Annotated in this window: 54 protein-coding genes, 4 tRNA genes and 1 rRNA gene (1 of these 59 running past the window's edge); 10 read left to right on the top strand and 49 right to left on the bottom strand. The window is 47.4% G+C overall.

Annotated features, from left to right (window positions below; translation table 11 throughout):
* Positions 1-5: 5 nt before the first annotated feature.
* The 5 genes from B3A20_RS01970 to B3A20_RS01990 form a co-directional block, all read right to left on the bottom strand.
* Positions 6-1,524 (bottom strand): 16S ribosomal RNA (locus B3A20_RS01970).
* Positions 1,525-1,911: 387 nt separating this feature from the next.
* On the bottom strand, positions 1,912-3,642 hold the full coding sequence (locus B3A20_RS01975) for an alpha-1,4-glucan--maltose-1-phosphate maltosyltransferase (protein WP_290761270.1): 1,731 nt from the start codon (positions 3,640-3,642) through the stop codon (positions 1,912-1,914).
* A gap of 61 nt (positions 3,643-3,703) precedes the next feature.
* Positions 3,704-5,812 (bottom strand): polysaccharide biosynthesis tyrosine autokinase, encoded by a 2,109-nt coding sequence (locus tag B3A20_RS01980; RefSeq protein WP_290761272.1) that lies wholly within the window; start codon positions 5,810-5,812, stop codon positions 3,704-3,706.
* 76 nt (positions 5,813-5,888) lie between these two features.
* Positions 5,889-6,614 (bottom strand): WecB/TagA/CpsF family glycosyltransferase, encoded by a 726-nt coding sequence (locus tag B3A20_RS01985; protein ID WP_290761274.1) that lies wholly within the window; start codon positions 6,612-6,614, stop codon positions 5,889-5,891.
* A gap of 35 nt (positions 6,615-6,649) precedes the next feature.
* Positions 6,650-7,807 carry a glycosyltransferase family 4 protein gene (locus B3A20_RS01990; RefSeq protein ID WP_290761276.1) on the bottom strand — a complete coding sequence of 386 codons (1,158 nt, stop codon included), beginning with the start codon at positions 7,805-7,807 and terminating at the stop codon, positions 6,650-6,652.
* Positions 7,808-8,001: 194 nt separating this feature from the next.
* Here B3A20_RS01990 and B3A20_RS01995 point away from each other — a divergent pair, with 194 nt between their 5' ends.
* Positions 8,002-8,163 (top strand): hypothetical protein, encoded by a 162-nt coding sequence (locus B3A20_RS01995; RefSeq protein WP_290761278.1) that lies wholly within the window; start codon positions 8,002-8,004, stop codon positions 8,161-8,163.
* Between the two features lie 57 nt (positions 8,164-8,220).
* Here the strand turns inward: B3A20_RS01995 and B3A20_RS02000 are convergent, their stop codons facing one another.
* The 22 genes from B3A20_RS02000 to B3A20_RS02100 form a co-directional block, all read right to left on the bottom strand.
* A complete protein-coding gene (locus tag B3A20_RS02000) occupies positions 8,221-8,877 on the bottom strand; it encodes an acyltransferase (RefSeq protein ID WP_290761280.1) in 657 nt (218 codons plus the stop codon).
* A 16-nt stretch (positions 8,878-8,893) separates the two neighbouring features.
* Positions 8,894-9,790 carry a glycosyltransferase gene (locus B3A20_RS02005; protein WP_290761282.1) on the bottom strand — a complete coding sequence of 299 codons (897 nt, stop codon included), beginning with the start codon at positions 9,788-9,790 and terminating at the stop codon, positions 8,894-8,896.
* Positions 9,791-9,796: 6 nt separating this feature from the next.
* The gene (locus tag B3A20_RS02010) at positions 9,797-10,630 is read right to left on the bottom strand and encodes a glycosyltransferase family 2 protein (RefSeq protein WP_290761284.1); all 834 of its coding nucleotides are present in this window, start codon (positions 10,628-10,630) and stop codon (positions 9,797-9,799) included.
* Positions 10,627-11,232, bottom strand: coding sequence for an acyltransferase (locus B3A20_RS02015; protein ID WP_290761285.1), 606 nt, complete (start codon positions 11,230-11,232; stop codon positions 10,627-10,629). Before B3A20_RS02015 ends, B3A20_RS02010 begins: the two co-directional genes overlap by 4 nt.
* A 12-nt stretch (positions 11,233-11,244) precedes the next feature.
* Complete coding sequence (locus B3A20_RS02020) at positions 11,245-12,507, bottom strand: hypothetical protein (protein ID WP_290761287.1); 1,263 nt, start codon at positions 12,505-12,507, stop codon at positions 11,245-11,247.
* A 3-nt stretch (positions 12,508-12,510) separates the two neighbouring features.
* The gene (locus B3A20_RS02025) at positions 12,511-13,503 is read right to left on the bottom strand and encodes a hypothetical protein (RefSeq protein ID WP_290761289.1); all 993 of its coding nucleotides are present in this window, start codon (positions 13,501-13,503) and stop codon (positions 12,511-12,513) included.
* Positions 13,491-14,423 (bottom strand): glycosyltransferase, encoded by a 933-nt coding sequence (locus B3A20_RS02030; protein WP_290761291.1) that lies wholly within the window; start codon positions 14,421-14,423, stop codon positions 13,491-13,493. Before B3A20_RS02030 ends, B3A20_RS02025 begins: the two co-directional genes overlap by 13 nt.
* Positions 14,420-15,436: a hypothetical protein gene (locus B3A20_RS02035; RefSeq protein ID WP_290761293.1), complete on the bottom strand. Its 1,017-nt coding sequence runs from the start codon at positions 15,434-15,436 to the stop codon at positions 14,420-14,422. The genes B3A20_RS02030 and B3A20_RS02035 overlap by 4 nt, the downstream gene beginning before the upstream one ends.
* Positions 15,437-15,444: 8 nt before the next feature.
* Complete coding sequence (gene glf, locus B3A20_RS02040) at positions 15,445-16,566, bottom strand: UDP-galactopyranose mutase (RefSeq protein ID WP_290761295.1); 1,122 nt, start codon at positions 16,564-16,566, stop codon at positions 15,445-15,447.
* A gap of 1 nt (position 16,567) precedes the next feature.
* Positions 16,568-17,707: a polysaccharide pyruvyl transferase family protein gene (locus B3A20_RS02045; protein ID WP_290761297.1), complete on the bottom strand. Its 1,140-nt coding sequence runs from the start codon at positions 17,705-17,707 to the stop codon at positions 16,568-16,570.
* Entirely contained in the window at positions 17,704-18,087 is a 384-nt protein-coding gene (locus tag B3A20_RS15595) for a hypothetical protein (protein WP_366916696.1), read from the bottom strand. The genes B3A20_RS02045 and B3A20_RS15595 overlap by 4 nt, the downstream gene beginning before the upstream one ends.
* Before the next feature lie 14 nt (positions 18,088-18,101).
* The gene (locus B3A20_RS02050; protein WP_290761299.1) at positions 18,102-18,713 is read right to left on the bottom strand and encodes a Coenzyme F420 hydrogenase/dehydrogenase, beta subunit C-terminal domain; all 612 of its coding nucleotides are present in this window, start codon (positions 18,711-18,713) and stop codon (positions 18,102-18,104) included.
* On the bottom strand, positions 18,706-20,283 hold the full coding sequence (locus tag B3A20_RS02055) for a hypothetical protein (protein WP_290761301.1): 1,578 nt from the start codon (positions 20,281-20,283) through the stop codon (positions 18,706-18,708). The genes B3A20_RS02050 and B3A20_RS02055 overlap by 8 nt, the downstream gene beginning before the upstream one ends.
* Before the next feature lie 158 nt (positions 20,284-20,441).
* Positions 20,442-21,539, bottom strand: a complete 1,098-nt coding sequence (gene gmd, locus B3A20_RS02060) for a GDP-mannose 4,6-dehydratase (RefSeq protein ID WP_290761303.1) — start codon at positions 21,537-21,539, stop codon at positions 20,442-20,444.
* A gap of 68 nt (positions 21,540-21,607) precedes the next feature.
* On the bottom strand, positions 21,608-22,780 hold the full coding sequence (locus B3A20_RS02065) for a GDP-L-fucose synthase family protein (RefSeq protein WP_290761306.1): 1,173 nt from the start codon (positions 22,778-22,780) through the stop codon (positions 21,608-21,610).
* A gap of 82 nt (positions 22,781-22,862) precedes the next feature.
* Positions 22,863-24,134 carry a carbohydrate binding domain-containing protein gene (locus B3A20_RS02070; protein ID WP_290761308.1) on the bottom strand — a complete coding sequence of 424 codons (1,272 nt, stop codon included), beginning with the start codon at positions 24,132-24,134 and terminating at the stop codon, positions 22,863-22,865.
* Positions 24,131-24,976: a TIGR02147 family protein gene (locus B3A20_RS02075; protein ID WP_290761310.1), complete on the bottom strand. Its 846-nt coding sequence runs from the start codon at positions 24,974-24,976 to the stop codon at positions 24,131-24,133. The genes B3A20_RS02070 and B3A20_RS02075 overlap by 4 nt, the downstream gene beginning before the upstream one ends.
* 137 nt (positions 24,977-25,113) lie before the next feature.
* Positions 25,114-25,749 carry a GNAT family N-acetyltransferase gene (locus B3A20_RS02080; protein WP_290761312.1) on the bottom strand — a complete coding sequence of 212 codons (636 nt, stop codon included), beginning with the start codon at positions 25,747-25,749 and terminating at the stop codon, positions 25,114-25,116.
* A gap of 464 nt (positions 25,750-26,213) precedes the next feature.
* A tRNA-Leu gene (locus B3A20_RS02085) sits at positions 26,214-26,297 on the bottom strand.
* 83 nt (positions 26,298-26,380) lie between these two features.
* On the bottom strand, positions 26,381-27,157 hold the full coding sequence (locus B3A20_RS02090; protein WP_290761314.1) for a hypothetical protein: 777 nt from the start codon (positions 27,155-27,157) through the stop codon (positions 26,381-26,383).
* A complete protein-coding gene (locus B3A20_RS02095; protein ID WP_290761316.1) occupies positions 27,154-27,774 on the bottom strand; it encodes a hypothetical protein in 621 nt (206 codons plus the stop codon). Before B3A20_RS02095 ends, B3A20_RS02090 begins: the two co-directional genes overlap by 4 nt.
* A gap of 1 nt (position 27,775) precedes the next feature.
* On the bottom strand, positions 27,776-28,522 hold the full coding sequence (locus tag B3A20_RS02100; RefSeq protein WP_290761317.1) for a hypothetical protein: 747 nt from the start codon (positions 28,520-28,522) through the stop codon (positions 27,776-27,778).
* Between the two features lie 76 nt (positions 28,523-28,598).
* Between B3A20_RS02100 and B3A20_RS02105 the strand changes: the two genes are divergently transcribed.
* The gene (locus B3A20_RS02105) at positions 28,599-29,993 is read left to right on the top strand and encodes a toxin-antitoxin system YwqK family antitoxin (RefSeq protein ID WP_290761319.1); all 1,395 of its coding nucleotides are present in this window, start codon (positions 28,599-28,601) and stop codon (positions 29,991-29,993) included.
* Positions 29,994-30,088: 95 nt separating this feature from the next.
* Here the strand turns inward: B3A20_RS02105 and B3A20_RS02110 are convergent, their stop codons facing one another.
* Together B3A20_RS02110 and B3A20_RS02115 are read right to left on the bottom strand one after the other, a co-directional pair.
* Positions 30,089-30,550, bottom strand: a complete 462-nt coding sequence (locus B3A20_RS02110) for a type IV pilus modification PilV family protein (protein WP_290761321.1) — start codon at positions 30,548-30,550, stop codon at positions 30,089-30,091.
* Between the two features lie 7 nt (positions 30,551-30,557).
* On the bottom strand, positions 30,558-31,106 hold the full coding sequence (locus tag B3A20_RS02115; protein WP_290761324.1) for a pilus assembly FimT family protein: 549 nt from the start codon (positions 31,104-31,106) through the stop codon (positions 30,558-30,560).
* A gap of 214 nt (positions 31,107-31,320) precedes the next feature.
* On the opposite strand from B3A20_RS02115, the gene B3A20_RS02120 reads away from it, so the two are divergent.
* Together B3A20_RS02120 and B3A20_RS02125 are read left to right on the top strand one after the other, a co-directional pair.
* Positions 31,321-31,403: transfer RNA gene (locus B3A20_RS02120), tRNA-Leu, on the top strand.
* A 38-nt stretch (positions 31,404-31,441) separates the two neighbouring features.
* On the top strand, positions 31,442-31,867 hold the full coding sequence (locus tag B3A20_RS02125; protein WP_290761326.1) for a hypothetical protein: 426 nt from the start codon (positions 31,442-31,444) through the stop codon (positions 31,865-31,867).
* Between the two features lie 156 nt (positions 31,868-32,023).
* Here B3A20_RS02125 and B3A20_RS02130 read toward each other — a convergent pair whose 3' ends face one another.
* The 5 genes from B3A20_RS02130 to B3A20_RS02150 are packed head-to-tail and all read right to left on the bottom strand — an operon-like array spanning position 32,024 to position 37,580.
* Complete coding sequence (locus tag B3A20_RS02130) at positions 32,024-32,542, bottom strand: hypothetical protein (RefSeq protein ID WP_290761328.1); 519 nt, start codon at positions 32,540-32,542, stop codon at positions 32,024-32,026.
* Between the two features lie 4 nt (positions 32,543-32,546).
* Positions 32,547-34,259 carry a single-stranded-DNA-specific exonuclease RecJ gene (recJ, locus tag B3A20_RS02135; RefSeq protein ID WP_290761331.1) on the bottom strand — a complete coding sequence of 571 codons (1,713 nt, stop codon included), beginning with the start codon at positions 34,257-34,259 and terminating at the stop codon, positions 32,547-32,549.
* The gene (locus B3A20_RS02140) at positions 34,259-35,398 is read right to left on the bottom strand and encodes an ATP-binding protein (RefSeq protein ID WP_290761333.1); all 1,140 of its coding nucleotides are present in this window, start codon (positions 35,396-35,398) and stop codon (positions 34,259-34,261) included. The genes recJ and B3A20_RS02140 overlap by 1 nt, the downstream gene beginning before the upstream one ends.
* The gene (locus B3A20_RS02145; RefSeq protein ID WP_290761334.1) at positions 35,380-36,693 is read right to left on the bottom strand and encodes a murein hydrolase activator EnvC family protein; all 1,314 of its coding nucleotides are present in this window, start codon (positions 36,691-36,693) and stop codon (positions 35,380-35,382) included. The genes B3A20_RS02140 and B3A20_RS02145 overlap by 19 nt, the downstream gene beginning before the upstream one ends.
* Complete coding sequence (locus B3A20_RS02150) at positions 36,693-37,580, bottom strand: cell division protein FtsX (protein WP_290761336.1); 888 nt, start codon at positions 37,578-37,580, stop codon at positions 36,693-36,695. Before B3A20_RS02150 ends, B3A20_RS02145 begins: the two co-directional genes overlap by 1 nt.
* Positions 37,581-37,625: 45 nt before the next feature.
* Between B3A20_RS02150 and B3A20_RS02155 the strand changes: the two genes are divergently transcribed.
* From B3A20_RS02155 to B3A20_RS02170, 4 genes are all read left to right on the top strand, one after another.
* Entirely contained in the window at positions 37,626-38,606 is a 981-nt protein-coding gene (locus B3A20_RS02155) for a CdaR family protein (RefSeq protein ID WP_290761338.1), read from the top strand.
* The gene (gene tsaD, locus B3A20_RS02160) at positions 38,603-39,610 is read left to right on the top strand and encodes a tRNA (adenosine(37)-N6)-threonylcarbamoyltransferase complex transferase subunit TsaD (RefSeq protein WP_290761340.1); all 1,008 of its coding nucleotides are present in this window, start codon (positions 38,603-38,605) and stop codon (positions 39,608-39,610) included. Before B3A20_RS02155 ends, tsaD begins: the two co-directional genes overlap by 4 nt.
* Positions 39,611-39,886: 276 nt before the next feature.
* Complete coding sequence (locus B3A20_RS02165) at positions 39,887-40,285, top strand: hypothetical protein (RefSeq protein ID WP_290761342.1); 399 nt, start codon at positions 39,887-39,889, stop codon at positions 40,283-40,285.
* 199 nt (positions 40,286-40,484) lie between these two features.
* Positions 40,485-41,384: a biotin--[acetyl-CoA-carboxylase] ligase gene (locus B3A20_RS02170; protein WP_290761344.1), complete on the top strand. Its 900-nt coding sequence runs from the start codon at positions 40,485-40,487 to the stop codon at positions 41,382-41,384.
* 7 nt (positions 41,385-41,391) lie between these two features.
* Here B3A20_RS02170 and B3A20_RS02175 read toward each other — a convergent pair whose 3' ends face one another.
* From B3A20_RS02175 to B3A20_RS02195, 5 genes are all read right to left on the bottom strand, one after another.
* Positions 41,392-41,613 carry a hypothetical protein gene (locus tag B3A20_RS02175; protein WP_290761347.1) on the bottom strand — a complete coding sequence of 74 codons (222 nt, stop codon included), beginning with the start codon at positions 41,611-41,613 and terminating at the stop codon, positions 41,392-41,394.
* A complete protein-coding gene (locus tag B3A20_RS02180) occupies positions 41,600-42,490 on the bottom strand; it encodes a 4-hydroxybenzoate octaprenyltransferase (protein ID WP_290761349.1) in 891 nt (296 codons plus the stop codon). Before B3A20_RS02180 ends, B3A20_RS02175 begins: the two co-directional genes overlap by 14 nt.
* A gap of 21 nt (positions 42,491-42,511) precedes the next feature.
* On the bottom strand, positions 42,512-43,168 hold the full coding sequence (locus B3A20_RS02185; RefSeq protein WP_290761351.1) for a UbiX family flavin prenyltransferase: 657 nt from the start codon (positions 43,166-43,168) through the stop codon (positions 42,512-42,514).
* Positions 43,165-43,944 carry a ubiquinone/menaquinone biosynthesis methyltransferase gene (locus B3A20_RS02190; RefSeq protein WP_290761353.1) on the bottom strand — a complete coding sequence of 260 codons (780 nt, stop codon included), beginning with the start codon at positions 43,942-43,944 and terminating at the stop codon, positions 43,165-43,167. Before B3A20_RS02190 ends, B3A20_RS02185 begins: the two co-directional genes overlap by 4 nt.
* Positions 43,945-44,077: 133 nt before the next feature.
* On the bottom strand, positions 44,078-46,573 hold the full coding sequence (locus B3A20_RS02195) for a CotH kinase family protein (RefSeq protein WP_290761355.1): 2,496 nt from the start codon (positions 46,571-46,573) through the stop codon (positions 44,078-44,080).
* A gap of 167 nt (positions 46,574-46,740) precedes the next feature.
* Here B3A20_RS02195 and B3A20_RS02200 point away from each other — a divergent pair.
* A tRNA-Phe gene (locus tag B3A20_RS02200) sits at positions 46,741-46,813 on the top strand.
* 230 nt (positions 46,814-47,043) lie between these two features.
* Here B3A20_RS02200 and B3A20_RS02205 read toward each other — a convergent pair.
* Complete coding sequence (locus tag B3A20_RS02205; protein WP_290761357.1) at positions 47,044-48,246, bottom strand: HD-GYP domain-containing protein; 1,203 nt, start codon at positions 48,244-48,246, stop codon at positions 47,044-47,046.
* Positions 48,247-48,334: 88 nt separating this feature from the next.
* On the opposite strand from B3A20_RS02205, the gene B3A20_RS02210 reads away from it, so the two are divergent.
* A tRNA-Ser gene (locus B3A20_RS02210) sits at positions 48,335-48,415 on the top strand.
* Positions 48,416-48,554: 139 nt separating this feature from the next.
* On the opposite strand, the gene B3A20_RS02215 is transcribed toward B3A20_RS02210, so the two are convergent.
* The 9 genes from B3A20_RS02215 to B3A20_RS02255 all read right to left on the bottom strand — a co-directional run.
* Entirely contained in the window at positions 48,555-49,283 is a 729-nt protein-coding gene (locus B3A20_RS02215; protein WP_290761359.1) for a ComF family protein, read from the bottom strand.
* 130 nt (positions 49,284-49,413) lie between these two features.
* Positions 49,414-50,661, bottom strand: coding sequence for a rod shape-determining protein RodA (gene rodA, locus B3A20_RS02220; RefSeq protein WP_290761361.1), 1,248 nt, complete (start codon positions 50,659-50,661; stop codon positions 49,414-49,416).
* Entirely contained in the window at positions 50,658-52,511 is a 1,854-nt protein-coding gene (mrdA, locus tag B3A20_RS02225; protein WP_290761363.1) for a penicillin-binding protein 2, read from the bottom strand. Before mrdA ends, rodA begins: the two co-directional genes overlap by 4 nt.
* On the bottom strand, positions 52,504-52,989 hold the full coding sequence (gene mreD, locus B3A20_RS02230; protein ID WP_290761365.1) for a rod shape-determining protein MreD: 486 nt from the start codon (positions 52,987-52,989) through the stop codon (positions 52,504-52,506). Before mreD ends, mrdA begins: the two co-directional genes overlap by 8 nt.
* Positions 52,982-53,809: a rod shape-determining protein MreC gene (gene mreC / locus B3A20_RS02235; RefSeq protein WP_290761367.1), complete on the bottom strand. Its 828-nt coding sequence runs from the start codon at positions 53,807-53,809 to the stop codon at positions 52,982-52,984. Before mreC ends, mreD begins: the two co-directional genes overlap by 8 nt.
* A gap of 19 nt (positions 53,810-53,828) precedes the next feature.
* Positions 53,829-54,851: a rod shape-determining protein gene (locus B3A20_RS02240; RefSeq protein ID WP_290761369.1), complete on the bottom strand. Its 1,023-nt coding sequence runs from the start codon at positions 54,849-54,851 to the stop codon at positions 53,829-53,831.
* A gap of 64 nt (positions 54,852-54,915) precedes the next feature.
* On the bottom strand, positions 54,916-55,278 hold the full coding sequence (locus B3A20_RS02245) for a hypothetical protein (protein WP_290761371.1): 363 nt from the start codon (positions 55,276-55,278) through the stop codon (positions 54,916-54,918).
* Between the two features lie 148 nt (positions 55,279-55,426).
* Complete coding sequence (locus B3A20_RS02250) at positions 55,427-56,731, bottom strand: hypothetical protein (RefSeq protein ID WP_290761373.1); 1,305 nt, start codon at positions 56,729-56,731, stop codon at positions 55,427-55,429.
* A gap of 153 nt (positions 56,732-56,884) precedes the next feature.
* Positions 56,885-57,671: the 3' portion of an AgmX/PglI C-terminal domain-containing protein gene (locus B3A20_RS02255; RefSeq protein WP_173564523.1), read on the bottom strand. Its footprint extends 140 nt past the window's final position; only the last 787 of its 927 coding nucleotides appear in the window; its start codon lies off the right edge, out of view; its stop codon occupies positions 56,885-56,887.

Consider the following 57,671-nt stretch of genomic DNA (forward strand, 5'->3'; position numbering starts at 1 on the left):
CTTAGAAAGGAGGTGATCCAACCGCAGGTTCCCCTACGGTTACCTTGTTACGACTTCACCCCAGTCGCTGATCCTACCTTCGCTGGCCCCCTCCTAAAAGGTTAGGCTACCAACTTCGGGTATTACAGACTCTCATAGCGTGACGGGCGGTGTGTACAACACCCGGGAACGTATTCACCCTGACATTCTGATTCAGGATTACTAGCGATTCCAACTTCATGGAGTCGAGTTGCAGACTCCAATCCGAACTGGGACCGATTTTGGAGATTTGCTCCACCTCGCGGTATTGCGTCTCTTTGTATCGGCCATTGTAGCACGCCTGTAGCCCTAGACGTAAGGGGCATGATGATTTGACGTCATCCCCACCTTCCTCCGGTTTGTCACCGGCAGTATCGCTAGAGAACTCAACTAAATGTTAGTAACTAGCAATAAGGGTTGCGCTCGTTATCGGACTTAACCGAACATCTCACGACACGAGCTGACGACAGCCATGCAGCACCTGTGCGGAACGTTGCATTGCTGCAAAACGGCGATCTCTCGCCGCGGCGTTCCCATGTCAAACCCTGGTAAGGTTCTGCGCGTTGCTTCGAATTAAACCACATGCTCCACCGCTTGTGCGGGCCCCCGTCAATTCCTTTGAGTTTCATACTTGCGTACGTACTCCCCAGGCGGCATACTTAACGCGTTGGCTACGGTACCCGGGGGAACCCCCGGACACCCAGTATGCATTGTTTACGGTGCGGACTACCAGGGTATCTAATCCTGTTTGCTACCCGCACTTTCGAGCCTCAGCGTCGATGAGTCCCCAGCAGGCTGCCTTCGCCATCGGTGTTCTTCCTGATCTCTACGCATTCCACCGCTACACCAGGAATTCCGCCTGCCCCTGAACTATCCAAGAGATCCAGTTCGGACTGCAGAACCGGGGTTGGGCCCCGGGATTGTACAATCCGCTTGAATCTCCGCCTACGCTCCCTTTACGCCCAGTAATTCCGAACAACGCTTGCACCCCTCGTATTACCGCGGCTGCTGGCACGAAGTTTGCCGGTGCTTCCTCTCAAGGTACATTCAATCCCTTACGGATAAGGGCCTTATTCCCTCATGACAGTGGTTTACACACCGAAATGCTTCTTCCCACACGTGGCGTTGCTGCATCAGGGTTCCCCCCATTGTGCAATATTCCCTACTGCTGCCTCCCGTAGGAGTCTGGGCCGTATCTCAGTCCCAATGTGGCCGATCACCCTCTCAGGCCGGCTACCGATCGTCGCCTTGGTGGGCCGTTGCCCCGCCAACTAGCTAATCGGACGCAAGCTCATCCCATACCGATAAATCTCTAGTCAGCCAGCCATGCAGCTAGCCACTCTCCTGGACATTAACCGCGCGTTGGCACGGGTATTTCCTGATATGGGGCAGATTGCTTACGCGTTACTCACCCGTTCGCCGCTCGGCATTGCTGCCTCGCTCGACTTGCATGTATAAGACACGCCACCAGCGTTCGTTCTGAGCCAGGATCAAACTCTTCATTGATTTTCAAAATAGTCTGTCCTGTTTTCCGTAAAAGACTTCCAAGAAATTTTCTTGGGCCGTCACTAAGCACATCTCCGATTCCTTCAATCTTCCCGAAAGTCTCGCGGGCTTTCGCTTTTTCCTTCGTGACTCGGTTTCGGCCTCGTCTCTCAGGAACGGCGCCAATTATAGAATTTTCACGAACATTTGCAAGGGGTAATTGTGAAAAAAATTCACTTTTTTTCACTTTTTTCGTTAAAAACGGGATGTATGCCGCGGCACGACAGATTATTCACATTCTGTAAACAGAAATCTTTTTTCGGGGTTTAAAAAAAACGTCCCGGGAGCGGCGGCTTCCGGGGCGTTTCCAATTGCGATTGTGGCGTTTCGTTCGCGATTCGCAAGTTTTTAGATTTTCTTCACCACGAACATGTGACCAGGAGCCTTTGCAGGGTCAAGCTTCACATAGTTCTTGTTGCCACGCCAGACATAGCTTTCGTCGGTCACAATATCCTTCAAGAAGAAGAACGAATCGTTCTGGAGGCCAAGCTTAGCCATGTCGAGTTCAACAATACCTTCTTGCACGTGGTCCATGTCCATGTTGCACACGCAGAGAATCACGTCATCGCCAGACTTCTTGGAGTAAACCATAAGCTGGTCGTTCTGAGCGTAATGGAATTCGAGATTATCGTATTCCTGCAATGCGGCGTGTTCCTGACGAGCGACATTCAGACGACGAACAAAGTCTTGGATGCCCGGGCCAGACCAGTTATGTACTTTGTACTGATATTTTTCGCTATCGGCAAGTTCTTCCTTGATCGGGCTCGGGATGTTTTCGCAGAGTTCATATCCGTTATACATACCCGTAAGGCTCGAAAGCGTCGCGGCCAAGAAGTAGCGCTGCTTAAACGCGTTTGCACCTTTGTACGCAAGATACTTCGGGAAGATATCCGGCGTCGTCGGGAAGAAGATACCACGCATGTATTCCTTAGCGTCAGACTGCGTGAGTTCCTTCAAATACTGTTCGAATTCCCACTTTGCAGAGCGCCATGCGAAATACGTGTAGCTCATGTCAAAGCCAGACTTTGCGAGGCGGTGCATCATCTTCGGGCGTGTGAAAGCTTCGGCGAGGAACACGAGTTCCGGGCGTTTTTCCTTCACATCGGCGATGAGCCATTCCCAGAACGGGAACGGTTTGGTGTGCGGGTTATCGATACGAAAAATTTCAATTCCCTTGTCCGCCCAGAACAAAATAATATTCTCAATTTCCTTCCAAAGAGCCTTGTAGTTTTCGTTGTAGTAATCGAACGGATAAATGTCTTCGTACTTCTTGGGCGGGTTTTCGGCGAACTTGATGCTGCCATCCGGTTCGTGGTAGAACCATTCCGGGTGCGACTTCACATACGGATGGTCCGGGCTGCAGTTGAGCGCGATATCGAGCGCAAGGCGGAGTCCCTTGGCGCGAGCGGCTTTTGCAAAATGCTCGAAGTCCTTCATAGTCCCAAGTTCCGGGTCCACATCGTAATGACCACCGTTCTTGTTACCGACGGCATACGGGCATCCCGGTTCAAGCGGATTGCCCTTCTTGTCGACCTTCGCGTGGAGCGCGTTGTTTGCACCCTTGCGGTTCGTGACACCAATCGGGTGGATAGGAACAAGGTAAACAGTATCGAAGCCAAGCCCTGCAATGTAGTCGAGCTGCTTTTCGCAATCCTTCCACGTTGCGCTCTTGTTCGGGTCCGTGCCCTGGCTCTTCGGCCACATTTCGTACCACGTACCCACGCGACTGTAGACCGGGTCTACACGGAGCTTCATCACCGGGCTTTCAGTCGGAACGTCCTTCGGTTCCTTTGTCCATGCGCAAATTTTGTATTCGTAATAGCCTATGTTTCCGACCGTGAAGGAGCCTTCCCACAAGTCATTGTCGACAAAGTGCATCGGAGCCTGTTCCCATTTTTTCTTGGAAACGTGGCGGTAAAAAATCGCTGCATCGTACTTTTCGTGACTGTGGCGGAAGATGTCTGCCTGGAGGGTCACGGTATCACCGGGTTCACGCTTGAGCATGAAGCGGCCGCCCTCAATGCTCGGGCGGATATTTTCAATAACGAGATTTTCTTTTAGAGTTGGAATAGTTGCCATAATGACCTAAAAATAACAAAAAAGTCCACGAGAACACTCGCGGACATTGCTTTAGAGACTCTTACGATTTCTTTTCGCCGTATCTGTAACGGTAGCCGTAACCATAGGCAGACGAGCCGTCATCAACGCACTGGTTCAGGACAATCGCCATCTTCTTCATCTTTGCAATATTGAGCTGGTCTATAGTTTCCTGAATCACATCCATCGAGTGTTTCTTGTACTGAATTACGACCAGGCCAAAGTCCGCAAGCTTTGCAATAGACTGGGCATCTGAGACAAACGAATTCGGCGGCGTATCGATAATGACAACGTCATATTTAGCCCTGCATTCTTCAATAAGCTCTGCAAAGGCCTTCGAACTCACCAGTTCGCCCGGATTTGGAGTGCGGAAACCGTTGGGCAAGAAATCCACACCCTCGCCCAGATTAACCACCACATCTTCTAACTTGCAGTTATCGATAACGATATCGGCAATCCCCTTTTCACGCCTGTGCGAAAGCCTGGACTTGCGCAAATCCGCATCCACAAACAGGACTCGCCGCCCTTGCTTGCCAAAAAGATAGGACAAATTCAGCGAAACAAAGGACTTGCCCGCCCCCGGCACAATACCGGTTACCATAAGCACCCGACCGCCATCATCTAGGAACGAGAACTCCAGCGCCGTGCGGAGCGAACGCATTTTTTCGACAGCGATGTCTTCGGGATCGGCCTTCGCCAAAATAAAGCGTTTGTCGTTTACACCCGGCAATTTGTGGCCTAACTTAACCTTGGGAATCTTGGCATAGACACTCACGCCAGTTTCACGCTCGATTTCAGAAGACGATCCCACACCGCGATTGCGCAAGGAATACAACAGATAAATTAGAACCAGGCCGAAAGCAAAACCGCCCCCCAAGCCGGCAAGCGCGATTTTTTTGCGGTTCGGCTTAGACGGCTTTTCGTGAATGAACGCCGGGTCCACAATACGCACGTTACCGATTTCACTCGCGCGCACCACCCGGAGCTGCTGAATGTTGTTCAAAACAGAAGTGTACAGCTGGTTATTGATTTCTACATCCTGCTGCAACTTCAGCACATCCTGCTGGGTTGTAGGCAACTTTTTGGTTTTGCCCTCTTCCTTTGCAATTTCGCGGCTCAGCCTTTGCTGCTGCTGCTGAATGGCCTGCATGGCCGGGTGGTCGCCCTTGAACAGGCGCGCCTTTTCCTGATATTCCTGCTGCAACGAAAGCAGCTGCGTCTTGAGCTCAATTTGTCGGTCAAGAGTAACCTTCGCCTCGGCACCGAGGTCCACAGTCCCCACCCTGTTGCGGTAACTGGTCAACAGGCGCTGCGCAGAATCCAGCTTAGCCTTGATAGACGGCAGCTGCTCTTCCAGAAATTCCAGGGACTTCTCGGCTTCGGCACTGCGCATCTCGACATTCTGGCGCACATAAGTCTGCGCAATGGCATTGAGCACTTCGGCAACGCGGTCCGGATAACGGTCAGAAATCGAGACTTCCAGAATATTCGAGCTTTTTGCCACTTCAACGGCATTGACCCTCTTCTGCAAGCTTTCGGCCACACTAAGGATAGACGCCCGCGACAAGCGGAACTTTTGTCCAGAATCGGCAGACATCGCCTTCACGCAAACAGCAACCGTATCGCCCCACAGCGGGATACGGTACGTTTCGCCAACTTTTCCAACAACGAGGCTCTGGCCCTCCGGCGAAAAAAGCTCGTACAAATCCGGGGACTTCACCTCGGCAATCCATTTTTCTTTCCTTTTGCTTTTCTCGTCCCTGACAACATTAGGCGGCTCAAAAAGTTCAAGGTCCATACGGCCTTCGCGGCGCAAAAGCCTATCCACAACCCCCTGCGGTTCCGCCATATAGTTCAAGCGCAGCTGTTCCACCACAGGCATAAGCACACTCAGGCTCTTTATCAAGTGGATTTCGGCAACCGCCGGGCTCTGCACATCGAACAAATCCCCAATGTCAGATACGGCTTTGCCGCTCTTGGACTTGGTATCGAGCTGGAGCATAGTCTTGTTTTCGAAGGAGTCACGAACATAACGCGATGCAAGCACACCGATAAGCAGGCCTACAAGCGAAAACAGCGCAACCATCTTCCAGTGGCGCAAAAGATTGTCAAGCAGGTCGAAGGAATCGCCCGTCTTGAAAGGCATAAACATGGGTTGTTGCGGATTTACTTGTTTATTATCGGATGTCATTGCCATAAAAATTAAAATTTAAATTCAAAATATAATATCAAATTCCCAACTTTTCCCTGAACACCAGCACCAAAAACAGGGTATTACCAATAACATAGCGCCGCCACATGCGTCGGGGTTCCTTGAGCAACCGGTAAAGCCACTCAAAGCCAAACCTCTGCCAAAGCATCGGAGCCCGCTTGTACGTCCCTGCAAAGAAATCAAAAACCGCGCCAATCGTCCCCACATGGCAATGGATGTTCAAGCGGTCCCAGTTGGCGTAAGTCCATTTTTCTTGCTTGGGGGCAGTCATCCCAATCCAAAGCAAGTCGGGGTTTGCATCGTTAATCGCCTGCACCATGTTCCTGTCATCTTCGACCGTGAACTGAGGCTTGTACGGAGGGGAATAAGTTACCACCTCCAAATTCGGGTACATCACGGCGGAGCGCTGGCGGATAAGCTTCAGAACCTTTTCGCTAGAGCCAAGGAACATCACCTTGCCCCCCTTCTCGTTCAGCTTGCGCATTTCGTACACAAACAGGTCCCAACCGGCGATGCGTTCCTTGGGGCGCGACTTGCCCCTGAGGAACCGGCACACGCGGACAATGCTGATTCCATCGGGAATCAGAACGTCCCCCTTGGTCAGAGCCTCCTCAAACAAAACATCTTTGCGTGCATTGTTGTACGAAAACGCGTTAATCGTATTGATTAACAGCTTGCCCTCGGGGAGTTTCGATAAATCTTCACGACTACAAAGAAGATTTAGGTTCTTGATACTAATCATAAAAATGGTCCCAATTCCATAGTTTCAAAAATAGCTTACTGTAGTCTTTTTGTAAACTCGCTATGGGACAACACATCTTTCAATATCCCGGCAAAGCGGTTTTCAAAAGACGATAGTGTAAATTCGGACTTGAACTTTTTATACCCATTTTCGCCATACTGGATCCGCAAATTTTTATCGAGCAAAAGCTTTTCTAGCGCAGTGGCCAAAGATTCTGCGTTATTGCGTTCACAAATCAAGCCGTTTTCACCATTTACAACCATATCTGGGATTCCGCCCTCATTCGTCGAAACAATCGGGAGCTTGAACTCCATGGCCTCAATATTCACCAGCGGGAAAGCCTCGTTATGGTAAAACGTCGGAAAAGCAAAAACATCAGCGTTTTCAAAATAAGGAATCTTTTCAGCACCATATTTACGCCCCACGTAACATGCACACCCCTCCAGCCCACGGCTTTTTACTTCGTCTGCAAAACGCAACGCATCCAGTTCATCGGTTTCGCCACCGACAAAATCGCAAGTAAAGCGAACCGACCGTTCCTTTAAAATTTTCAGAGCATCAAGAAGAACAATTACCCCTTTCGAAACAATCAAGTTTGACAAAAATAAAATCTTGGGGATTTCATTAAAGCGTTCTACAACGGGTTCGCCTTGCAATGATTCTGGAATTCCATTGGGGCAGATAAATACATCCTCTTTTGATACATACTTCTTTACATCTTCGTAAAGAACTTTCGCCAAAAGAATAACCTTCAGCCCTCTAAAGAATTTCTTATAAAGGATATTATCCAGGAATTTGTCCTGCCGACTTGCAACGCCCTTGTTGTGGTAATGAACGACAATCCGAGCATTCGGGGAATATTTCTTTAGGCAGTGCTTGATATACTGAACGACAACAAAGTCCTTGTAGAACGCGCCGCCCGCAGCATTTGGGGTGACGTAAACCAAGTCTGGCTGAAATTCTTTTATCGCATTCTTAAAGCGCTTCAACTGGGACAACAGATTGAAAATTTTCTTGACGCCGCCCTTGCCAATATCTTCAAGATTTTTGGCTAGCATCATATTTTCAAAACGGCAATCAAAAGAATCGTTCACGATTTTTGAATCATGAATATACTTGCCAACCATTGCTGCCCCGTGAACCGGAGGCGGCATGTGCATAATAAAGAGGACTTTGGGTTTAGAATTTAGCATAAAAACAATTCCTTCTACGCGGCTTCATTTTTAAAAATTTTTATATATTCACAAAGTACAAGGAATTTACCGATCCGGTCGTCAAAGCATACATGAAATACTTTGCGACCAAGAATGCGGACACCCATGAGACTCGAACAATAAACGACCAAGTATCTTTTTACAAAGATGATACTCTCATAAGGAGCAGGTATATGACTTACGAATACGAAATTCATGAAAGAGAGGAAAAAGTAAAGCTTGAAATGGTCGATGCCATGTTTGAAAAAACAAAATTGACTGACGAAGAAATTTCCTCCATTTCGGGCATCCCTCTGGAAGAAATTCAAAAGCGTCGCACGCAACATCAAAAATGAAACCAAGGCATTTCCCATAAGCAGCCTACCATGCCCGACCTTGGAGGATGCAAAGCATCACAGTTTCCATCCTCCAATTTTTTTTACCGACTTTGCGGGTGCACCTGCAATAATTGTGCATTTTTCAAATTGTTTTTGCGTAACTGAGCTGTGTGCAGCAATCACGCAATCAGAGGGAACACAAGCACCTTTTAGAATTGTCGCACCACAACCAATCCAAATATGATCTTCAAATATGATTTCTTTTGGAAGATTTATAACATTATGATTTTCATCATAAATTTCGTGAGTGTCACAATCCATAACAAGGCAATCCCAAGAAAACTGGATATCTTTCCCAAATGAAATTGACTTATAACAGTTAATTGTTGTATGGGCAGAAATTGCAAAATTGTTCCCCAAAATTAATGTTCCATCCTTCGCAACATGAATAATAGAGCCGCAACCAATATGCGCATCTCCTAAAAAAATTAGTTTACCTTTTATATTAAGAATCGCACGAGAAACATCCTTTGTAGGAACTTCGTGAAAACCTATTCTAATCATGGCTGTTCTTACAGAATTATTTTGTAATACAATCCGCCCAGGAACATTTATCTTCGTATCAAATTTGATGAATATAGGCAATTTAACAGCCTGCTTAAACGGCAAATATCTTAAATTAAATAAGAGAACTTTAGGTAAAGACAATACTAATATCAAAAATTTTAGCATATGGACTCCTATAAAATCACCTATCAATAATGTATCTAAATCGGCTCCACAATCTTATCAACAATGAATTATAAGACATTACTGATTTGTATAGACTCTTGTTGATATCAAAAGTTTGTGGATGAGCGAATTCTTTATTATCGCCCCTATCAAAATCGCATTTAAAGCGACTATATTTTTTGCAATTGGTCCCTTGCCCATCAAATCCAAAATTTGCAACTTTACTAACAATAGGGAAAAGAGAAACCTTGTTTTGCAAAAATTGAGCAAAACAAAAACGAATAGCCCAGGATTTATTTTTTCCGATACGCCAATCATTAAGCATTTTAAAGCAATCCGAACCACCCCATTTATTAAAGGATCGCTTCATCGATTTGTATTTATCCCAATTTTCTAATTCCCAATCTACGGAATTCCATCGGTCTGCCCATGTAGCCCACCCCCAAGAAGAAGAACGGGTACAGAAATACGAGTCAAATAAATAATCAGAAGGCTTTTTCACGCGATTACTATAACCACAAATAGAAAAAACATTCTGTTCACATTCATACAATCTTAATCCATCATTAATAAACGCCAAAAAATTCTTCGACACAACAAGGTCATCTTCCAACACAATAACTCGACCATATTGGTTTATGACACGAGTCACTCCAGAAATTATGCTTGGCCCCAAGCCCATATTACGCAATGAAAATTCACAACGAACGCTTTTAAAACCAGAAATTGATTCAGCATATTTTTGAACATTTTCAACGAGCTCTTTTTCGTTAGTTTTTCCCCCTCTCGCACCATCAACAAAAACAAAAAGGTCACTTTCTTTAGCCTCTTCATTTTCTAATAAAGAAGCTATTAATCGTTTTAAAGGTTCCAAACGATTAAACGCGAAAATGACTATGGGAGCATACAACATTAGCATCTATCCTTTAATTTTATGATTCCATAATATAGGGAACAAACAACGAATATATACAGTTACAAAATGGACTGCGGCTAAAACAATATTCGTCTGTTTTTCAAGATGAAAAGTTTCTTTTGGAGGCATCCCATTCGGCTTGTTCATATATTTCCATCGTTTTTTTAACGGAATCTCGGGATCGCACCACTTATCTATTCTGGGGTGGACATCACATGCACCAAGAACGATTCCACATTGAATCATTTTGATTCCAATTTTTTGAGCCCTGATTCCGTAGTCAAAATCCCCCTTTGAATGGCTATAATAATAATCCAAATTCCCTAGTTTTTCATATACATATCTAGGCACTAGAACTATATTACCATTAAAATGCTTGATTTCGGCATCATTTCCATCCGGCAACACAATACCATTTCTATTCCGACCACCATAAGTTATTTTCGAATGAGTCGTAGTATCGTGGCAAGCACCAACAACAATAGCCTGGTCTTTGAACTTTTGAGAAGTGGTAAGTAATTTTTCTACGGCACCATCATAAAGGAAAGTATCATCATTGAGCCAAAGATAAAAATCATACTCTTTAGTCTTGGCTGCAACATCCCAAGCGGTCCACATACCTCGATTCCAAAAGAGGCTTCCATCGCCATCTATTATGTTTACCAGCGGAAACTGTACCCGAACCGCTTCTGGCGTACCATCAGTACACCCATCATTTGTCAAGTAAACTTCTAAGGAATAATCCTGTGGAATAAATTGCTTAAAAAGATTATCCAAGCAGCGCAAAGTTGTTTCTTTGCGATTAAAGACTGTAAGGAGTGCGGCTATTGTTTTCATACGTTTCTTATAAACTTCGCAGGGTTTCCAGCCCATATTTGATTATCAGGTATATTCTTGGTCACTACACTACCTGCACCAACAATGGAATTTTCACCAATAGTAACACCTTTAAGAATAATCGAATGTGCACCAATGAATGCATTATCTTTAATGACGACAGGCTTTTTAGTTCTATTTTTCATATCATCTTTTGATTTTCTTACATTAGGATCAAGAGAATGAAAATCTGTTGTATATATACATACACCACCTCCGATTTTCACGTTATTTCCAATTGAGATATCATCAATAGCAACAAGGGCCGTTTGGCTAATTCCAACATTATCCCCTATAGATAAAGTTGCAGTGCGATCGACAAAAAATGTACACGGTTGTGGGCAACCAATCGGATTATGCTTAATACCATTATTCATCGCAAAATTTTTTCCAATACACATTTTTCCACCACGAGCAACCATAACATAAGGCGTTCCGCCCGTTTTAAAAGACGAAAATGATACATTATTCCCTTTAAACTTCAACCATGTAATACAATGATTTGTAATACAAGTAAGTTTACTAAAAATCAATCTGATCGTTTTATAAATATGGTAAATCATTTTTACGCGTTCCTATACTTTAGATGGCAACAAAATATTTTTCGCCCATATTTTAAATTCAAAATCAGTCATCCGTAAAAAATATGGGGAGTAACACATTGACAGAATAACCCATAGATAAAGATTATTCAAATCAAATCGTGTAAAATCCTCCATCCACGCAAACGCCCAACGAAAAGAAACGTAAAGAGCAATAACATACATACATTTATTATTGGAATACTTGAAAACATTTTGAATTGCATTCAAAAAAATCAAGGCATACAAACAAACTCCTATCAAGCCCATATAAGTAAAGACATTCAAAATAGAGACCTCACTACTCTGACGTTCTCCTTTATGGTATGGAGTTCCATTAAACTGCAAATCTGCCATCCATGAAAAAAACGGGGAATCGTATCCACGAGCAAGTGATCGCCCTTGAATTATGTAATTATGCCTTATAGCGCTAGATATGGTTTCTTCATATATAAAAGTTCTCGTATCAGATTTTAAATTTTCACTTGGAGTATTATTACCAGCCATTGAGTAACTACCCGTAACAAGAACTTCTTTATCTCCTAGATAATCATCCATTTTCCAGATATTAAAAATACCCGTCAAACCTAAAATTAATAAAACAAAAGGAACAACAAATAATAAACAAGTAACCTTTTTTATAACTCGTAAAGAGAAAACATCAATCTTCAAAAAAACAAACGAAAGCAATATAGCAAACGCAAATCGAATTGCCGTGCTACGGGCCCCAAAAGAACCATATATAAAAACAGCCAAAGAAAAAAAGACTACAACAATCTTCCATTTTTTTTCATAGAACGGCCAAAAAATCACAAGAAATGCAAATGGTGATAAAAATTTTCCAGGAGCTTCAAGTTGCATAAACGGAAGAAAAAACCAAAATGCGATAATTGCAAAACAACACCATTGTCGAGATATTTTTGAAATATTTTCAGGTATTGACAAATAGAAAAAGGACACCCCCATTAAGTATATCATCAAATTATTGATCAACAATTTTTTATCCCAATAATAATCCGCCATAAAGCAACCATAAACGGCAGAAACTATGACCCAAATGAGGAAAAATTTTATTGCTTTGGGATATTCAACCCCTCGATAGTATTGTTTTTTTAATTGATAGAAAGCATAAAGAGTAAAAAATTCCGTTACCCACCAAACTGTAGTGTTGCCAATAGGCAATTCAACCCATTGAGCAACAGATGGGAAAGTGAGCAATACGATAAAAAACGGAATCAATTTTACTAAACGATCCATACGTCACCAATAACAAGCGCCTTCAACTTTTTCAGCTCTTTCTGTTCTATAATTATCCGGTCGAACCCAATTTTTATTCGAAAGCATTTTTAAATAGAAATCTTCCGGTTTCATATGCCATATTTTGCAATAATTCGGATTTTCCCATCTATTTCCCTTAATACCAAATAACAATTGCAAAGCCCCACCCATGTGAATCGCTTTTTTCCCCTGTCTTTTGCAATGCGCTGCCAAAGGAAAGCCATAAGCACCACAACCAATTAAGCAAATATCGTAATCCTGTTTATCAATTTCATTTTCCATCCATCGAAGAGCGTCAAACCAGTCATTAAACTCACACTCCCCCCCCAATGATTGAACAGCTTTGACAGTTCTCAAATTAAAATTAGGTAAAACATCCGGATTATCGAACAATTCCGTTCTATGGTTATAATACTGATTCTCGATTAGTTCAGCAAACGGGTGTACAACAACAACATTTTTTCCCTCTAAAGCTTTCGACCACGGCTTTGAAGACCAATATGGTTCCAACATTAGTAAATGAATGAATTTACAATGTTGCGGTAGAGGCATAGCTTTTTCGTGCCCTATCCAAAGAGCCAAAACATCTAACTCCTTGGAATCCTCAATCATAAGCCTTGTAAACCTAGAAATCGTTTCCGGATTTGAAGGGAAAAAACCAGACCACCGTTCAAGTTGTTTGATTGCAGAATCCATCCACCACCACTGGGGTTGTTGCCCTCGTATATATTTTAAAGCACTGTGTTCAGAAGACTCTACGGCTAGGCAATTCTGGATAGCTTGAAGCTCCGTACTTCCAAATCTCGCAATCATGCATGGAGCATCAGAACTTAATTTACTGAATATAATATCAGAACTTTGTTCAACTGAAAGCCCAACATCCTCTGGCATTACATAAGTTGAACGATGACTCGGCATCGTCTTCTGATATATTTTTTGCAGGACTTTCAATACAAAGTGTATTAATTTTCCCATATTTTTTTTCTTTTTTTTGAATTAAAATATTTTTTTAAATTTAACAAACACCCATAAATCTTTGTAGAAAAAATAGCAAGTTTCAACATATAATTAGGATAATGGCGATAGGCTTTATAATAGTGATTATTAGCTTCGGTCATCATTAACCCGATTTTTGCCCAATTATATGATTTTGTCGTTGTAGTTCCATTTTCATGAATAACCGTCGCCTCAGGAGCAAAATAGTAGCGCAACCCAACTTTCAGCATCCGTTCGCTCAAGCACAAGCCCTCTGCATAAAGGAATGTTGCAGGATCAAACATTCCACATTTTTTAAAATCAATCATACGCGACATAAAAAAACATTCTGCAAAAGTATAATGAAAGCCCTCAGAAGCCAATTCCGCATATGTAATTTTTTTTTCATTTTTGAAAAAATATTTCTTTATCAGACCAATCCACGAATTACATATAACACGAAATAAATAAGGCTTTTTTTGTGGAGTTTGTCTTTTTCCTGTTACTCCAATAATATTTGGAGTAATAATTCCAATATCAGGAATATGCTCCAATTTTTCAATCATAACCTCAACAACGTTTTTATCAACAATTTTTATATCATTATTAGAAAAAAGAAGATATTCTATTTTGGGGAAATGTTTACTTACAAATTCAACACCTAAATTATTCGCCCTAGCAAAGCCAAGATTTTCTTTTGAATCTATAACAAAAAATTTCTTTGATGAATCTATAGGTTTCGTAATATCACAAACAACATCCCCCCCCAATTCACCCGCCAGATGTTTGTTACTCTCATCAGTAGAAGCGTTATTAACAAGAACAACTAGATTTTCGACATCTATTTTAGAGAGTTCATTCCGTATATACGAAATGCTCAAATCATCATTTTTATATCCGACAATAATGGTTGCAATCACAAGAAAATCCTTTCAATTTCATCGTAAAATAAGTTCTGTTCCCTAGAAACCCTTAATTTATATTCATCAAAATCTTTTACACACTGTTCATAATGATTTAAAACATAAAGAATTCTTTGTGTAATAACTGCTAAATTAGATTCTTTCACATCAAATTTATAAAAAGCACGTATTGGAACATCCTCATAAAAATATGATGCACCCTCCCTTCCAGTAATTATACAACAGCCATTAAGAACCGCTTCACGAGGAAGTCGATCTTTTCCAGGAAAATTTCCAAAGTCTATATACAATTTCGAGGTTTCTAACAATTCTTTTAACTGTATTCGAGTCAATCCCTTAAGCGGAATAAACTTAACATTAGGCAACCTAGAAATAATTTTTTTTGTAAATTTAAGACCCTTTGCGGGATTGTAAAGAACTATATTATTTTTTTCATTTTGGGGATTACCTGCAAGTTCCGTATTAATAAAATCTGATAGAGGCAATACTACTGAAAAATTTTGATTGTATAGGTGATGCTGAGCATATGTTGATTGATAAAGATGAATCAAACGATCATCATTTTTTTTCAAAATATCATTATCATTTTTACAAACACTTTTCATTCCACGTTTTAGCCAATTCTTTATACATCTTACTTTTTCAAGAATTCCTTTCTTAAATATAAGCTGTTGCATCAAAGTAGCTCTATTATATCTATTGTCTACAGACATCCACCAGCATGCTATTTTGATTTTTGTGTAAATCATAACAGCATCAAAAAAAACTTCTGGTACAACCAACAAATTCGAAGGATCATCATCAATAGCATTCGATGTTTTTACTTCGTATTTTTCATAATATTTGGTAACATTCTGCTGTAATGCCGGTCTACAATATGTATCTATATACACAATAAAAGCATTCTGAGCCTTTTTTCGAAGATAATCCACCAACTGATGGCAAAGTTCAACACCACCAGTCTGACCTCCATAAGGAGCTAAAACATAAATCTTTTGATACTTAGTCATATGCTTCTTCACATTTTCATATTTAACACATATTCAATAATCGGAGCCATATCAAAATATTGATAAAGTCCTAAACGACCTCCAAAAATAACATTTTTTTCTTGCAAGGCTAACAAGCGGTACTTATCTGCTAACGCATTATTTTTCTCATTATTTACTGGATAATATGGTTCCATCCCTTCTTTGTACTCCACAGGATACTCCTCAGAAACAACCGTTTTAGGACAATCGTAAACAGCTGATCCAAACATTTCAAAATGTTTATGTTCTATAATTCGTGTATAAGAATAATCACGCGACGTATAATTAACAACAGCATTTCCCTGATAATTCGAACAATCTAAAATATTTGTTTTGAAGTAAACTGAACGCCAATCCAACTTTCCATATTTATAATCAAAATATTCATCTATAGCTCCTGAATAAACTAATTTTTCAGCATCATTTCGCCACGAGTCCTTATATTCTTTAAAAAAATCTGTTTCCATTTTACAATCAACACCTTCAAGCAAACCCTCAATCAGCTTATTATAGCCTCCTATTGGGATTCCTTGGTACTTATCATTGAAATAATTATTATCAAAAGCCATTCGAACCGGCAAGCGGTTTATAATAAAAGCAGGCAAATTCTTACAATCTCGACCCCATTGTTTTTCTGTATATTCTTTAATGAGCTTTTCAAAAATATCCTTACCCACCAAAACTAACGCCTGTTCTTCGAGGTTTGTTGGCTCACGACCATTCAATGCCGCTAAGGCTTCGGCTTTCTGTTCTTCGATTTTTGCCTTTGCTTCTGCCGGAGTAGTAACGCCCCACATCTGGTAGAACGTGTTCATGTTAAAGGGCAGATTATAAAGCTTGCCTTTATAATTTGCAATGGGACTATTCGTATAGCGATTGAATTCAACGAAAGAGTTGACAAAATCCCACACATATTTATTGCTCGTATGGAAAATATGCGCGCCATACTTATGAACATTTATCCCCTCAATTTTTTCGCAATAAACATTGCCACCAAGTTGTGGACGTTTGTCAATGACTAAGCATTTTTTACCACTTTTAGTAGCACGATAAGCAAATGTCGCGCCAAAAAGACCAGACCCAACAATAAGATAATCGAATTTTTTCATATTATGACAAAGCCTCTTTTAAAAAATCGATGGATTTTGTTTTTAACTTTTGTCTAATTTCGTTAACCCTATTCCAGTCAATTTTACTTAAAACCAAATTTTCTGTAACATCTTTTGTAGACATAACAAGACGATTTTCCAATCCATAGGTAGACAACAGTGATTTAAATCTTGTTACAGCAACCGGAGAAACACAAATAAAAGGGACATTAAAAATAATACAAAAAACAGTTCCATGAAAAGAATCAGTTATAACAAATTTAGCTTTACTATACCCATAAATCCATTCTTCGACAGGCATAAATTGAGCCTCTTTTAATTGCTCTCTTTTATATACTTGAGATAAAAATCTTTGAGTCATTAAGTTTACAGGCTCTACACCTAAAATACCGGATACCTTTTTTATTACATTTCGTTCATCATCATTAAAGAAAAAAACATACTGCATAAGATCTATTTTTTTGTTAAAAGGGACATACCCTTTAATCAGATGAAGATAGTCTTCTTTGTCAAGCAGCATTGTTGGATCAAGCACTTGAGTCGCATTCACGTCAAAATAATCTTTGCATATTCTAACGCCAGATTTTTCACGAACAGACACCTTATTAAACCGTTGCAATAATGGTTTACAAATATTTAGCTGTTTTTGCGAAAATTCATTTTTATCAACACCAAAAGATGCAGCATAAGAAATTCGTTTAATTTGCAATTCTTTGGGAATAAAATCACAAAACATATGATATAAATCAGGACTTAGAGACGGTCTCCAGGTTTGGTCGCTACCAACAACAAAAGCTTCATAATGATTTGATATGACAAAATTTTCTAAATCCTTCTTAGAATAAAATTTTCGCGTAAGGTTTACATGTTTTTTTATAAAAGGCTTTATTAATTTCACTCGATAATCAAGATATAACAAAGGATTGATACATGATAACTCCTTTTTTCCCAATATATATCGTCTTATCAACCACAATACAGAATTTTTCAATTTGCTTTTAATCGGTAAATAATTATAAAGTTTCGTATTCATTATGGACGCATCATGACCAAGTCTCGTAAGAACTGTCTGCAAAGCAAACCCTTGCAAGATTCCTCCATAATTATCATAAGGTACGAGAGTAAGAATTCCTATTTTCATTTTTTCTTTTTCAACTTTGTTAATACCTTTTTTAATATTCTTTTTAAATATATTACAGAAAAGATAGACTTTAGTTTTGAATAATAATAAAAAAACATAGAGCGATGGCCACAAAAAGGTAACACAGAAGAAAAATCTGATGTGTCCTTTATCATACTATATATTTTTTCCTGTTGAATAGAAAAAACTAACGGTCGACTAAACTGATAATTATATTTTTTTGCTAAATCAATTGAAGCTTCCTTCAAAAAAAATTGGTCCTTTATAGCGTTAAAATATTTCATTCCTTTTTCAGAATTAACCAAAATACATGAAGCCCCTTTTTTATAAGGGAAATTCGGAAAAAATTCATGGCATCCCCAAAAATCTGCAGCAGTAATATCACCTACACGATTTACAGAAGCATATCTACACGAATAACATTTTTTTTCGCTAAATGTCCATTAAGAAAAGCCCAATAATAAGGGTCACAAATTGCCGGGATTATTTTTTCACCTTTCGTTGTCTTTACATAAGCCTTTGGAATACCTCCCCATGGTGATACCATTTTATTTCGAAACTCGAAACTTAATATTTTAGCCTTCCATTTGAATTCTCTCCATTCAATATATTTTTTAAAAAGATTATAATCCGGTGTTCCATGACATAATATATCGATCAATAATAGATTAGAATATTTTTCTTTAAAATGTGAACGAACCGCAGCAACTTGACAAGGTGTTCCAGAGAATAAAACTAATAGACCTTCTTCAAGTTTTTTTTTAATTTCTGGTAAAATATGTACAAAATTACTCTCAACATATTTTGAACCCTGTAACATATGCAAACCTTCAAGATTATCGACACAACAATGTTTTAACACCAAGTTTTGATCAAAAGCAGCTCCACATGCACAACCTCTTTTTTCTATTATATATTTTGCAAAAGCAAAAAATACACCCCCAGATGTTGACTTGAACAATTCAGGCCCTTTATATTGAGCACAAAAACATTTTTGTTCAAACATTAAACTTTCCTTTTTTTTGCATCTTTTTAAAAAAAGATGTGTGATTTATCAATAATTTTTTTAAAAAGATTAAAAAACTAGAACGTTCCTCTTTTTTTAAACCAACACACCATATACAAACAAAAGACCAAAAAAAGGATACTGCAGTAATAATAAAAAAACGCGTCCAAGATTGATTCATATTCAAGTAGACAACGAAAGGAAAAACTAATGCGATTACAGATGAGCAAAATATCGGAATGATTACTTGTTTTACGTAACTTGCCATTTTCATATTAATCTCCTTGTAAAACAACAAAACTCTTATTACAAGACAAAAGAAAGTAATAACTAGATGTATAAGAAAAACAGTTAATGCAGAAAAACCGATTTTAAAAAAAATATACGAAATAGGAATAACAGCCAACAAAAGAGAACCTACTATTATATTTAATTTCTTCACTTTTCCTATAGCCCCAGCAGCAACTGTCCAAGAATTCGCCAAACAATTTATCAAACAAGTGCAAAGGATCAATCGTAAAAATACTACTGTATCTTCAGGTACTATTTTGAGCCACAACTTAAGCAATATATCGGATTCAAAAAAAATTGGCAACATAATAAAAAAAAGAAGAAAATAGCCATATCTTGCACTAGCAAACATCAAGGTATGCATTCTATTAAAATTTTCACTTGCAAAATTTTTGACTATTTGCGGATTTAACGCCATTTGATAATTAGATACAAAAGAATTTATTAGATTATTCACTTGAACAGCAACACCCCTTGCAGCATTTACAACAGGTCCAAAAAACATATTTAACAAAAGATTTACGCCCTGTGTATTCGCCGCAAAAGCCAAATTTCCAAACAAAGACCAGCCTGAATAACATATTATTTCTTTTACAATCCCTCTATTTATATTTAACGTCATTATGCTTTCCGGGAAACGTCGTCTACAATAAACTCTATAAAGAATAAAATCAACAAATTGTATTACAAAAAGGAAAAAACCATAAAATAGAAGTTTATCAATAGGGGAATAAGATATAAGAAGAACAATAATCAACTTTGCTAAAGAATCAAAAACAGATATATATGCATATATATCCATTTTTTCACGTCCAACAATAAGTGATGTATAAGGAGTGTTTATAACGGACAAAAAAGCAGATGCATACGAAAATTGAAGAAGCCAAAAAGCAACATTCATTCGGTCTGAAGGTATTTGCATCTTTTCATAGAAAAACCATAAACCAATAGTTTCACAAAGTAATAAAATGATTACCGCAATAAATATATGAAACAAGGCCAATATTGAAAAAATATGTTTAAGCTGCGTTTGATCATTTCTACCTATATAAAAAGTTATATACCTAGATGACGCAGACGCCATAGCACCATTTAATGAGGCGAATATCGCAACTATTCCACCAATAACATTGTATATACCATAGTCTGATATCCCCAAAACATTGATAACAACTCGACTTGTGTATAATCCGATGAGCATAGTAAGTAACATTCGGAAATACAAAAAAAGAGTGTTTTTTGCTAGGGTTTTATTATTTGAAGAAATATTACTAGTCATTACCTCGCCGCCCTATACAGAGTCACCAACGGTTTGCAATATTCACCATTTTGCAAACGGTTGAATATACAAAAAACATTCCCGAACAAGTCGGGAATGACAAATAAGGCGGTTGCCTTGACTAAAATATATCGTTCAAAAGCAACCACCATTCCCTCTTACTTCACCAAACCTTTTTCCAAGTATTCGGCCAGGTTCGTGCGGACGCGGCTTGCGGCATCGTCGGCGGCGACCTTGCGCATGTCGCTTTCGACCATGATGCTCACGAGCTGCTCGAACGTCGTCTTTTGCGGGTTCCAGCCGAGTTCGGCCCTCGCCTTGGTCGGGTCGCCCCAGAGGTTCACCACGTCAGTCGGGCGGTAGAAATCTTCGGACACGGCCACAACGGTCTTGCCCGTAGCAACGTCGATGCCCTTTTCATGGACGCCTTCGCCTTCCCAGCGGAGTTCAATGCCTGCGTGGTGGAACGCGAGCGTCGCAAATTCACGGACGGTGTGCTGAACGCCGGTCGCGATAACGAAGTCTTCGGGCTTGTCGTGCTGCAAAATGAGCCACATGCACTCCACGTAGTCCTTGGCGTAGCCCCAGTCACGGAGGCTATCGAGGTTGCCGAGGAACAGGCAGTCCTGCTTGCCCTGGGCAATGCGGGCGGCGGCAAGCGTGATCTTGCGGGTCACGAATGTTTCGCCGCGGCGTTCAGATTCGTGGTTGAAGAGGATGCCGGAGCAGCAGAACATATTGTAGGCTTCGCGGTATTCCTTGACAATCCAGAAGCCGTAAAGCTTGGCCACGGCGTAGGGGCTGTACGGGTGGAACGGGGTGTTCTCGTTCTGCGGGACTTCTTCGACCTTGCCGTAGAGTTCACTGGTACTCGCCTGGTAGATGCGGCAAGTCTTTTCCAAATGGTTGGTGCGCACGGCTTCCAGTACGCGGAGCACTCCTGTAGCGTCAACGTCGGCGGTAAATTCCGGGGAGTCAAACGAGACCTGCACGTGGCTCTGGGCTGCAAGGTTGTAGATTTCGGTCGGCTGGACCTTGCCCACAACTTTCACGAGGCTCATGGAGTCGCCCATGTCGGCGTAGTGCAAATGGAAGTTCGGCTTTCCCTCGAGGTGGGCAATACGTTCGCGGTAGTCTACCGAAGAACGGCGGATGATGCCGTGGACTTCGTAGCCCTTGGCTAAAAGGAATTCAGACAGGTAGGAACCGTCTTGGCCGGTGACGCCTGTGATGAGTGCTACGTTTCGTTTTGTCATGTTTTAAGTTTCCTAGATCCTTCGACTTCGCTGCGCTCCGCTCAGGATGACACAGACGGCCATAAATGTTATGCCTTCAGGGATTCCTTGTACCAATCGAATAACTTCTGCACGCCCTCGTCGATTTCGACCTTGTGTGTCCAGCCGAGGCTGTGGAGCTTGCTCACGTCGATGAGCTTGCGCGGGGTGCCGTCGGGCTTGCTCGCGTCGAACACGACTTCGCCTTCGAAACCGACCGCCTTCACGACGAGTTCGCTGAGTTCACGGATGGTGAGTTCCTTGCCCGTACCCACGTTGATGTGGCAGTTGCGGATTTCACCGAGCTTCGGGATGGCACCGCCGCGGCCAGCGCTGTGGTTGCGGTCCACTGCGCCATCGACGCTTGCGCCGTAATGTACGCTGGAATATTTTTCGATGCCGATGATGTCGCTGAAATTCACGTTCAACAGCACATGTACCGATGCGTCGGCCATGTCTTCGCTCCAGAGGAATTCGCGGAGCGGCTTGCCGGTTCCCCAGAGGGTCACCTTGTTGTTCTCGATGCCGTACTTTGCGAGGACTTTCAAAATTTCGTCTTGGGAGGCGTTGCCATTGATGCCTTCGACCGGGCGCTTGTCCATGTCGACCTTGATGCTTGCCCAGTCACCATCATGGATGAGCTTTGCGAGGTACACTTTGCGCATCATGGCGGGCATCACGTGGCTGTTTTCCAGGTGGAAGTTGTCGTTCGGGCCGTAAAGGTTCGTGGGCATCACGGCGAGATAGTTGGTGCCGTACTGCAGGTTGTAACTTTCGCACATCTTGAGGCCTGCAATCTTTGCAATGGCGTATTCCTCGTTGGTGTACTCGAGTTCGCTCGTGAGGAGGGCGTCCTCCTTCATGGGCTGCGGGGCGTTCTTCGGGTAGATGCATGTAGAGCCGAGGAACAAAAATTTCTTCACGTTGTGGGCATAGGCCTCGCTGAACACGTTGCACTGGATTTTCATGTTCATCATCATGAAGTCTGCACGGTAGAGCGAGTTTGCCATGATGCCACCGACAAATGCCGCCGCTAACACCACTGCGTCGGGGCGTTCTTCGTCAAAGAACTTCTTGACGGCATATTGGTCAGTTAAATCGAGTTCCTTGTGGGTGCGGCCAACAAGGTTGTTGTATCCGCGGGACTTGAGATTATTCCAAATGGCAGAGCCCACCAAGCCGTGGTGGCCCGCAACGTAAATCTTTGAATTCTTGTCTAGCATTATAAGCTCGTTTTGAGTATAGGCTAAGGTATGCTAAATTTAGCAAAAATCAAAGCATTAAAAAGGTTAAGGGAGCGCCTAACTACTTAATCCTAATTAATTGCACGTCCTTGATCCAGAACGTCCTTTCGGCCTTGCCCAGGTTCAGGTCCAGGCGTGCAAACGGGTCGGTCACCTTGGGCGTGAATTCAAACTCATACGAGCGCCCAGTCGTCTTGACATTGACATGTTCCTGGAAACCGTTGGTCTTGTCGTTATAGATGTAGCCGCCCAACCGCGCCGTAATTATCCCTTCGACATCAGACCAGATTGTAAACACAATCTTGTACGTAGCGCCCATGACCACAGGAATGTTTTCGTGCAAAAGCTGGACGCTGTACGAAAAGTCGCCACCCCTCGTCACGTGGACCTGCATCACGTTCGAATTCTTTTCCTTGATGATAGACGTATCGGCAAGGCCATTCAGCTGCTTGTGGAAAATCCAGCCGTTGCCGCCTTCGCTAAAGTCGCCATTGAAGACAAAGTTCTTGTTCAGTTTTCCGCTGATTTCGTCCCAGATATCATCGACATAGTCGCAGTGTTCCACGCCCTTGGAATCCGAGTATTCGTAGCGCAGGGCCTGGAAGCTCGGCAGGAACCGTTCGTTCAGCGAGTTCCAGAGTTCCGTGTTTTCCGTGTTACTGAAATGGATAACGCCGTCTTCCCCAACCTTGGCGCTAGACAGGTCAAGCCCATCGACAAAGCGGTGCACGCGGAACGCTATAGACAAATTCACAATATTGTTTTCAATTTCAATCTGGGAGTAATGGTACCGCAACTCGAACAACTGAACGCTGTTCATCTCATAGACGAACGGAATGTCCTTGCCATTTTCATGAATGCGTCCGTAAATCGCGTCGTAGCCTTCCTTTTTGTCGATTTCAAAGGCGACGCCGATTTCCTTAAGGAACCCGCCATTTTTGAGATTGATGTTGTTGAACGCCTCCTCGACGACTTCGCCATCCGTGAACGAAATCGGGAGCACCGCCGCCGGGTCGTCCTCGTAGGGCCACAGCTGGAGCCCGTCTTCGAGAATCACCGAAGTGCCCACATAGAAACTGCAATAAGAGCGGACCTCGGTAAGCGTAAGCCGGAACGTGTCAATGACCACCCTTTCATCTTCGGCGGCAGCCTTCGTAAGCGAGAGAGGCTTTGTATCCGAATAGTCGATAGAGAAGTCCGCCGTAAGGCCGAGGTTTTCCGCAATTTCAGGATTCCCAATTTCAATACCGGCCGTAGTGTCGGATTCAGAACACCCGGCAAGCCACAATGCCACAAGCATGCAACCGATTATTGAATTCAAAAAACGCATCATACTCCTCGAGTTAGAGGGTACAGCTGGATATTGATTTGCACAACTTCCTCAGCTTCCCCCGCTTTTGCAGAGAAATCTAGTAGTTCTTTGCGCATCAGTTGCAAATGTTTTTTCAAATCGGGGAAATCTTCGCGTTTTATGCTGAAAGTAAGCGCCGAAACGTCCCTTTGCGGGCCCGGGAGCGTAGAAAGCATGTCCGCCGAGAGCTTGAGCATCTGGAGATGGTACATCTTGACCATCATGTCCTGGACTTCGTCGTCGGTGGTAATCAGGGGATCGCGCTGGCGGAATCCGTTCGCAGTCTTCACCAGAAGCCCAAGTTCAACGAGCAGCTTGAGCGATTCGGTCACCTGTACCGGCGTAATGAGACCGCCGAGGCGCTTGGAAATCCAGTCGGGAATCGGGCGAAAATCCTTGAGCGCCACCATCTCGAGAATCGCGGAGTGGTGCCATTCACGGAAAATGCGGAACTGCGCCGCATCCATCTTGTGCAGCTTGGAGCGCGGGCTCGCCTTCAAAAGCTGGGCGTAGTACACCTGCTTGTCCGCATCCGTCTGAGCCTGGTTGAAGAAAACGAGACTTTCAAAATATGCGGCACGCTGGCCATCCAAGCCGAGGCCGTGGATGAGCTTCACCACCGTGTTTTTTGTAATGTTTCGCTTCCCGTCAATCGTGAGCTTGAGATGGGCATGGCTCGAAAGCCCGGCCTTCTCCGCGAAGAAACGGAGGCTGAACGCCGGAACCGTCTTCTTCTTGAACTCATAGTAGTCCCGCAAGTACACGCGGTAGTTCGTGTACTGCAGCACATCAGGTTCAACTATGCGATTTTCTCCTGTTTCCATACGTTAAAAAATAGAAGTCTTCGGGCGCAAAAGCAAAGGATAATTGCTCTTTCTCGTTTACTGAGGTAACCATGTTAGACGAGAGGGGCAGGCTTTCCCCTGATTGCAGCCCCGGACGCATCAAGCACCGCGAGTACTCAGCAGAAATCCCGCGCGAGGAGCGCAAAGCGCACATGGTCCTCGAAATGATCGTGGAGGCGTTCGAACTCGCGGCAAATGCCTTCTTCTTCAAATCCGGCACGGCGGGCGACCGCGGCACTCTTCGGATTTTTGACCGATGCCGTAAGTTCAAGGCGGTTGAGCCCCATCGCAAAAGCTTCGCCCGCCACGAGCAAAAGCGCCTCAGTCGCGAGGCCACGACCGCAAAAACGCTCCCCAAGCCAATAGCTCACAGTCGCCGAGCGATTTTTCCACTGCACCCAGCCAAGCATGATGCAGCCCGCGATTTTCAATTTCGCGCTGTTTTCCACAGGCGTACCAGCACTCGCGCCCACAAGCGTGTCTTCACCGACCTTCTTGAAAACGCCCCAGCAGGCGCCATTCGCCATCTGCGCCTGCATGTTCCAGGCATCGATTTTCGCAGAAACATCTTCGGGAGTGCGGCATTCCACGGCAGGCCACGGCAAATGCTCAGACAAGAACTCGCGAGAGCCATCAATCAACTCGAACAGCGGCTGCACGTCCGCCTCGCCAAGTGGGCGCAACACGACACGCTCGCCATCAACCTCTTGCAGCGAGAATTCACAAAGTTCATCATCTAAAAAATCGTTCATATTCAACTCAACGATAGCATTTGTCATGTCACCGCATCTTACCATATCGCTCGAAGACGCAGAAGATAACGCACCCAAGGGGTTATGGCGTTTTTTTTTAGCGGTTTTCATGACTACATGCATATAATTTTCAATTTTAAGCATTTTTATATGCATTTTTGAGCCTATTTCTTATAAACTACGCACCAAACTAAGGTCTAGATTTACCGATGATACATATAAAAACCGACAATTTCGTCAATTTATATGCTCAAACGCCGGCATAATTCATTACTTTGTATAAAAACGTGCATATAAAAAGCCATTTTGTTCATTTTTATATGCATCCCCTCAAAAAACACCCAATAAACTCGTCATTCTGAGCCATTCAGGCATAACCGCGGCGCGGTTGGCGCGGTTGGCGCGGTTGGCGTGGTTGGCGTAAAAAAACGAAAAACCCGATAGCAAACTACCGGGTTTTTCAGTGCGGATGAAAGGACTTGAACCTTCATGCCCTTGCAGGCACTAGAACCTGAATCTAGCGTGTCTACCAGTTCCACCACATCCGCGTGGTGCACCAAATTTTGAAAAAAAAAGCCCTTTTGTCAAGGGGTCACGGGAATTTGGCGCTTTTTTGCGGGCGGGGCCAAATTTATTTGCGGACGGCTTCGCGGATCCAGTCCATGCGCTTGCCTTTCCAATAGCTCCAATCATGCTCGCCCTCCGGGTCGAACCGGAGTTCGCAGTCCACCTGCACCGCCTTGCAAAATTCCGTAATCCACGGCACCGTCTGGTCCGACGGGTAAAGCCTGTCCTTGCCGCCCTGCAAAAAACGAAAGCGCCCCACATGCATTTTCTTCGGCACGGCAAGTTTCGCAGGCTCTCCCAAGAAAGCCCCGAACGAGCTCATGAGCAGGCGGTCTTCCACAGCACGACGACCCTCCAGCGAATAGACGAGCACCCCAAGCGAGCCATCCGAAACGCCCACTAGCGACACACGCTCCACAGGCGCCCCGCGCCTTACCGCCACAGAATCCAGCGCCGCATCAACAGCAGCAATTGCAGCCGGCGTGACCCAGTGATTCTCACGACAGACAGACACGCTCACCACAATCTTTTCAGGATAAAGTTCCGCAAAGTCCGTACCCGCGACAAGCCCTTTTGCGCAGTTTGCGCTCCCCATGCCACCATGGAACCAGACCACGACCGGCGCATTTGCGCGGTTTTTCTTTTGCGACGCGCCCGCGCGCTTCACCGATAACTTGCGGGAGTTCTCGCGAACGGCCTTCGGCCACCAGATTCCCGCCGGACTCTGGAACGCCAGCGCTCCCGATGCGCTCCTGACATCAATTACAAGGGAATCTGGAGCCGCAAAAGCAAGCGCGCACGCCAGCAGCAACACCCAAGCCACCAAACCGCAATTCATCATTGCAATACATCCGCAGGGTTCTGCAACCTAACCCGACGCGGCTTGTGCACAAGCGCTACAAAAATAAAGATGATTCCGATAATCAACATGGAGCCGACAATCGCAAGCCCCATAAAGCACCAGTAAAAATGATAGCCGTCCATCAGGAATTCCCAGCTGAGTTCACCCTCGGTCGACGCCATCGACTTCACGATATACTTGTCCCCCACCTTGACCGCGCGGACTTCCATCGGGACTGCACTTGCATTCACCGCCGAAAAATCGTACCATTCCGCAAGTTCGTCCAAAATCTCGTCGGTCACATAGAGGACGAACGTGCACTTGGTATCCCCATTGAGCTGGAAATAGATTTTGTCGAAGAACGGGATGTTCGAGCCGCCGAACAAGCTTGGCATCGCGGCATAGCTCACCTTGCCATAAAACACGTGCTCCGTAAGGAACCCGAGTTCCTCGGACAATCCGTACTGAAACGAGCCATCCGTCATTTCGTATGCGGAATACTCTTTCACGATGCTTCGCGCCAGCGGGTACATATACCACGAGAGCCAACAGGCAAGGAAAATAAACAGCAAGCCAAAATTGATAAAGGCGATTTTACGGGCACGGAACACAGACATTTTAATCCCTATTAGACTTGAATATAAAGAAGAACGTGGCAAGCAAAAGCACAAGCGACAAGAAGTAGAACGCAAGCGGGACCTTTGTCGACAATGAAATCTCTTTCACGTTTTCCATTTGAAAAAAGTGGAGCAGTTCGTCACTTGCGCTGAGCGTCTTGTCGTTATTGAACTGACGCCAGGCATCGTACAAATCCAGATTTTTCTGGAACAAAACTTCAAGGCGCTTGGCAAGTGGCAACGGCAAGTTATCCGATTCCGGCATAACGGCATACCCCGCTTTAGCCGAATCCAGCTTGCGCAAAAGCGGCAAGTCCACCTCCGAAGAATGCATTTCCGCCAGCCGGTAAACGCGTTCCAGTTCGCTAAACCAAGCCGAACGTTCCGAGAGATAGCGCTGCAGGCAAGAGACTTTAGCGAGGACGCTCGACTTGAAATTGGAAACCATGGCCGCCGGAGGCACCGAAAAACCGGTCTGTTTGAGCTTTTGGACTCCACCTTCAAACGAGAGTGCCACTTCGCGGAGCGTCATCATCTGCGCAAGCACCACCGCCGAATCTACCTCGTAACCGCTACGGACGCGTTCCATCGAACGCATGAGGCTTGCATCGGCAAACTGGTAATCGCAAAGCGACTTCACGTATTGGGAATAAACGGCAACTTGCGGTTTTTGCGAAACATAAAACAGCGCCGTCAAACAAATCGTAAGAACGACGACAAGCCAAATCCAGGGCGTTTGGATTTTCATGTGCAAAGTTTCTGCAATTGATTTTTTCGTCTGTCCGTTCACATCTAGAAATTACTTTTTTTCTACTTTACGAACAATGAGATTCCGTCATTTAATCGCCTTTTTTGCCATTTTATGCAGTTTCGCCGGGTGTACCGTCGAACGAGCCGAAGAACATATCCTCGCAAGGCATGCAAATGGCGTCAAAAAGACCTCCATCTGGGTCTACCCCGACGGCACCATCCTCAAGCGTAACGAATGGTACAACGATGGCATCAAGGAACTCGAAATCCCCTACGAAGACAGTCTCCCGCACGGCGAATTCAAGCGCTGGACGGGCTTTGGCGATGTCGCGATGGTCGGGCGCTACAACAAGGGGAAAAAAGACGGCAAGTGGACGGTCTACTACCAGAACAAGAAAGTCGAAGCAGTCCAATATTACAAGGACGACCACCCCGTTGGCGACTGGGAAGGCTGGCACCACAATGGGCAAAAGTCCTTTGAACAACATTACAACGATAGCGGAAATGCAGTAGGCGTGTGGAAAAAATGGCACGACAATGGAGTGCTTGCCGAAGAAAACAATTGCCACCAGAACGAATCGGGATTTTCCAAAGACGGCAAATATGAACCAATTGCAGGATTCATCAAGCGTTATGGTCGAAACTGCAAAATTTTGGAAGAATTTGAATGTATCAATGGTCGATTAGACGGCGCCTATAAAAAATATTACGAATCATACGGCCCAGCCGATTCCACCCAGAATTGTGAACAAGCGCCAATTATGGAAGAAGGGATTATATGGGCCGGAGCCGACCCGTTGCCGCTAACTTTTTACAGAGCGGATGGAACCTTCATCAGAAAAATCAAGTCCGATTATATATACGGTCGCCAAAAAATCCAATGGTTCGACGAAAACAACAATGTTATCCGTGAAAGCAATTTTGTTGCAGATTTAACCGACCCGCCCCATAGTAATTCAGGCATCGCTTACGGCACATGCGCCAATTCATCTACGTTGTTCTGTGCTGAGACCTTATTCGTCCATTCGGAAAAACCCAATGGAGAACTCGACTCTTGCACTTTAAGCCATAAAGATGATTTCAAGAAAAGCATCGGCAAATATCCGGCATCGCTCCGATACATTCAAAAAGGACACGTTCTTTTGTACGAAGAATTGTGGGCATACGATGATCCGCCGTCAAGCTATGGCGATCCGACTCTTCGCACAAGCCGCAGTTTCTACCCAGACAGCATGGGTGGCAAAATGGCAAGCGAAGGTTTTTGGCAAAGATCTCCTGACGGCAAATCCAAACGCCACGGCATCTGGCGCAACTGGTACCCGAGCGGCATATTGAAAGACAGCCTCAACTACGTGAACGGCGAACGCGTCGGCGAACAATTCAGCTATGACAGCACCGGAAAGCTCACAATACATAAAACAGAAGCCGGCAAGAACCGGCCCGTCATTATGCACATTCTAGGGCATTGAGCGCGCACCTACGGATAGCCCACACCTCAAAGGCACGAAGTGCCAATATTTCCCTCTCGTCTCTAGTCTATAGCCACGGAGTGGCGTTCTTTCGTCTATCGTATAACGCTTGAGACTTCTATCGACTGCGTGGAGCCTTTGAAATTCCAGGAGACTTTGACTTTCACTTGTTTGGCATAGACATGCGAGACAGTCTCGTAATTCGATTCGGACCGCGATGTGTAATTTTCCGTGGCAGAGACGGTCACCTGCGAAGAGTACGTCACGGTAGCGGAATCGCCAAGACTGCGTGCCCACTTGCGTTCAATGTCCTGCACATCGAACGTCGTATCGGTCAGAGCCTTTGATGGAATAGACGCAATCCCCACAGACTTGAGGGAATCGAGCACCTGCTGCGCCACTTCAATAGCACCATCGCGTCCACGGATGCGCAACAAGGCATCATGGTTACCCCCCTGAAGATTCAATACGGCCATGTACATAAAACCGAGGACCGCCGCGGCGACCAGGATTTCAACAATACCAAAGCCTTTTTTATCCTTCAAAAGTTTTGCCATAATTCACCTACAATTTCGTCCAGGAGAGATCCGAGCTAGTCCTCCACATTGGAATCATCATATTGTTATTCTTTTGCTTGTACACGAGCCCATAGGCGTCGCTGCTTCCATATTGCATGCAAATGTGCCCTTCGGAAGGGGCGGCAGAAAGCCCGATTCGCGGAACGAACAAAGCGCCATTTTGAATCCAGTCCGGACCGTAATCGACCAAACTGATTTGGGCATCGCAACCAAACTTTGCCGGAGGCTCTATCTCAAACGTCGCAAATTCACTATCATCTGTAAGATTACCGTTATCGCAATCACTAGACATATATGCAGTAATCCTTTGGTCGTTGTCGTAGGCAACGCACAGGCTCCTAGACATTCGATTGGCTTCGTTGGCCATTCGCTCGAGAAATGCGGCCGTATTCATAGCGTGGTCCTTTATCCGGCTATTGATGACAGCACCTCTAAGGCTTGCCACCCCCATAGTCGATAAGACGCCCATAATCGAAACGACGACAAGGACTTCTACCAGGGTATAGCCTTTCTTTTTAGAACTGCGATTCAACATACCGATTTCTCCGAGCAAAGTCAAGGCAAAATTAACAATTAAAAGTCGGTTCCGCCTTGCTCCAAATTATAATATATAATAACGCGCCCCTAAAAGTAAACATTTGTAAACAGAAAATAATTTTTCTGCGAAAAAAAATGATAAAAACCAAATTAAATCGGGAGAGCGTGTAATTAATGTTACTCAAATTTGCTATATTCTGCACGCACAACCTGCCCAGGTGGTGGAATGGTAGACACTGGGGACTTAAAATCCCTTGGGGGCAACTCCGTGCGGGTTCAAGTCCCGCCCCGGGCATTGTTTTTGTGTTTCACTTCGCAGAAGGGAGGTAGATCATGATTGAATTCTATCCAAACAGCATATATTATCCGCGCGAAGCGGTCGACGAAAAGCTAGCCAAGGGCGAGCTCGAAAAGACCAAAAAGTACTTGATCGGCTGGACCGAGCGCCACCGCGAAGAAATTTGGGAATGCGCCCGCGAAGATGCCGAACAGCCTTCTGACGAAATCCTCCTCGACAACCTCCGCGCCCTCCTCCTCTGCAAGGGTTCTTTGCAGCCGGCCGCCGAAATGGGTGCTATGATCCGCGAAATCACGAAGGAAGTTTGGTACCAGAACGAAAATGGTCCGAAGGACCCGGATTTGATTGCCGTGGACTGGCAGACGAAGTACCTGACCAAGTGGCGTGAAGCCCGCATGTTCGAAGCATTCGTCCTTATCGAAAAGAACGCTAAGCAGCTCGTCGAAATTCTGAGAGCGTAATCACTCGCTAAAAACGCCAAAATGTGCAAAACATTTGCCAAGCTCCACCTAGTGGAGCTTTTCTTTTGCATTTATTGTCATGCCGGCCTCAGTGCGGGCATCGCCTTTAATAGTGTATGGTAACCCCGGAACGGAGTACGGGGTGTCAACAAGGGGTTAAACCCCACCGTGGAAGCGGATTGGGATCCAGATTTCGAGCTTGCCCTGTTTGCTGGGCGGGAGGCGCCAGAAATATTCGATGTGCTTTAAGAGCTTGACCTTGAACACATCGTTATCGGAACTCGTAAACATGATTTGCGGGTCCTTGAAGCGTCCAAGACTATCGAGCGTGAGGTGCAGCCCGAGGAACACATCGTCATCGGACTTGATAAATCGGGTCCCTTTGCGGGTCACACGAATTTTCTTGAAATACTCCGAGGAGAGGTAATGCAGGCCTGCGGCGCGGCCTTCCAAGAACATCGCAAGCTTGTTCAGGTCACGACCTGCGGTATTTTCAATCACGTAGATTTCGTCAATCGAGGGCATTTCCACGCGGCCGGTAAACGCTTCTTCAGGAACCTCCTCTTCTTCCTCGACATCCACGATAGGTTCGTACTGCGGAATGCTGTAGACAAAATACAGCACAGCCACAAAGACAAGCGCAAAGGCAAGCAATGGAGCGTTCCGTTTCAGCATAGCACTACTCGATGGACTTGATGCAAAGCTGCACCGTCTTGGTGTTGTTATAGTAATTCCAAATCGGCTCGAATACGACCGTCACTGGGCGGGAGCGCCCGAGCAAAGCCTTACTCTTACGCAGTCCAAAGGCGATAGCCGGGAAAACGGCACTCCCCGCCTGCGAGATTTCCATCTGCAAGTGTCCGCCACGAAGTTCACGCACGCGATGCACGGTCACGTTTTCAGCACGGAAGGCGGGGTACGGGAAGTTTCCGCCAAACGGTTCGAGCAAGTCGATGAACTCGAGAATCGAACGTTCACGGATCGGATAACGTCCCGTCGGCACGCGCGTCTCTACGGTCAGTTCGCGGAGCGCAATCTTGATGTCGTACGGGTACGATTCATCGGTGTTGATAACTTCACCCGTGTAGCCTTGATCTGCCGCAGACTGTAACAGGCGCCCACGCAACTCTTCAATTTTACCGGCTTCAAGCGAGAATCCCGCCGCATTGGCGTGGCCGCCCCAGCGGTCAAAAAGTTCACGGCTGTCAAAAAGCGCCTTGTGCCAGTTGAATCCAGGAACTGCACGGGCACTCGCATGTGCCATGCCGTTGATAATCGACAGCACAGCCGAAGGCCTGTGGAATTCCTGGGCAAGCTTTGCCGCGACAATGCCAATCACACCCACATGCCAGTTTTCGCCGGCAACTACAATCACGGTCGGGATGGTGTCGCCGTAAAGAGCCTTTACCTGTTCCATCGCCATTTCGGTGATTTCAGCTTCTTTCTGCTTGCGACGGGTGTTCCAGTCTTTCAGCTCTTCCAAAAGCTTGCCCGCTTCGACTTTGTTTTCGCACAAAAGAAGTTTCAAAGCCGGGTCCGGGCGTTCCATACGACCAGGAGCGTTGAGGAGCGGTGCAAGCTTGTACATCACGTCGATGCCGCCCACACAGCTATGGGGCTTCATGAGGGACGTGTACATTTCTTGCACGCCAGGCCAGCGACTGTTCTTGAGACTTTCGAGCCCGGTACGAGTAAAATAGCGGTTCTCGGGCGTCATCTGCACAAGGTCCGCAAGCGTTCCGAGGGCGACCAAGTCCAGATATTCCACCGGAGCCTTTATGCCAAGGCGGCTGAACAAGGCGCAAATAAACTTGTACGAAACGCCGACACCGCAAAGTTCCGGGTTCGGGTAATTGTCGCCCTCCTGGTGCGGGTCCAAAAGCACATCGCACACCGGCAGTCCATCGCCCGACGGCTGATGATGGTCCATGACCATGACCGCCATGCCGAGTTCCTTGGCGTGTGCAATTTCCACGTTCGCGGTAATGCCCGTATCTACAGTAATCAGATTGCGCGCCCCCGCCTCGTACATTTCATCGACGGCTGAAACCGAGAGGCCGTAGCCATCGCCAAAGCGGTTCGGGAGTCGCCATTCAGATTCAATGCCCACGGTCTTGAGGCAGCGGGTCAAAAGCGTCACGGACGTCATGCCGTCCAGGTCGTAGTCGCCAAAAATGAACACGCGCTCGCCTCGTTCGCGAACCGCGAGTATCCATTCCACAGCCTTGTCCATCCCCATCATCAAGTACGGGTCATGCACATCGCTCTCGTTAGAGCAGAGCATGTGGTACGCATCAGAAACAGTCTTGATGCCGCGCGAGACCAAGAACCTCGCGACCGCATGCGGAATCTTTAGCGTAGAGGACAAAGTTGAGGCGACAAGATCTTCCATTACTTGTAGCCTTCAAAAAGTTTTAGCGAGAGGTTCTGGAGGCAGGTCACTGCCGCCATTCGCCTGGAGGCGATTCTCGACATAGTTTCTTGCACGCTCACAAGAGCAGCTTCAAGGGCAGATGCCCCCACTTGCGGATAGCGTTCGAGATTCACGCTCGAGGTTGCTTCCGGGATGCGGAGCGGAGCGCCCGATTCTCGACGCAACAGGTCCGTGATCAAGAACGAGAGCACTTCGAGGAATCGGTTCACGATGGCCGGGTCTTCAAGTCCAGAATCTTCGAGCTTAAAGAACAGGTCCGTGTAGTCCTGCGAAAGTGACTTCTCGATAAAATCGACTGCAAGCGGGCACCAGTTTTTGGCGTGTTCAGCGTAGTAAAGCGCCATGCCAGGGGAACCCACAGCAAGACCAATCACATCGTCGGTCAGTGTCGATTCGTCAAATTCTTCACCGCCCACGCGGATGGCCTCCTGACGCACTTCCTCATCCGTGAGGGGTGGCAGGTGGAGCGCAAGGCAGCGCGAACGGATCGTCTGCAAGAGCTTTTCGCGAGACGAAGTCGTCAAAATGAAGTACGTGTTCGGCGGAACTTCTTCAAGAGTCTTGAGGAACGCGTTTGCCGCAGAATCGTTCATGCGGTCGGCCTCGGCGATAATCACCACGCGCACGCGGTCGCCCTTCATCGCAAAAGAGGCGGTCATCGTACGAATGAGTTCCACCGAAATCACGGCGCCCGCACTGAAAATATCCACGCGGTACGGGTTCTTCGTGATTTCTTCGATGTAGGCCTGTTTAAAATCCTGGATGGTCTTTGCAGAGCTCCCGGCAGAAACATCGGCAGCATTGCGGGCGCTAGCCTCTTTCGCCTCCATCGGCACAACCCAGTTGTCGGTCACGCCGGTATCGGCTGCCATTTTGCAGCCGAAGCAATTACCGCACGGGCGAACACTCGGGTTTGTGCACTGGAGCGCCTGGGCAATTTCCATCGCGAGCGCTTTTTTGCCAATGCCCACAGGGCCGTCGATAAGAATCGACTGCGGGAAGCGGTTCTCACGCAACGCCGCCATAAGACGAATGCGGATTCGTTCCTGGGATGCGGGGCCATTTAAGCGATATTCTATCATCTCTGTTTCAACCATTGCAACGGGTCCACGGTCTGTGTCCCTTCGCTTACTTGGAAATACAATTTAATACCATTTAACGAAGCAATATCGCCCACTTCTCCAATTTCTTCGCATTTCTTGACACTTTTGCCCTCTTGGACGTGGATTGCCTTCATGTGACCGTACACCGTGTACGTTCCATCTTCGTGTTCAATGATCACAGAGGGGCCACGGCCGTCAATTTCGGCGACCATCGCTACAGTTCCGGCTGCTGCGGCACGAATGCGGCCACCGCGCTTTCCGCGGATTTCCACCCCGAGGTTGCGCGTCATGATGTGGAGCACCGGGTGTTCTTGCAGACCGTATTCGCTGATAATCGGGCCGTCGAGCGGCATGCACTTGGGACCTTTGAAGTGAGGCACCGGAATCTGCTTTTGGGCGGTTTCGGCCTCACGCTTCTTTTCTGATTCGCGCTTCTTGTCGGCCGCCTGACGTTTTTTCTCGGCTTCGCGTTCCTTCTTCTTGAGAGCGGCGAGGCGGGCTGCCTCGGCGCGCTTCGCTTCCTCGATTTCTCGCTTGCGGCGCTGCTCAAGTTTCTTGAGGAGCGCAAGCATGGTCTTCTGATTGCGTTCGAATTCCTTGAGCGCCATGCGCTGCACGGCCTTGTCGTGCTTGAGGGAATTCAGCATGCGGGCCTGACCGTTCATCTGCGCTACAAGACCGCGTTCTTCGACCGCCTTGCGGGAGCGGAGTCTCGAAAGCTCGGCCAAGTGTTTCTCTTGCGTCTGTTGTTTTTGCGTGCGTTCAGCAATGAGCTGGCGGAGCGTTTCTACGTCTTCGCGGTCGCGGTTCAGCAAGTGGTGTACCCAGTAAACTTCGCGTTCCGGGTTCCCGTTCTTGGTCAAAAGTTCAAAAAGGATTTCGGCATCGTTACTGCGGCCGTGTACATACAAATTACGGACACGTTTTCTCATGGCACGCTTACGGGCCTTAATTTTTGAGTCAAGAGAATCGATATCCATCACCAATTGCTTGACCGCCCCCTGCAACATATCCTCATTGCGGGTCAGTTCCGAAAGGTAAGACCTGGTGCGGTTCAAGTTCTGGTCCAAAAGCGAAATCGTATTCAAGACGCCCTTTTCTTCGGTTTCAAGGACGGCCAGTTCCTCGCGCTTTTTCGCAAGATCGACCTCTAGCTTTTTGAGGGCGTTCTTTTGTTCATCAATCTGCGCATCGGTCTTTTTCGGGGCCGCATAAGACGAAACAGCAGAGCCCGCCACCACGGCAAAGATGAAAACCAAAAGCGGAATGAACCGGCAAACAAGACGCATTATTCCTGCTCACCCTTCTTTTCGAACAAGAAACTGCGCACCGTACGGAAACTAAAGTAGCCCGCGAGCATCGTTTCCAAGAGCACCGTAAACAGCGCTACGATTCCAAAGTAGGCAACGCCACTTGCTACAATCGGGAACATCTGCACAAGCGAACGGATGACAAGCCCAAGCAACAAAATAGCAACGCCACTCCCTAAAAACCCTTGCATTGCCCCTTCGAGCACAAACGGGAATTCAATAAACAGATAACTGCCGCCCGCGTACTTCATGTTCTCGACCAGGAGTTTGCGGGACATGAGTGAAAGCCTCACCGAGTTGCAAATGATAAGCGAGAGCGTAATGAGCAAAAGGATACTGATGCAAATCGGCCAGAAAATCATCTTGAACTTCCACGACGCAATTCGCGAAGCCCACTCCAACGGAGCCTGCACCTCTTCAAAATACGCTTCTTCGGCAATCGTGTTGCGCACTTCGGAAAGGTCTGCCGGGTTGCGAGCCTCTTCGCTCAAAGACACACGGAAAAACGCGGGGATCGGATTCCCTTCGACAAGTTCCAGCATGTCCGATGAAAAATGGTTGCTAAAATCGGCGAGCGCCGAATCCGCACTCACAAACGTTACAGACTCCACATGGCGCGTATGCTTTAGCCGCGTCTGGATAACCGCAATGGAATCTTCGGGAACGTCCTCTTTCAAGAACGCCTCAATCACGTACAGCGATTTTTCGGCCGAGAGGAGCTTAAACGAGACGCCGAGCGCCGTAAAAGAGGCCGAGAGCAAAAGCGAGCACAGGAAAATCGTGAGCAAAGACGGGAGAATCACCGTGCGGTGCTGCTTCCATCCTCTAAAAGATTCCGATATTAAGTAACCTAATTGTCCGAACACGCCTCGAATATAATTAAATTTATAGAGGTTCTTTAAGGGGCTTTTATGGGAAACATCATATTAAAGATTACCGCCTTGGTCTGCGCGATGGCCCTCTGGTTCTACGTCATCTCGCTGAAGGACTTCCAACTGACGATGGAAGTGCCGCTTACGTTCGTGAAGTTGCCCGAAGCGCTCGCGATTGCTTCAAAGCCACCTAGCACTGTTTCGGTGACCGTCGAAGGCAAGCCCTTGGACCTTATCCGCCTGCAGTCGCAAAAGCAGGCCGCGATGGTTGTCGACATGCACCTCGCCGAACTCGGCTCCAAGCGCATCCACCTCGACTCCAAGAACTTCGTGGCCCCGAACTTTGCAACCGTCCACTACGTGGAACCGGATAACCAGTACCTCTTTATCGATGTGGCAGTCGATACGCGCATTGAACGCAACATCCCCATCAAGAGCAACGTGACGTTTGGTGCAGCCCCTGGTTACGTGCTCGTGCAGCAGCCCAAGCTCTTGCAAGAAGATTTGAGAGTTTCCGGCGCACGTAACGCCCTCACGCGAATCATCGACATCCCGACAGATTCCATCTTTATCGATAGCATCAAAGCAAGCGAAACGTTCTCCGTAAAGCTCCAGACAGAACAGTTACCGCCCTTTGTAACGCCTAGCGATACCGTCGCGAAGATTTTCGTCGATGTTCAGAAAATCAAGTCCAAGGAATTCAAGAACATCCCCATCCAGCTGATTGGTTTCTATGACCGCGCCTTGAACTCGCTCTCGCCGCAGCAGGCGACCGTCGAAATCACCGGCGGTGATAAAGTCATCGAAGCCATCAAGCACAACGATATTGAACTTTTTATTGAATACAACCGCTTCGCTATTGAAGATGCGGACAGCCTCGCTCCCACAGTCAAGTTGAACTTGCCGCCCGATATCGACCGCAGCATGTCCATCAAGGCCATCCTTGTCAAGCCAGACAAGATCAAGCTCATCAAGACAAAGACCGAGGACGATAATAAAGACGAGGAATACGGAATATGATTTGGCTTGGAATTGAATCCAGCTGCGATGAAACCGCCTGCGCCGTTTTGCAGGACGAACCCTTAAAAGTTCTTTCGAACCCGCTCTATAGCCAAATTGACGAACACGCCCTCTATGGTGGCGTTGTCCCCGAAATTGCAGCCCGTGCGCACTTGCAAAAGATTGCCCCCATCGCCGAAGCCGCCGTCAAGGAAGCAGGCATCGAGCTCAAGGACATTGACGCCATCGCCTACACCACAGGCCCGGGCCTCATGGGACCGCTTCTCGTCGGTGCTAGCTTTGCTAAAGGCCTCGCCCGCGATTTGAACATCCCGGCCTACGGCATGAACCATCTCGAAGGCCACCTCGCCGCCGCATGGCTCTCTAACCCGGACATCGAACCGCCGTTCTTGACACTCACCGTCTCGGGCGGCCACACGGAACTCGTGATGGAAGAACCGGGATTCAAGTACACAAGCATCGGCCGCACCCGCGATGACGCCGCCGGCGAAGCATTCGACAAGTGCGGTAAGCTCATCGGCCTCAAGTACCCCGCTGGTGCAACGATTAGCCGACTCGGCAAGGACCACAACCGCAAATTCGTAGAATTCCCGCGCGCACTCCACACGCACGACAACTGTGAATTTTCGTTCAGCGGCTTAAAGACCGCCGTGCTCCGTTACACCGAAACGCACGACCCGGAATTTATCCAGCAGAACCTCGGCGACATCTGCGCCTCGCTCGAAGACGCGATTGTCGATAGCCTTGTCACAAAGACCATCAACGCCCTCAAGAAGACGAAGATGAAGACACTCGTGATGGGCGGTGGCGTGAGCGCCAACAGCTGGTTGCGCACACGCTTGCAGGACTACTGCGACAAGAAGGGTATCCGCTTTTGCGTGCCGGACCGCAGCCTGAGTACAGACAACGGAGCGATGATTGCAGCCGCAGCCATCCGCCGCAAGTTGCAGGGCAAGCTCGAATCCATCGACGTCGTAAAGCCTTGGATGCCGCTTGCTATTTAGTAGGCGGTAGACGGTAGGAAGTAGGAAGCAAGAGTTGCTAGTTCTGAGTTACTAGAACTTAGGGTAAATTGCCCCAACCATCATTTCTCAAATGGTTCATGTCGAAAAGTGGGCTATATAATACGTTATGCAGAACAAAAGCGTTGCATATACAGTTTCCGCACATTTTAGCGCTTTTTTGGCGCGTTTTCAGCAGCGCTTTTCAAAAGGACTTTGTTCTTTTTGCATTTTTCATTGTATATTGTTAATATGATTTTGTCGTTCAAACATAAAGTAATGTTTATCCTGAGTTCCACAGTTCTCTGTTGGGCGCAGGATTTGAGCAAGCCGATTAGCGATGTCGACGTGTTCCGCCCCGAAAAGCGCGAAACTAAAGTCCAGCTTGTCGATTCAAGCAAAGCCAACTCCATTATGTTGAACGTTGACATTTTCGGAAGTCTTGATGTGCAGTCCTACTACATCCTCTGGGATAACATCGACCTTTCTGAAGATATCAAAAAAATGATTACGAGCCGAAACTTCGCCCGCGATGAATTCTTTATGCAAAATATTGACCGCGAGCAGTTCGAGCAGGAACGCATGTTGCAGCTTTTCGAAGACAAGAAGCAGGAGTTTTTCAAAATCTTCCCCGACGAAGCGCTCAAGGAGCTCCAAGAAAAGCAAGCTGACGAGTAAGTTTCGCGAAAGACGAGAATCGCCGCCCATGTCATGCCCGCCTACCTGTCCTCGCTTGACGGGGACGAGCGGGCATCTCTGTCCTTGTCATGCCCGCCCCCGAGCGGGCATCTCTGTTCTTGTCATGCCCGCCTCCGAGCGGGCAGCTCCTTTTACTAGATTTTCTAACAACTAATGACCATCGACTAACGGCTAGCAAATGTTTTCGCAAGAACGCAATTTTACAGAATGGCAACTCACGGGCTTTGGCGACGCCCCCGCATACCTCTTCGAGACCATCGGCAGTACGCACAAGCTCATGAAGTCCATGGCAGCCTCTGGCGAAATTGCGCCCGGAACACTCTTTGTTGCCGACTCACAAAGCGAAGGGCATGGTCGCCACGAACGCACCTGGGACTCCCCCGCCGGCAAGAACTTGTACTTCAATATTCTGATTCCGCTTGATGGCGTGCCTGCAAACAACTTCGCACAAATCACGCAAATTGCAGCCCTCACGTTTGCAGAGACTTTCAACAACATTCAAGAAGGCGATGCAATTGCAAGCCGGGATTGCGCAGGCGCACCAAAAATCACGGTCAAATGGCCGAACGACATTCTTTACGGCAAAAGCAAGTTCTGCGGGATTCTCGCCGAAATTGTTTATGTGCGTCCGCAGCAGTCCGAACAACAGCTTGCACCGCAACAAAGAATGCCTCGCCCCGCCCTTTCGATGGGAGTCGGCATCAACGTCAATAGCGAGCCAAGCGATTATGCGCACCTAAACCGCGCCGTCACCACGCTCAAAGCAATCTTCGGGCATTCCATCAACCGCGAAAAACTCTTGCGCGCACTTATCGGAAATCTTGAGCGCGCCATCGGGCAGTTCAAAGCCTTCGGCATCCGCCCGTGGGTCGAAGCCTGGAAACGCATGGACCAGTTCATCGGCGCCCGCGGAACCATCGTTGTGAACAATCACTGCACAGATCAAAACCGAGACTCCGGAGAAGGCGCCATCAAAAAAACAGGCCGCATCATCGACATGAACGATGACGGAAGTCTCCTCTTTGAATGCGATGACGGAACCATTGAAACAGTCATCTCAGCGGACTTGGAAATTTAAGAGAGTTTTATCTCTTAAAATACATCGCGCCAATAAGCGAAACGGCGAGCATCACAATCATCGCGGTAAGGCCCATATCCGCCAATTCGCGGCGTTCGCCCGCAGCACCCGTTTCAATGAGCAAAATGCAGACAAGCGCTAAAGCAGCAGCAACGCCACCCATCAGGTGGAACATCTTGACTTTTTCTTCGTTCGTGAACTTTCCGTTCGGGCGATTAATAAAGGGCATTGACGTCACCTCCCATGCAAATCCAGACGATGAGGCCTATCATCACGAGAGCGCTAATTGCCACATTCGCAAGGAAAAAGTCGCGGTTCATCGCATCCAAATCATTGGACTTTCTGAACAAGTGAATATAGACAATAGCAGCGGTCATGAGTCCCGTAATCACCCACCAAATCCAGCCCATGTTCCAGAAAAATCCAAACACAACACAAAGCACAAGCATTGCCAAATGACTCGCAAGTGCAATGCGCAAAGCCTTTTCAAGGCCAAAGCGAGCGGGCACGGAATGCAGGCCCTGCTTGCGGTCAATTTCAATATCCTGCGTTGCATAAATGATGTCAAAGCCACCCATCCAGAGCATCAGAATGAACAGGAGGAAAATCGGGAACACGGCAAATTCACCACGAACGGCAATCCAGGCACCAAGCGGGCTCATGCCTATCGCAAAGCCAAGGAACCAGTGGCAAAGCCAACTAAAACGTTTCCAGTACGAATACGAGAGCAACAAAAGCCACACCGGAAACGCAAGCGCCCCTGCAAGCGGCTGGAGCATCCACGCAAACACCACAAACAAGATTCCATTCAACGCAAGGAACGCAATCACCGACTTGCGGCTCAGGCGCCCAGAGGGCAAATGGCGCTTTGCCGTCCGCGGATTCTCCGCATCGAACTTGGCGTCTGCAATGCGGTTAAAGCTCATGGCACTGTTACGGGCGGTCACCATGCAAAGCACGATGAGCACGATAATGCGGGCCGTTTCAAAAGCGCTCATGTCTCGGAAACCGTTTGCCGCAACCCACATGGAACCAATGGCAAAAGGCATCGCAAACAGCGAATGGCTCAAACGGACAAGATGTGTAAATTCAAGGATTTTATTCATAGGTTAGTTATTAGTCATTGGTCAATGGTCATTGGTTGTCGTTCCCGCCTTCGTGGATTTGTCATTCCCGCCACCTTTGTCATCCCGGACCCCGTTCCGGGAGGGAATCTCCCGTTCTTCCCGGCCCCACACTTTAGCAACACTCGCGACAAGCGATTGTTCCACACCCAAATGCTTCAAGATTTTCGCGACGACGGTATCCACAAGCTCTTCAACGCTTTGCGGCTTGCTGTAAAACTGCGGCGAAGCAGGAATCACGACCGCTCCCGCCAAGGTCACACACTTCATATTTTCGATGTGGATCAAGTTGTACGGCATCTCTCGCGGCACAATCACAAGCGGGCGACGTTCCTTGAGGCAAACATCCGCCGCACGCACAAGTAAGTTATCCGAAGTCCCAGCCGCAATGCGCCCGAGCGTTCCCATGGAACACGGCACCACCGCCATGCCCGCAATATCGCTAGAACCACTCGCGCATTCCGCAAAAAAATCATCCACGTTGCACACGTCTTTGCAATAGTCGAAAAGCGCACTTTGGCTCTCGTACTCGAGCACCTGTTTGCCAGGGTGCGTCACAATGAGCGTCACCTCATGACCAAAACGCTGTAAGTACATCGCCGTACGGGTCGCATAAATGCTGCCGCTTGCGCCCGTCACTCCTAGCACAAAGCGACTCATGCATTCCCCGGCTTGTGCAAGAACACGCCAAACGAAATTCCGCCATCGAACATCTTGACTTGCTTGACTTCAAAGCCGCATTCTTCTGCCATTTTGCAGAACTGATCGACCGGCAAAAAGCGGATAATCGAATTCACCAGGTATTCGTATGCATCGCGCTTGCCGCTAAAGAAAGCACCCATCACCGGGATGAACAGCGGAGCCAACACTTTATAGAAGAACTTGTTGAACAAGTTTCTCGGCGAGAAAAATTCCAGAACGCAGAGATAGCCACCTTCGTCGAGCACACGGTAAGATTCCAGCAAGGCACCACGGGCGTCCGGCACATTACGCATGCCAAAGCCGTTTAGAATCACGTCGAACTGGCGTTCGGCAAAAGGCATTTTCATGGCATCAAGCTGTACAGCATGCGCATCAATTTTCTTCGGTTTGACTTCAGCGAGCATCCCGTACGAAAAATCACCGATTACAGCAGGGTCTACAACAAAGTCGCGCGACGCCTTGTTTTCCGAAACACACTTGCACGCACACCCGCACTTGCAGCAGCTTTTTCGCTCGAAAATCTTGCGGAACGTGTTGGCAAAATCGCCCGTGCCCCCGCACAAATCGAGCAAGCGAACTTTATTCAAATCGCGCGGCATCCCACACATCATCTTTTTCAAGCGCTTGCAGCAATACCTGCGCCAAAGCACATCCTGATAACAACTCAGAAAGTGATTCAGAAAATCGTAACGGCTCGCAATGCCATCGAACATCTTTCGCACGGGACTTTTCATATAGCAAAATGTAGAAATAAAAAGCGACCTGGATTTTCATCCAGGCCGCAAATTTCATCACGAGCGGCGACGCGTCTCGGCAAGGAGCATCTCGATAACGAGCTTCTCGCCGTATCACTCTCGTTGTTCTAAATTACTGGAACTGAGCCGTAAAGGTAGCGCCTTCCTTCGGTTCAACCAAGCGCGGATTGTCTGCAACGCCATCGCTCCAGCCGGTAAACGCAGCACCAGCGGTCGGAACAGCAGTCAAGAGAATCGGGTTACCTACAAAGAACTTGCCCTTGTAACTCGTTGCGCCACCCGGGAGTGCGGCACCTTCCATAAGCACCGTACCCTTGCCAGAAGCAGCGATAGTCACAGAAGCCATACCGCTCAAACCAAATTCTTCTTCGTATTCCTGAATAACCTTGGAATCACGGCTAGCAGCCCAAGTTTTCAGGCAAGAACCCGTCTTGTCAAAGCCCTTTCCGCAAGAGTTAGAATAATACTTCTCATTCTGCTTGAACTTGGCAAGGTCACGATCCATTTCCTGAGCATCAATCTTAGACGTCATCGCATCGACAATCTTTTCGACATTTGCACTGTTCGTATAGCTATTGAACATCACAGCAGAACGGTTGATGAACATACGCTTGAATTCCGGGTTCTTGATGAGCTGAATATAGAGGTTAGCAAAGCAGCCTTCTTCCTTGCACGGCTTGTTTCCGCCGCCCTTCTTGATCCAAGCGAACATATTGCTGTGCTGGTCAAATTCACCGCCATTCACGCCCCACATCCAATCAAAACCATGGTCAAGGTCGTAAACCATGAACTTCCACGGATGTTCCGGAGCAGACCATGCACGGACGTTATTGTTTGGCCAGTCACCGTTGTGCATATAAATTTCAGCAGCCATGTAATCGGCAAGATTACCCACATCGAGCAAGAGCTTTGCCGAAGCGTAGTTCGCATTGTTTTCGCCGGAGAAATCGTTTGCAGCCACAAAGTGGAGCATGTTCATGTAGGCATCAGTCGTACCGTTGCTGGCTTCAACTTCCTTGCCCAAGTGCTTGATGAAGTTCACCGTATTCGCTTCAATCTTGTAATTCGTTTCTACGTAATGCTTGTTGAAGCGTTCGCGCATATCGTGAATGCCGTAATACTTACCATTGTAGAACACCACCACCTGACGGCTTCTCTGGTAATCCACGCTCGTACCTTCAAGGAGGGCTCCGCCCATGGCATCTTCGATATAGTCGCTCACATAGCGGTTACCGTTGTTGCGGAGGTTGAAGGACTTGTACTTGTCATTCACGCCCTTGCGGGTTTCGAACAACGGATAATTGATGCTACCTTCTTCATATTCTTCGCGGAGGCGGATAGAGACAGACTTCTTGTCGTTCAAGCGGCTATAGCCACCCATGAGTGCGATACCAGCATCCTTTTCCCAAGTAGAGCCATCCTTCGTAGAAGATCCATTTTCGAAGTATTCCACATGGACCGGATATTCCACATCGGCATAGAGGCCGGCGCTGTCCTTGCAGTTCTTCGGAGCATCGCAGCTCGTCTTGATATAATGTTCACGGAAGAAGCTGGAGTCCACGCTGATAGCGACGATCGGCATCTTCACCTGATCTTCGTCAACAAAGAACGTACGGGTCGTTACCGTGTTCGAGATAGCGCCCTTCTTAAACGTTGCGCAGCGGAAAGACATGCTATGTTCAACGCGCTTCGGAGCATTGAATTCCGGAGAATTTTCGGTCGGCACAGAACCATCGGTTGTGCAGCGGAGCGTAACACCTTCCGGGAGAGAAGGCGGGTTCAAAGTAAACGGCTCATTGTAGAAACCGGACTTGAGGCCGCTCATATCGGCAGCCGGGACAATTTCGTCATAAGCCTGCGATGTCGTATTCGGCTGTTCCGGAGTCGGCTTTTCAAAATACTTCCAGTAACCGCCATCGACAATGCCCCAGCTGAGGCCACCCGTCAGTTCCGGATAAGCGACCGAGTCACGGATTCCGTTGAACTTGTCGAGCAAGTAAAGCGTGCCGCCGTTCTTGTCAAGTTTCCAGTTTGTATGCGGGCGCGTATGGCGACCGTTGTTATCGGCAATAGTTACCGCAGAAATATTATTCTTGTCGCAGAAAACAACTCTAAAGGACTTTGCCTTGAGAATGTCGTGGCCAAACACCCACTTGCGCAAGTTCTTCAAATTTTCGACAAGCGTATAGCCCGCCAAATCCACATCCTGATCGCTAGAGTTGTAGATTTCCACCCAAGACGGGTCGTTGCCATTTTCATCAAGGAAATCCAAGTTAAGCGGGGCAATTTCAGTTATACGCAAAGCGGACTGGCCCACCCAATGAACAGTGGTATCGGGCGGCAATTGAACCCAGGTCGTCTCCGCAATGGTATCGTTACTGCTAGTTACGATTTGGATGATTTCCATACTTGAAGAGTACGGAACGCTGGTGCCAGCAGAAGAACCCGGAACAGAGGCACCGCAATTATTAAGTGCAGTACAATCCGGAGAACTCGGCCCATTGAACGAGCCATTTTCATTATCATCAGCACAGCCTATCACAAAAGCTGTACCAAGAACCGCAGCCAGAGAAAGAATCTCTCTAATCCATTTTTTTGAGCGAATCACGGCGACCACCTAAAATAAAGAACACTTTTCCCATAGTTTTTCCATGGGACACCTAAATAATCCATCCAACAACACTAAATTTAGTAGTTTTTTCAAAAAAATAACAGTAATATTCTCTTTACCCTTGACAAGGTGAAAATAAATATCTATAATTGGGTCACCAAAATGGTTCTGTAGCTCAGTTGGTAGAGCAGTGGACTGAAAATCCGCGTGTCGTTGGTTCAATTCCAATCGGAACCACGAAGAAACCTCGGTGAAAACCGAGGTTTTTTCTTTATTTACCACACTTTCGTTGCATGAATTTGCGATGCAAAGTGTTTATGACGTGATATAGCGCACAATTTTCCATCACGTAAGCCAACACGGGGATCAGTAATCCAATAAAGTGACTTGGCTCACACCCTAAAAAACAGCGATATTGCCAAAAGCGATTAGAGCAGGTTCAATTGAAAAAAGATTTTTCCAAAAACCTAGCAGACCTTTTTCACGGGCGGCAAGAGTCCTTTCTTCACGAACTCGCCTTCGGGACGGTAACAGGAATAAAACTCGTCCCAGTGTTCCATCAAAATATCGATGAGTTCCGGCTGGAAATGCGAACCGCTTGATTTTTTCATTTCTTCCTTGACGCGGTCCTCCGGCCAGGCGGGCTTGTAGCAGCGCGGGCTCGAAAGCGCATCCAGCACGTCGGCCACAGCGCAAATGCGTGCAGCAAGCGGAATTTCCTCGCCCTTGAGTTTATCCGGGTAGCCGGTGCCGTCCCAGCGTTCATGGTGGGCGCTCGCAATGTCAGATGCCATGCAGAGCAAGTCCGTCTTGGAATCGCGAAGCAGCGTACGTCCAATAACAGAATGTCTCTTCATGATGCCAAACTCTTCCGGAGTGAGCTTGCCCGCCTTGTTCAAAATCATATCCGCAATGCCGACCTTTCCAAGATCGTGGAGCGGAGCCGCATAGTAAATCAGCTCCTGCTGGTCTGCCGGAAGCCCAAGGTACTTCGCAAGTTTCAAGGAAATCTCAGCCACGCGATGGATGTGGTCGCCCACTTCCTGGCTGCGGAATTCAGAGACTTCACCCAAAATGCGGATAAGTTCCATGTGAGCCGACTTGAGCTCTTCAGCCTTGCGTTCCAGCTGTTTTGCGTAGCGCTCCAGTTTCTGCGCACGAATCGCGGACTCAATCGTCTTTGCAGAATAAACAGAGATAAGCTTCAGTCGTTCGAGGTCCTTCTTGGAGAAGAACACGTTCTCGCCAACCTTGTTAATCGCCTGGAAAACGCCCATCACGCGGTCATCGCTTTCGAGCGGCATCGTCATAACCGAAGTCGTGTGGTAGTTGTTCTTCAAGTCGCTGCGGCGGTCAAACCTTGCATCGCAGTAGGCATCATCAACCAGAAGCGGCTCGCCCGTCTTGAAGGAATACCCGACAAAACCTGCCGAGAGCGGAATGCGAAGTTCGCTTACGCCATGAGCCACCTTGGTCCACAGCTCGTTCTTTTCTTCGTCAATAAGCCAAAGGGAACAGCGGTCAGCCTGCACAATCTGCCGCCCCAAATCAGCCATAAGCACCAAGAGGCTGTCCGTCTCATGTTCGGCAGCAATTTTGGGCATGTACTCGAACAAGAGTGCGGCAACTTCGCCGTCCCCAAGGCCAGTATTGTCATGCTGATAGCTCATACTATGTAAAAAAATAATTAATTCCGCATAAAAAGCAAAGTATCGTTGACGATATTCGATTTTTTTTTCTATTCTTTGCGCACCAATTGGAGGAATAGGCTAATTGGTAAGTCAGCGGTCTTGAAAACCGCCGCCGTAAGGCTTGGGGGTTCGAGTCCCTCTTCCTCCGTAAAAAGCTCCCTTCGGGGAGCTTTTTTAATTCGGAATTAGGAAGTAGGAATTAGTAATTATTTAGTTAGGCGGCTTCGCCGCAATTATTTCAATTCCGAAATCCGAATTCCTAATTCAGACTTCCTACTGTCTACTTCCTACCGCCTACTGCGAAACCCGTCCCAATCCGCGCGACAATCTGCGGCAAAATCGGCAGCCGCCGATGCAGGCTCGTCGTAAAGCAACGTGCAGACCTTGAGCGAAATCTTAAAATCCGCCCCGAATGCCGCCATGCATGCCGAAGTCGTCGCGCCTGTCGTAAAGACATCATCCACGACAACCACGCTCCCACGTGCAGGCATCGCCCGCGGGAAATCCGGTACAAACGCACCCGCCACGTTCAACTCGCGCTCCTCTTTCGATAGTTTCGTCTGCGAAACCACGAACGTCTTGCGCTTAAGCCAACGGCAAACCGAGCCACCGGTTACCGTCGCAAGCGCAGCCGCCAAAAGTTCCGCCTGGTTGTACCCGCGTTCGCGATACCTTGCCCTGTGGAGCGGCACCGGCACAAAATAAAGTGGCTGCGCAAGCATCGAAAGTTCCTGCGCCACAACCCCATGCTTTACCGCCGAAGAATGCCGCACCAGATATGACGCAAGCCCCGGAATGTTCCTGTACTTGAGCGCATGCACAAGTTTGCGCGTCAGTGGACGCATCGGGAACAAACAAAATGTATCGTCATTCGGGAACTTCGAAGAGCACGATTCCCGTGCAAGTTCCGCCGCGCACGCGGGGCAAAGCCACGGATCTAGCTTCTCCGACGAAGATCCGCACCCCAAGCACTCCATCCCAAACACAAAATTTGCCACCGTCCGTAAAACGCCCATAAAGCCTCCTGATAAAAAGCAGCGCAAAATCGCGCCCTATCTCTATAACACGCTTTTTTTAGGCGACTTGCACGGTAAAATTTTATTTTACGAGCCAACTAATGACTAATGACCAACAACCAATAACTAATTACTTATTCCCCTGATACCGGAGGCACATCAAGAGCCCCACGAGGAACATGCACACAAGTGCAAACGAGCCACCATAGGAAAGGAACGGCAAAGGGAGCCCCGTCACCGGCATAAGCCCAATCGTCATCGCAATATTCACCGTGATGTGGAACAAGAAGATTGTCGCAGCGCCCATCGTCACAAGAGTCACAAACGGATCATCGTTCGTCTTACAAATCGAGGAGGCTCGCCACAGGAACAATGTAAACAGGACCAAAACAGCAGCACACCCGACAAAGCCAAACTGCTCCCCGAGCACGCTAAAGATAAAGTCCGTATGTTCTTCGGGCAAAAACGAGAGGTTCGTCTGCGAGCCGTTCCCAAAGCCCTTGCCACCAATGCCACCACTACCGATTGCCGTAAGCGACTGCAACACCTGATAGCCATCGCCAAGCGGGTCACTCATCGGATCCAAAAACGTGTTCACGCGTTTCTGCTGGTGCGGTTCCAGCATGTTCCACACCATTGAACTTGCATACCCCGCCAAAATGTTCGTTGCAATAATCACGCCCGAAAACTTCTTGGACAAGTGCCTGCGCAAAACCGAGAACACAACAAGGCAAATCAGCACTCCCCACAGCACCTGAAACACCATCGACTGCGAATGCGAAAACAGTACCGACAAGACCGGGCTTACAATCAGAAACAAGTCCGTAAACGTAAGCCCCGCAAAAAAGAACCCGACAAGCGTCACAGCCGTAAACACTAGCGCCGTACTCAAGTCCGGTTGCTTCAGCACAAGCAAGAACGGCACAATAAAAAGCCCAAGCGGCACCAAGAATGACTTCAATTTATGCAAACTCACAGGATGTTTCGAAAGCCAGTACGAAATCGTAATCAGGTACGCAATCTTTGCAAATTCCGAAGGCTGCAGCTTGATCACCTTCAAGTCAATCCAACGCCCCGCCCCCTTCACATCGCCCGCAAAAAAGAGCACGAACAAAAGCAGAACAAGCGCAACCACGTAAGACGGCACCGCCGCACGCTTGAGCCAGTCAATTTTCACAAAAACAAGCCCCACCGCAATCGCAATACCCGTCAAAAAATAAATGATTTGCCTAAACCAGTGCGTATCGTAAACGGCCAGTTCCTCGCCCACTGTCGCCGAATACACGAGGAACACGCCAAAAGTCATGAGCGTGAGCGTCACGGCAATAAAGAACCAGTCAAACTTTAACGACTTGTCTTGAATGCGGTCGGTACTCATTGTTGTTCCTCTTCTTCTTTTCCAAAAAATGCCATAAGCACTTTATGCACAATCGGGGCCGCGACAGAGCCGCCGCCGCCGCCAGCTTCGACAATCACGGCAACGGCAATCTGCGGATCTTCCAAAGGCGCTACAGCCGCAAACCAGGCATGCGTTTTCTGCCCCTTTTTCCATTCGCCGGACCCCGTCTTTCCACCCACGCGGATTCCAGGCACAGCACCCTTCTTACCCGTGCCGCCCGGATGGTTCACCACGGAATCCATCGCATTCAGGAGCACACGGTGCGTTTCGGGCTTCATCGTTCCTGGACGGATAATCTCCGGTTTATAACGACGCACAACGTTTCCCTGGGCATCCTGCAATTCCTTCATAAAATGCGGTCTATACACGCCCTTGTTCGTTGCCAGCGAGCCTATGAACACGGCCTGCTGCAAAGGCGTCACCATCTGTCCCTGCCCAATCGAGAGGTTCAAAATAAGCCCGCGAGCCCAACGCCAGCCAAGGCGCTTGTTACGCTTATTGAACGAAGCCGAATCCGGGAGCCACCCCGCACGCTCGCCCGGGATATCTATGCCGAGCAGTTTTTCGCCATAGCCAAAACGCCGTGCAAATTCATTAATGCGCGCCATATCAATTTCAAGGCCTGCCTGATAGAAATACACATCGCAAGAAAGGCGCAGCGCATGCACCACGTTCAAGTTTCCGTGCACGCCCCAGCACCTCTGGTAACGCGCCCCATACTGGTAACCGCCCGTACAAGGCTTCGGATAATACTTCGTCTCCGAAATAATCCCACTTTCAAGGCCAGCGCCAGACGTCACAAGCTTAAAAATCGATGCCGGCGGGTAAACGCCCGAAATCGCACGATTCGTGAGCGGTCGCATCGAATCAAGCGCCACATGCGCCCAACCCTTGTTGCGTTCACGGCGCTTTAAGGAAAAGATATTCGGGTCGAGTCGCGGCGAAGAGACCATCGCAAGGATTTCACCGTTTCGCGGATCCAGCGCCACCAACGCGCCCCTCACCGTATCTGGAATCGCCGCCTCCGCCGCTTTCTGCAACTTCAAGTCAATCGTCGAAACCATGTGCAAGCCCGGTTCAGGCTCAATCATCCCACCCACATCCGAGAGCGTACGCACTTCGCGCCCCGAAGCATTCACTTCCACAAGCTTGAGCCCGTTCTTGCCGCGGAATTCCTTGTCGTATTCCTGCTCCAAGCCCTTTTGCCCCACGCGGTCGCCCTGCGAATAAGATTCGTATTCCGGGAGCTTCAGCTGCTCTTCCGAAATTTCACTCGTGTAGCCAAGCACATGCGAGGCAAGCGTCCCGTACGGATACTCGCGGCGGGATTCAATAATCACCGATACGCCCGGCAGTTCCGTCGAATGTTCTTCAATCACCGCCACCTGCTCCATCGTCGCATCTTCGAGAATGCGGACCGGGCGCGTACGCACCCAGCGGATTCTCTGAAACGCCGTATCAAGCGAAAGCGAATCAAAAAGACGCACGCCAGCCGCATCGCGGATGTTCAAAAGTTTCTTGAAGATGGAATCCCTGGCAGCCTTCTTTCGCGGCATTTCAAGCGCCTGGAGCGCAATCTGGTACGAAGGTCTGTTACGCACCAGCACATTTCCGTTGCGGTCATAGATGTATCCGCGGTCGGCAATCAGCTCGATTCGACGCAAACGGTTATTTTCGGAGCGCTGGAAATTTTCTTCATAATGCAGGTATTGCAACGAAAAAAGCTTGAACAGAATCACCGTAAAGACAATGACCGTCCCTGCCAAAAATATCAGGACGTTCCAGTTCCTACGGACTCGCGCCTCGTTCTCCGAAGTATCGTTATACATCCGACTTCTTCCCCGAAGTGAGATAGAACAAAATACCGCCAATGACCACGGTATAAATGCTTTCCGGTACCGTTTTCGTCAGGAACAAAGTCGTTACGACATCCCTATCTAGCCCCGTAATTAGGAAATAGAACATATCGTTCACATAGAACGCAAGTCCGAGTACGCCCACCTTAGGCGGTAAATTCAACGTGAGGAAGTGTTCCTCGAGCTGCCCTACGGCAAAGCCCACAATCGTCATGGCAATAGTATTGGCGCCAAGCCATTCCACCGGAGCGTACACATCCAACGAAAAACCCGCCAAAAATCCCCAGAAACAGCCCGTAGCGGCCCCATAACGCAGTGCTACGGATACGATAAAGATTAATATAAAATCAGGCCCAACGTCCAAAATTTTAAGCCAGTCGCCAATCGTCGACTGCACAGCAAAAGCGATGACAAACATTAGAAGCGTCTTTAGCCATCCGTAATTACTCATCGAGCAACTCCTGGATAATCCAATCCGGTTCCTTCTGCATCACAAAAACTTCTTCCAGCGTCGAAAATTCCTGGAAAGGCTTCACATCCATAAGGCTCATCACATCCAAATCGGCCTTACGCACCCTGTGCACCGTGCCCACCGGGATACCCTTCGGGAAAATGCCGCCAAGCCCCGACGTAATGAGCGTATCGCCCTCAGCAACGCCCGCATGCGAGGGAATCATCGCCGAAAGCAAATGACCGTCAACAGACTCCAAGAAGCCCACCACGCGCGTACGGCGCTCTAGCACAGAGAGTTTCAGGTTCGGATCCACTAAAAGTTGCACGCGGGAATGCGTCAACGAGGTCTTTGAAATCTTCCCGACAAGGCCATTCATCGACATCACCGGCATGTTCTCCTTCACGCCGTGATGCGTCCCACGGTTAATCACGAGAGTCGTCAGAAAACGCCCGGGGTTATGCCCCACCACGCGAGACGTCACAATCGGGAAATCCCACTTGTCGTCAAAGCGCACCAGCGTATGCAACCTCGCCAACTCCTGCAAGCCCTCGCTCGCGTGGTAAGTCTCCTGACGGAGCCTTGCGTTTTCGGCCTTCAGGTGGTCATTTTCGGCCTGCAAAGACTTGAAGTCGTTCACAGACGCAAGCAACAACTGCACCGGGTAAAACACCGTCGAAAGAGCCTTGTCGACAATGCTTTCACGCACCGCCGTCGAAGACGCATGCATCAGTATCCCTAAAACGAGAAAAAAGGCAAAAGCGACAACGCCATGCCTTTGGGTAAACAAATCGACAATAAAGCGAAAAGCTCTAAGCATCGAAGTGCAAATTCAGAATTTAAGTAGAAGAAGCCACCAAAACAGGACGGTACTTGTCCAAGTCCTCAAGAATGCGGGCTGCACCCCTGCAAACGCAAGTCATCGGATCATCAATCACGTTCACGGAAAGTCCCGTTTCCTTGCGGATGCGTTCGTCAAGACCGCGCAACTGTGAACCACCGCCCGTAAGGATAATGCCCTTGTCGTAAATATCGGCAGAAAGTTCCGGGAGCGTAATGCTCAAGGCCTGCTTCACAGCCCCGATAATTGTCGTTACCGGTTCGTTAATCGCTTCGCGAATTTCGGCACTTCCGACAGGAATCGTGCGCGGCATGCCCTCGATAAAGTCAAGACCCTTGACTTCCATCGTCAATTCTTCTTCGAGCGGGCTTGCAGAACCAATCTGGATCTTGATCTGTTCGGCTGTGCTTTCACCCACGCAGAGATTGTACTGCGTACGCAAGTAACGCACAATCGCCTCGTCCATCTCGTCACCGCCCACGCGCACAGAGCCGTTGCAGTCGGACTTGTTGAGGGCAATCACGGCGATGTCGGACGTACCGCCGCCAATATCCACAATCATGTTGCCCACCGGTTCTTCGACCGGAATGCCCATGCCAATAGCGGCAGCCATCGGTTCATGCACCAGGTGGACTTCCTTCGCACCCGTCATCTTGATGGCGTCGATCACGGCGCGCGTTTCCACTTCAGTAATTCCGTTCGGAACGCCAACCACCACACGCGGTTTTACCATCCACAATGGATAGCGTTGCACACGCGTAATAAAGGTGCGCAAAAGCGTTTCAACAAGTTCAAAATCAGCAATCACGCCATCGCGCATCGGGCGAATAGCGCGGCTTTCGCCAGACGTACGGCCAAGCATCTTCTTAGCCTCGCCGCCAATGGCAGTCACTCGATTGCTCTTACGGTCAACAGCAATCACAGTCGGTTCGTTAATGACAATGCCCTGTCCAGCCACGTGGACTAGCGTATTTGCGGTACCCAGGTCAATACCGATATCACAAGAGAATAGTCCGAACAAAATTTAGCCCTCTAAATAAAAATCCCACAGAACCAAATATAACTAAATTAGGCTCGTTTATAAACTACGGATTTTTATCCTTGCCGAATTTTAGAACCTTGGAATAACGGTCCCAATGGCGCCCATGAACCTCGTAACGATACTTGCGCTTTTCGTACATGGCAAGGTCTCGGTAGATGTAAAAATCGACCTCGGCATACGCCGCATAGATTTCTGCTTCGGCACCTTCGAACAACCTAAAATCACGAACCTTGTAATACGGTTCATCAAGCAAGTCCGCCTTTGTCGCATTCGCATTCAGGGTTTCCGCCACCATAAACTTCAGGTCTTCCTGCAAGTACGTGAGAAGTTTCTTTTCGATGCGTTCCGTCGGTTCAGAACAAGACGAAAGCAATGCAAGAACTAAGAGGAATAAAATTTTTTTCATGCTCATAAAATAAAAAAAGAAACGCACTCAGATGGAGTGCGCTTCAAAAATTGTTGCTAGTGTTTAGTTGTTGGTCATTAGTCGTTAGAATTATCGACTCAAGCCAATGACCTTAACTAATGACTACTAACCATTGACTAATGACCAGTTAGAACGAGTACGTTGCAGAAATTCTGGAGAAGAGTCTGCCTTCGCCCTGGAACGGGTTACGGAACAGAAGGTCTTCAGCAACGGTCACGTCGATCTTCAACTTTTCTTCGATGTTGATACCGAAACCGAAACCGACATGGTCCTTGGAGGTGCCATCAGCGAGCGGGTTCGTGCTGAAGAAGTTGCCGTCATCCTTGCAGATGCCGTACTGCTTGTCGTTATACTTGTCAATGTTCTTGTTGTTGACGTTGCACTTTGTATAAAGAATAGACTTCTGACCGCCAACACGGATCACAAACCAATCCCACCAGATGTTGCGTTCGATACCGAAGCTGATCATGCCGCCGATATCGGTGCGTTCATCCCAGTGCTTGTTGTCTTCGTTACGGGAATCATAAGTCCAAGTCTTGGAGATGGCGTCAAAAATCCAGTCATGAGCCTTCTTCTTGTTGTAGATGAAGTCCAAGCCCATCCAGAAGAAACCACGGTCAAGAGCGACGTTGATACCGACACCCACCTGGGCATGCTTTTCATCCAAGCCCGGAGCATCGATGAACTTGAGGTTCAAAGCCGGAACAAGTTCGCCGTTGATGGCATCCAAAGTAAAGAATGCACGGGACTTGATTAACCAGGAGAAGTTACCGTCGTCGAAAAAGTTGTGGTGTTCCGGACCATATTGGATACGGGCCAAGGCCAAAGAGAATTCCAAATCAAAGTAGTTCGTGAACTGATAGTTCATACCACCATCGGCCTGAACGATAGAAGCGAAGGCATCCTTCTTTACCTGGTAGTTGCCATCTTCGCCCTTGTCGCCACCGTCCTGTGTGCCAATGTACACATGCAAGCCCCAGGCGCTACCGTTTGCAAGAGTCCAGCCCAAGAAGCCGTCAAAGTTCGTCACTGTTTCCGGAACGTTGGTCTTGGAACCGTTATCGCCGACCACGACATCCGGCAAATACTGAGCAAGATCAGCATTGATGCGGCCAAAAAGACCACCGAGGGAAATACGTGGATCCGGGTTGTTGTCACCACCAACAGCGATGGAGAAAATACCACCGAAGTTCGGGTGCTGCGGATCACGGTTTGCGCCCACTTCAACACGGTCTGTATAAGGGCCAAATTCGCCAATCAAATAATTGGAGTAGAGGTTGATGTTTGCAGCGTTATCAAAGATGCTCACATCGTCCATGATGTAAGTCGTGTTCTTACCCATAGATTCAATACGGGCGAAAGTCGCAAATGCAGACCCAACACCAAGAATTCCAAATGCGGTACCAACCGCAGCTACGGTTTTTAAGTTCATGGAATGACTCCTATTGAAAATTCATTTATAAAGTTAGTTTTATAAAGGAAAAAACGCAACAACATTTTAATAAAACACCATTTTTTTTAACATTTTTTAGCAAACAAAAAAGGCCAGACTTTCGTCTGGTCTTTTTCAAGCTTTCCAAGTGAATTATTCGGAGAACGTGAACGGAATCGTAACCGTCGTGTTACCGGACTTCACCTTGCTGAAGGTCCAGCGGCTAACTGCATTCTTGATTTCGGAGTCGAATTCTGCGAAACCGGTCGTCGAAGAAACAGTAGAGATGCTGATGATTTCGCCACCCGGAGCGATCGTGAACTTCAAGGTAACCTTACCCTGGAATCCCGGTTTCTTCTTCAGGCACTTGTTATAGATGTGGCGAAGACCCGGAGTACGCTGGCGGACAACCTTCATGATGTCAGCTGCGGAACGAGAACCACCACCGGCACCCATGTCGATATCGCGCATGGACGGAGTCTTGATGGAACCCTTAGCCTTAGTAGCGATACCACCGCCACCACCGCCAAGGAGACCTGCAAGGCCGTCACCGATACCACCGGAACCACCTTCTGCATAACCTTCGTTGAAGCCACCATTAGCCTTACCGCGACGGCCACCGAGAACGGTCTTACCCGTAGTCTGGAGACCAGCGACGTCCTTGAGCACCTTATCGATGTCCTTGGTGAACTTCTGGTTCTTCATCAAGTCATAAGCAGCAGCAGAGGCATTCTTTGTCTGAGCAGTGAGGAGCTTGAGCACGCCGCGAGTCTGCGGAGCGTTCGGCTGACCCTTACCGCGCGGCTTACCACCGCCACCAGCTTTCTTACGAGGCTTCTTCGGTTCGGGCTTCTTCTTTTCTTCCTTCTTTTCTTCCTTCTGCTCAATCTGCATGGAAGTAGTAAGGTCCACGGAATCAGCGTTGTCGAATACGACTTCA

It is taken from the genome of Fibrobacter sp. UBA4297, from assembly GCF_002394865.1.
Classification (GTDB): Bacteria; Fibrobacterota; Fibrobacteria; order Fibrobacterales; family Fibrobacteraceae; genus Fibrobacter.

Excerpts from the sequence above, each read along its gene's own strand:
- B3A20_RS01975 (WP_290761270.1), bottom strand. The coding sequence starts at position 3,642 with ATGGCAACTATTCCAACTCTAAAAGAAAATCTCGTTATTGAAAATATC.
- B3A20_RS01980 (WP_290761272.1), bottom strand. The coding sequence starts at position 5,812 with ATGTTTATGCCTTTCAAGACGGGCGATTCCTTCGACCTGCTTGACAAT.
- B3A20_RS01985 (WP_290761274.1), bottom strand. The coding sequence starts at position 6,614 with ATGATTAGTATCAAGAACCTAAATCTTCTTTGTAGTCGTGAAGATTTA.
- B3A20_RS01990 (WP_290761276.1), bottom strand. The coding sequence starts at position 7,807 with ATGCTAAATTCTAAACCCAAAGTCCTCTTTATTATGCACATGCCGCCT.
- B3A20_RS01995 (WP_290761278.1), top strand. The coding sequence starts at position 8,002 with ATGACTTACGAATACGAAATTCATGAAAGAGAGGAAAAAGTAAAGCTT.
- B3A20_RS02000 (WP_290761280.1), bottom strand. The coding sequence starts at position 8,877 with ATGCTAAAATTTTTGATATTAGTATTGTCTTTACCTAAAGTTCTCTTA.
- B3A20_RS02005 (WP_290761282.1), bottom strand. The coding sequence starts at position 9,790 with ATGTTGTATGCTCCCATAGTCATTTTCGCGTTTAATCGTTTGGAACCT.
- B3A20_RS02010 (WP_290761284.1), bottom strand. The coding sequence starts at position 10,630 with ATGAAAACAATAGCCGCACTCCTTACAGTCTTTAATCGCAAAGAAACA.
- B3A20_RS02015 (WP_290761285.1), bottom strand. The coding sequence starts at position 11,232 with ATGATTTACCATATTTATAAAACGATCAGATTGATTTTTAGTAAACTT.
- B3A20_RS02020 (WP_290761287.1), bottom strand. The coding sequence starts at position 12,507 with ATGGATCGTTTAGTAAAATTGATTCCGTTTTTTATCGTATTGCTCACT.
- B3A20_RS02025 (WP_290761289.1), bottom strand. The coding sequence starts at position 13,503 with ATGGGAAAATTAATACACTTTGTATTGAAAGTCCTGCAAAAAATATAT.
- B3A20_RS02035 (WP_290761293.1), bottom strand. The coding sequence starts at position 15,436 with ATGACTAAGTATCAAAAGATTTATGTTTTAGCTCCTTATGGAGGTCAG.
- glf (WP_290761295.1), bottom strand. The coding sequence starts at position 16,566 with ATGAAAAAATTCGATTATCTTATTGTTGGGTCTGGTCTTTTTGGCGCG.
- B3A20_RS02045 (WP_290761297.1), bottom strand. The coding sequence starts at position 17,707 with ATGAAAATAGGAATTCTTACTCTCGTACCTTATGATAATTATGGAGGA.
- B3A20_RS02050 (WP_290761299.1), bottom strand. The coding sequence starts at position 18,713 with ATGTTTGAACAAAAATGTTTTTGTGCTCAATATAAAGGGCCTGAATTG.
- B3A20_RS02055 (WP_290761301.1), bottom strand. The coding sequence starts at position 20,283 with ATGACTAGTAATATTTCTTCAAATAATAAAACCCTAGCAAAAAACACT.
- gmd (WP_290761303.1), bottom strand. The coding sequence starts at position 21,539 with ATGACAAAACGAAACGTAGCACTCATCACAGGCGTCACCGGCCAAGAC.
- B3A20_RS02065 (WP_290761306.1), bottom strand. The coding sequence starts at position 22,780 with ATGCTAGACAAGAATTCAAAGATTTACGTTGCGGGCCACCACGGCTTG.
- B3A20_RS02070 (WP_290761308.1), bottom strand. The coding sequence starts at position 24,134 with ATGATGCGTTTTTTGAATTCAATAATCGGTTGCATGCTTGTGGCATTG.
- B3A20_RS02075 (WP_290761310.1), bottom strand. The coding sequence starts at position 24,976 with ATGGAAACAGGAGAAAATCGCATAGTTGAACCTGATGTGCTGCAGTAC.
- B3A20_RS02080 (WP_290761312.1), bottom strand. The coding sequence starts at position 25,749 with ATGAACGATTTTTTAGATGATGAACTTTGTGAATTCTCGCTGCAAGAG.
- B3A20_RS02090 (WP_290761314.1), bottom strand. The coding sequence starts at position 27,157 with ATGATGAATTGCGGTTTGGTGGCTTGGGTGTTGCTGCTGGCGTGCGCG.
- B3A20_RS02095 (WP_290761316.1), bottom strand. The coding sequence starts at position 27,774 with ATGTCTGTGTTCCGTGCCCGTAAAATCGCCTTTATCAATTTTGGCTTG.
- B3A20_RS02100 (WP_290761317.1), bottom strand. The coding sequence starts at position 28,522 with ATGAAAATCCAAACGCCCTGGATTTGGCTTGTCGTCGTTCTTACGATT.
- B3A20_RS02105 (WP_290761319.1), top strand. The coding sequence starts at position 28,599 with ATGAGATTCCGTCATTTAATCGCCTTTTTTGCCATTTTATGCAGTTTC.
- B3A20_RS02110 (WP_290761321.1), bottom strand. The coding sequence starts at position 30,550 with ATGGCAAAACTTTTGAAGGATAAAAAAGGCTTTGGTATTGTTGAAATC.
- B3A20_RS02115 (WP_290761324.1), bottom strand. The coding sequence starts at position 31,106 with ATGTTGAATCGCAGTTCTAAAAAGAAAGGCTATACCCTGGTAGAAGTC.
- B3A20_RS02125 (WP_290761326.1), top strand. The coding sequence starts at position 31,442 with ATGATTGAATTCTATCCAAACAGCATATATTATCCGCGCGAAGCGGTC.
- B3A20_RS02130 (WP_290761328.1), bottom strand. The coding sequence starts at position 32,542 with ATGCTGAAACGGAACGCTCCATTGCTTGCCTTTGCGCTTGTCTTTGTG.
- recJ (WP_290761331.1), bottom strand. The coding sequence starts at position 34,259 with ATGGAAGATCTTGTCGCCTCAACTTTGTCCTCTACGCTAAAGATTCCG.
- B3A20_RS02140 (WP_290761333.1), bottom strand. The coding sequence starts at position 35,398 with ATGGTTGAAACAGAGATGATAGAATATCGCTTAAATGGCCCCGCATCC.
- B3A20_RS02145 (WP_290761334.1), bottom strand. The coding sequence starts at position 36,693 with ATGCGTCTTGTTTGCCGGTTCATTCCGCTTTTGGTTTTCATCTTTGCC.
- B3A20_RS02155 (WP_290761338.1), top strand. The coding sequence starts at position 37,626 with ATGGGAAACATCATATTAAAGATTACCGCCTTGGTCTGCGCGATGGCC.
- tsaD (WP_290761340.1), top strand. The coding sequence starts at position 38,603 with ATGATTTGGCTTGGAATTGAATCCAGCTGCGATGAAACCGCCTGCGCC.
- B3A20_RS02165 (WP_290761342.1), top strand. The coding sequence starts at position 39,887 with ATGTTTATCCTGAGTTCCACAGTTCTCTGTTGGGCGCAGGATTTGAGC.
- B3A20_RS02170 (WP_290761344.1), top strand. The coding sequence starts at position 40,485 with ATGTTTTCGCAAGAACGCAATTTTACAGAATGGCAACTCACGGGCTTT.
- B3A20_RS02175 (WP_290761347.1), bottom strand. The coding sequence starts at position 41,613 with ATGCCCTTTATTAATCGCCCGAACGGAAAGTTCACGAACGAAGAAAAA.
- B3A20_RS02180 (WP_290761349.1), bottom strand. The coding sequence starts at position 42,490 with ATGAATAAAATCCTTGAATTTACACATCTTGTCCGTTTGAGCCATTCG.
- B3A20_RS02185 (WP_290761351.1), bottom strand. The coding sequence starts at position 43,168 with ATGAGTCGCTTTGTGCTAGGAGTGACGGGCGCAAGCGGCAGCATTTAT.
- B3A20_RS02190 (WP_290761353.1), bottom strand. The coding sequence starts at position 43,944 with ATGAAAAGTCCCGTGCGAAAGATGTTCGATGGCATTGCGAGCCGTTAC.
- B3A20_RS02205 (WP_290761357.1), bottom strand. The coding sequence starts at position 48,246 with ATGAGCTATCAGCATGACAATACTGGCCTTGGGGACGGCGAAGTTGCC.
- B3A20_RS02215 (WP_290761359.1), bottom strand. The coding sequence starts at position 49,283 with ATGGGCGTTTTACGGACGGTGGCAAATTTTGTGTTTGGGATGGAGTGC.
- rodA (WP_290761361.1), bottom strand. The coding sequence starts at position 50,661 with ATGAGTACCGACCGCATTCAAGACAAGTCGTTAAAGTTTGACTGGTTC.
- mrdA (WP_290761363.1), bottom strand. The coding sequence starts at position 52,511 with ATGTATAACGATACTTCGGAGAACGAGGCGCGAGTCCGTAGGAACTGG.
- mreD (WP_290761365.1), bottom strand. The coding sequence starts at position 52,989 with ATGAGTAATTACGGATGGCTAAAGACGCTTCTAATGTTTGTCATCGCT.
- mreC (WP_290761367.1), bottom strand. The coding sequence starts at position 53,809 with ATGCTTAGAGCTTTTCGCTTTATTGTCGATTTGTTTACCCAAAGGCAT.
- B3A20_RS02245 (WP_290761371.1), bottom strand. The coding sequence starts at position 55,278 with ATGAAAAAAATTTTATTCCTCTTAGTTCTTGCATTGCTTTCGTCTTGT.
- B3A20_RS02250 (WP_290761373.1), bottom strand. The coding sequence starts at position 56,731 with ATGAACTTAAAAACCGTAGCTGCGGTTGGTACCGCATTTGGAATTCTT.